Source organism: Pseudomonas sp. UBA5706 (assembly GCF_002419965.1).
Taxonomy (GTDB): Bacteria; Pseudomonadota; Gammaproteobacteria; order Pseudomonadales; family Pseudomonadaceae; genus Aquipseudomonas.
Genome location: NZ_DIHC01000001.1, coordinates 57,672 through 114,495, shown reverse-complemented (window position 1 = coordinate 114,495; position 56,824 = coordinate 57,672). Strand labels below are relative to the sequence as shown.

The window sequence follows — 56,824 nt, the reverse complement described above, 5'->3', positions numbered from 1 at the left end:
AAGGAGGTCGGGGCCGGCATATCGGCTCAGGTGGCCGTGGCGCTGGCGCGTGCCGGGGTGCAGGTCATTGATGTCGCAGGCTTGGGCGGAACCAGTTGGGCTGCTGTCGAAGCCGAGCGCGCGGTGCGGCCTGCGGACCGCAAAGTGGCCGCTGCGTTTGCTCACTGGGGAATTCCCACCGCCACCAGTCTCAAGATGGTCCGGCAGGCGCTCCCGGAGATGACTCTGATCGCGTCCGGTGGGATCCGTAACGGCGTCGACGCCGCCAAAGCCATCGCCTTGGGAGCGGATCTGGTCGGGCAGGCGGCAGGCGTGCTCCGCGACGCCACGCTATCGACCGCGGCGGTCATCGAGCACTTCGACATTGTCATCAGGCAGCTGCGGATCGCCTGCTTCTGCACCGGCTCGTCAGACCTGGCGGCGCTGCGCAACGCGCGCCTGTTGTCCGTCGAACCTACAGTGCTGCCACGTTCATGAGCCACTTCGGGGTTGTTGCGCCAGCGTTTTTCAGCCATTTCCAGGCTTTTCAAGCGCTGGCATCGGAGCTGATCGACCGAGGTCACAAGGTTACGTTCTTCCAGCAAGCCGACGCGCGTCGCTGGCTGACGGACCCGCGTGTCGGCTTTCACGCCCTCGGCGCAGTCAGCCATCCGCCCGGCAGCCTTGATCAGGTCTTGAAACGCGCAGCCACTTCCAACAATCCGTGGCGCCTGCGTGGCGTCATCCGCGATCTGTGCACCACCACCAGAATGCTTTGCATCGAACTCCCCGGCGCGTTGAGTCAGAGGGGTATAGACACGCTGCTTTGTGATCAGATGGAGGCGTCGGGAGGGTTGGTAGCAGAGGCCCTGGATATACCGTTCGTTTCCGTGGCTTGCGCGCTGCCAGTCAACCGCGAACCGCAGATCCCGCTGGCCGTCATGCCCTTTGCCTATGGTTCGGATGAACGCAGTCGGCGTATGTATGAAGGCAGCCAGCGCGTGTATGACTGGCTGATGCAGCCGCTGCGCGATGTCATTCGCGAGGCCTGTCGAACCTTTGCCATCGAGCCGCGTGATGGCCTTCATCAATGTCTCTCACCCTACGCTCAGATCAGTCAGACGATTACCGGATTCGATCTTCCGAGGTCTGATTTGCCTGCAACCTTTCATGCCGTCGGGCCCATGCGCACGGCGAGCCAACCGATTACGGGGGCGTGGCAAATCGACCCTGAACGCCCCTTTGTCTTTGCCAGCCTGGGTACGCTTCAGGGTGGACGTATGGGCATGTTTGCGCAGGTGGCCAAGGCTTGCGCGCGGCTCAAGGTGCAGTTGTTAATAGCGCACTGCGGTGGCTTGGGCGCTGCTCAGGAAGAACGACTCAGGCGCAGCGGAGCCACCTGGGTCACCGATTTCGCGCCACAACAGTGGGCGCTGGAGCAGGCCAGTGCGGTGGTGACTCATGGCGGGCTCAACACGGTGATGGATGCCATCAAGGCGTGTACCCCGATGCTGGTCATGCCGATTGGCTTCGATCAGCCGGGCGTGGCTGCGCGGGTCAGCTACACCGGTGCAGGGTTGCAACTGAGCCGTCGAGCGCGGGCCGCGCGTATTCAGGGTGCACTGGCTCAACTTCTCGATCAGCCCCTTGAGCCGCTACAGCGACTGGCGCAAGAGCTTGACCAAGCGGGCGGAACCCCACGCGCGGCCGACATTGTCGAACAGGTGGTCCGCACCGGCGAGCCTGTCCTGGCAGGCTTTGCCTTATGAAGTACGACCTCATTCTTGCCGGTACTGGCCTGGCCAACGGGCTGATTGCCTGGCGACTCAGGCAGCTGCGACCCGAACTGCGCGTACTGTGCATCGAAGAGCAGCCGAGCATTGGCGGCAACCACACCTGGTCGTTTCACGAGGGCGACCTCAATGCAGCGCAGCGTGAATGGATCGCGCCGCTGGTGGTGCACAAATGGTCCAGCTACGAGGTGCATTTTCCGGCCCGCTCGCGGCGGCTGGCCTCAGGCTACGCCAGCATTACCTCCGAGCGCTTCGTGCAGGTCATCGGGGCCGCGCTGGGTGATGATGTGCGCACAGGGCAAACCATCGCTCAGGTGCATCCGCACTCGGTATTGCTCGCAAGCGGTGAATGCCTCAAGGCCAGTGCAGTTATCGACGGTCGCGGCGTGAGGGACAGCGAACATATGGTGTTGGGGCGTCAGGCATTTCTGGGCCAGTTGCTGCAGCTAACGGCGCCCCACGGTCTTGAGTCGCCGATCATCATGGATGCGCGAGTGGCCCAGGGAGACGGCTACCGCTTCGTTTATGTTCTGCCGTTTACGCCGGACACCGTGCTGGTGGAAGACACTCATTACGTGGACCGTCATGCGCTTTGCGCCGAACAGCTGCGCGCCCACATCAGCGAATACGTGCGCGAGCAGGGGTGGACAGTGTCTGCCTGTCTGCGCGAAGAGGAAGGCGTGTTGCCGATCACCCTGGCAGGCGATTTCTCCCGCTTCTGGCCTGAAGAGGACGGACAACCGCGCGCGGGATTACGCGCCGGTTTGTTTCACTGCACCACCGGTTATTCACTGCCCCATGCCGTACGGGTGGCGGACTGGATCGTGCAGCAACGCGATCTGGATGCCGAGTCGCTGGCAAAGGGAATGCGCGCATTCGCTTACCGGGCCTGGCGCCAACAGCGGTTCTATCGCTTGCTCAATCGCACGCTGTTTCTGGCCGGACGACCTCAGGACCGCTGGCAGGTCATGCAGCGCTTCTACGGGCTGTCCGAAGACCTGATCAGGCGGTTTTACGCAGGCAACAGCAGCACGTGCGATAAGTTGCGCGTGGTCTCGGGCAAGCCGCCTGTCCCCATCAAGCAGGCCATCGATGCAATGCGTCGTTACCTGCCCAGCCATTACGAGAACCGAGAATGAGCAACGCAAAAAAAGCCATCGTGATTGGCGCAGGGTTCGGTGGTCTGGCGCTGGCCATCCGCCTTCAGGCCGCAGGCGTGCAGACGACATTGCTGGAAAAGCGCGACAAACCCGGTGGTCGCGCATACGTGTATGAGGATCAGGGTTTCACCTTCGATGCCGGTCCCACGGTGATCACCGATCCGACGGCCATCGAGGCGCTGTTCAGCGCAGCTGGCAAGTCGATGCGTGACTATGTCGAGCTGCTCCCCGTGTCACCGTTTTATCAACTGCGCTGGGAGGATGGCTCACGGTTCGATTACGCCAATGACCAAGCGTTGCTGGACCGGCAGATTGCAGCGTTAAATCCCAATGATGTCGCCGGTTACCGCGGGTTCCTGGCTTATTCCAAAGCGGTATTTCGCGAAGGTTATCTGAAGCTGGGCGCTGTGCCTTTTCTATCCTTTCGCGACATGATCCAGGCCGGCCCGCAGCTGGCGCGGCTGCAGGCCTGGCGCAGCGTCTATTCGATGGTTTCGAAATTCATTGAAGATGACAAGCTGCGCCAAGCGTTTTCCTTTCACTCGTTACTGGTGGGCGGGAATCCGTTTTCGACCTCTTCGATCTACACCCTGATTCATGCGCTGGAGCGGGAGTGGGGCGTGTGGTTTCCCAAGGGTGGCACGGGGGCGTTGGTGCAGGCCATGGTCGGGCTGTTTGAGGACATCGGCGGGCGGTTCGAGCTTAATGCAGATGTCGCCAGTATCGAGGTCGATGCCGGTAGAGCCACAGGCGTGCGCCTGGCGGACGGTCGGCAACTGCTGGCCGATTGTGTCGCCTCGAATGCCGATGTGATGCACACCTACGCCAAGCTGCTGGGAGCGCATCCCAGAGGCAAAGAGCAAAGCGCCCGGCTCAAAGGCAAGCGATACAGCAACTCGCTGTTTGTCATTCACTTCGGGCTCAAGCGGCCACAGCCCCAATTGCAACATCACACGGTGTGCTTTGGGCCACGCTATCGCGCGTTGATCCAGGAAATCTTCAAGGGCGAGGCCCTGGCCGAGGATTTTTCCCTGTACCTGCACGCCCCGTGCATTACCGATCCAAGCCTTGCTCCGCCCGGATGCTCCAGCCATTACGTGCTGTCGCCGGTGCCGCATTTAGGCAACGCCCCCATTGATTGGGAAACAGAAGGGCCGCGTTATCGGGACCGAATTTTCGACTACCTTGAAAAGCACTACATACCGGGGCTGCGCGAGGACCTGGTGACCTGTCGCATCTTCACGCCCGAGGATTTCCGCAGCGAGTTGAACGCGCACCTGGGGTCGGCATTTTCCCTTGAGCCCATCCTCACTCAAAGCGCCTGGTTCCGCCCGCACAATCGCGATGCGAGCCTGCGCAACGTTTACCTGGTGGGCGCCGGTACGCATCCCGGTGCAGGGGTACCAGGCGTGATTGGATCGGCAAAAGCCACCGCGAGCCTGATGCTAGAGGATCTGCACCTGTGAAGGTGGTTGAAGGCGGCGATCAGCAGTTGCTCGATCACGCGACCACGAGCATTGCCGTTGGCTCGAAGAGTTTCGCAGCGGCGTCGCGCCTGTTCGACCCGGCTACACGCCGCAGTGCGGTCATGCTCTACGCCTGGTGCCGTCATTGTGACGACGTGATCGACGGACAACAAGCGGGGCACTCGGCAACGGTTGTGGGGCAGGCTGAGGTTCATGAGCGACTGGCAAGCCTGGTTGCGCAAACCCAGGCGGTCTACGCAGGGCTTGCCGTGCACACGCAGGCGTTTGCCGCGTTCCGCGAAGTGGTGATGGGTCATCGGATTCGCGAGACCTATGCGCTCGAACATTTGTCCGGGTTTGCGATGGATGTTCAGCAAAGGCAGTACGAGCATATCGACGATACCCTGGACTACTGCTATCACGTGGCCGGAGTGGTCGGGCTGATGATGGCTCAGGTCATGGGGGTCAGCGATGAGCAGACGCTGGATCGAGCGTGCGATCTGGGAATGGGCTTCCAACTCACCAACATCGCCCGCGACATCATCGAAGACGCCAGCGTCGGTCGCTGTTATCTGCCACGCACCTGGCTCGACGAGTTTTCGATCCCGCCACAGAACCTCGCGCAGATCCAGTATCGGGAATCATTGGCAGTGCTGGCGCAAAGGCTGGTCGACATGGCAGAGCCGTTCTATGCGAGCGCACAAGCGGGGCTGACTGCGTTGCCCTGGCGCTCGGCGTGGGCGGTGGCGACCGCCAGCGGCGTCTACCGCGCGATCGGTATTCAGGTCAGAAAGCGAGGCGCACATGCTTGGGACGCTCGCGTCTCGACCTCGACGCTCGAAAAGGCACGCCTGGTACTGGCCGGGCTGTGGGGAGCCGTTGCTTCGCGCGGTCGTCAATGGCCGGCACGCCCTGCTGAGCTATGGCAACGTCCCCATCACGCTTATCCAGCGGCTGAGCATGGCGTTCGCGCAGCTGCTGCCCAGGCGCAGCGGTAACGAAAGTTACTGATCGTTCCCGCGCTCGGCGTGGGAGCGCTGGCCAGGGCGCTCCTTGCTCACCGGCACCGGCGTAGCGCGTCACGAATGAGTTCCCACGTCGAGCATCGTCGCCCTCTACCACGCAGCAACGTCAGCGCTTGCTCTTGAGCGTCACGAGTCGGTAGGTGCAACGCTGGATATATACAGTTTGACTGTATATATTGGGGTTTCAGGCATTGATAAGTCGGGAGTCCTCATGTCGGCAGCGAATAAAGCGATCATCTGCACGTTTAATCTTCAGGTCATCGAGCGGTGCGATCGCGCAGCGTTTGAAGCGCTGGTTGCGGAAAGCTTCGTGAACCACACGGCAGCTGCGGGCCAGCCCAGTGACCGTGAAAGTCTCTGGCACACCTTCCGACATGTGTTGCATTCAGGCCTGACCGAGCTAAGGGTTGAGGTGCTCGACCAGATTGCCGAGCACGACAAGGTCACAACCCGGAAGCGCATAACCGGCCAGCACTCGGGAGTATTGCTGGGCATACCCGCGACCGGGCGTGCGGTGTCCATTGATGTCATGGATATCGTGCGAATCGAGGAGGGTCGGTATGTCGAGCACTGGGGCATCAACTCGCTGCCTACGGTGCTCGCTGCCTTGAGGCTGCCCTGATCAGTGGTCCTGGTCGGCTGACAGCAATTGCTCCAGGACCTTGACCGCAGCCTCCAGGGTTTGGAGCTGAGCAGCGGTGGTCTTTTCTTTGATCTGGCGGGCTAACCAGTCGCTGCGCTGTTGCCGACTTCGTTCAAGCGCTTCTCGCCCCTGACCGGTCAGCTCGATGAGCTGCTTGCGGGCATCGTCGGGATCAGGTGCACGGGTTACCAGCCGCTGCCGCTCCAGTTGAGCGATCACCAGGCGCATGCTCTGATGCTTGACATGACGATGCACGGCCATGTCAGTAATGCTGGCCGGGCCATGACGATCAATAAAGCCCAATGTTTCGCTCTGTGCCGAGGAGGGCGTGTGCGCACCACTTCGCACCTCTCGAACAAGGCTGCCGATCACGCGCCTGAGCTGCTCGGCCAGCTGTTCAGCGCGGGAGGCTGCTGGATGGGCGTCGTTATATACAGGTTCTGAAGGCGAGGACAAAGCGATCTCTCTGGCAACACTGAATGCGGCACAAGCATACATCAGCGCAAGCGGCCGCTTGCGGCCTGTGTTGCAGGTGGTCAGGCTCATCAGGCGAACGAGGGGGGCTGTGCCAACCTCGAAAATCATGCCAAAGCTTAACGACGCGCGGCGTCTGGGCGTCAGGCTGTAGCCCTCGATCAGCTTGCGCCTGCGGCGTCTGGCCAGATAAGTCTCGCTGTCGGCGAGCGTTTATTGGCGCACCAAGGTCTTTGGCCATCTGATGATGAGCTTCGAGGCTTTGCCTTATTTGGGCGATCTGATAATTCACGCGCGGCTTCGACCGCTGATCGATGCTCTCACCCGATGCTGGCCGGGCACCCGGGAAGCCAATGGCAAAACCCCTGGTTCGGATCGGCGTTGGGCGAGAGCGCGCTGCTCGGCGAGGTGAATTAGCTTGATTACGCGCCAGCAGAGCGTTGGGTCGGCAGGGTGAGTATCGTTGCCGGGGCCAAATCATCTTGGGTGGTCGGTCAGCGCTCAAGGGCAGGTCTGGCGTCGCTAAGCCGTGTGTGAGGGAGGCAGTCGGTCTGGCGCAACGGGCACGGAAAGCCGCCAACCATGAGCCGGTTATCACGACCCGGCGTTCAGATAGCGCTGCTCATGATCCTTAGGTGGCACGCGGCAGGCGTCATAGCGGCCAAACAGGCGGTAGCGATTCAGCGCAATGCGCTCATACAGCCAGTCTCGCAAAGTCCCTGGAATAACCCGCGCCAGGCTGAGCCACGGCCAGGGACGTGGCAAGAGTTCAAGAATCTTGAACATCGCCTCCGAGCGGATGCTGAAGCGATTGTCCTTGATCAAAACGATGGTGTTGAATCGGTCGGTGGGTAAACCTGCCCATCCCAGCAATTGCTGGCCCTGCGCAGACTGCACGGCGACCAGTTGAATGCGATGCTCGCGGTCATGGCGAATGACGAATGCTGCCCAACCGTTGCACAGTTTGCAGGTGCCGTCGAAGAGCATCGCGGCGACGCCGGGCGCGAGCATCGGCGCCGCCGTCACGGGTTTTTCAGACATGACGATACCTCGCTTGATCCAAGCCGCAGGTGCGGCAGCTACACCCGCCTGTACGTCACCGCGACGCACAAGCGGGCCTCACCTGCCAAATGCAATGACTAGCCTTTGCTGTGCTCTTTCGAAGACGGCGGCTCGGCAATGCCACGCGGCCCGGCAATCCCCCAGATACCGAAGCCGACCACAGGCAGCACCAGAATCAGCACGGCCCAGCCCAGCTTGGTGCCCGACGTCTTGGTCGTCCGCCAGACGCTGGCGATGGCCCAAAGATCAATCACCAGAACGATGACCGCAGCCGCGATCCAGAAGACAGTCATTTCCATGTCATTCACCTTCGTGTGCAACGCCCTTACAAGGCAGGTACAGCGCTGTTTAATTCCGGTTCTACCGCAGGAATTTCACTGCTACCCGGCGTCAGGATGACCTTGCGACAATCGTCCTGCTTCTTGTCGAAAATCTTGTAGCCCTCGGCCGCCTGCTCCAGCGACATGCGATGGCTGATGATGACTTCGGGGGACAAATCACCCTTTTCGATATGTGCCAGCAGGTCCGGAAGGAAGCGCTGCACGTGGGTTTGGCCCATCTTGAACGTCAGGCCTTTATCGAAAGCGTCGCCGAACAGGAACCCGTGAATGAACCCGGAATACACCCCAGGAACGCTAACCGTTCCGCCGCGACGTACCGCAGCGATGCACTGGCGCAGGGCTTTGCCGCTGCTGCCTTCGAGCTTGAGCGTCGCCAGAATCGTCTCCGTGGTACTGCCCTTGGCCTCGAAGCCGACGGCATCGACTACGCCGTCGACGCCGCGCATGCCAGGCGTTTGGCGAATGATCGTATCGGCAGGGTCATCATCTTCATCGAAGTTGATCGGAATAACGCCATAGGTGGCTTGCGCGTAAGCCAGGCGATAGGGGTGATGGTCGACCATAAAGATGCGATCGGCGCCAAGCATGCGAGCCACGGCCGCGCAAAGCAGACCCACCGGGCCCGCACCGTAAATCGCGATGCTCGAACCTTGCTTGATCCCGGCATTGGTTACCGCTTGGTACGCCGTGGGCAAAATGTCCGAGAGAAACAGCACTTTCTCGTCAGCCAGGGTGCCTGGCACTTTAAAAGGGCCGGTGTTGGCCTTCGGCACTCGGACGTATTCGGCCTGGCCACCGGGGATGCCGCCATACAGGTGGCTGAAACCAAACAGCGCCGCACCCGGTGGAATGGCCTTCTTGTTGATAATCGCACCGCGCCCGGTGTTGGTGGTTTCGCAGGCCGCGTAGAGATGCATCTGGCAGAAGAAGCAGCCGCCGCAGGCAATCACGAATGGAATGACCACTCGATCGCCCACCTTTACTTTTTCCACCGCATTGCCGACTTCTTGGACGATGCCCATGAATTCGTGACCGAAGATATCGCCATGCTCGACGGTGGGGATCTTGCCCCGGTAAAGGTGCAAGTCAGACCCGCAGATAGCCGTCGCAGTCACCTTCAGGATGATGTCATCCGGTGCTTCAATGACAGGATCGGGTACGGTGTCGACTTTGACGTCATGGGCGCCGTGGTAGGTAAGTGCTCTCATCGTATTTTCTCCGGCTTTTTGTAGGGGCTAATAAGCGGAGTTTCGGGGACCCTTTTTAGTTCAGGGCGTCTGACCGTCGTCACGTGATTAGCTAGAAAAGGGGTGGTTGAAGCCGGTATGGCGACCATTCGCGTGTCCGGATCTGTCGAGCTGGATCAACGACGGGCCGGTGGGAGCTAGTGCCGCAGGTGGGACGATAGCCGTCATCAGAACAGCCCCGATGCTCGATTGATAACTCACCTGCCACCGCCACGCGTCGGTCAGCATGCAATCGAGTGTGCGATGGGCCGACCAGCCCAGTTCCCTGTACGCCTTGCTCGGATCCGCCCAGCACTGCGCGATATCGCCCGCACGACGAGGTTCGAACATCAGGGGCACGACGATGCCGCTGACCCGCTCGAAGGCCCTGACCACTTCGAGTACCGAATGCCCACGTCCGGTGCCCAGGTTCCAGACATGCACGCCGCGGGTCAGCCGTAGCGCACGCAGCGCCTTGATGTGCCCTTCCGCCAGGTCCATCACATGCACGTAATCGCGGATGCCGGTGCCGTCGGGAGTCAGGTAGTCGCTGCCAAATACCGCCAGCGTCGCGCGCTGACCACTGGCAACCTGCAAGAGGTAAGGCAGCAGGTTGTTGGGCGTCAGTGTCGGCATCTCCCCGACGTGACCCGAGTCGTGCGCGCCGATCGGATTGAAATAGCGCAACAGGCCAACTGACCACCGCGATTCGGCATCCACCATGCTCTGCATCACATGTTCGGCCATCAACTTTGACTCGCCATACGGGTTGGAAGGGTGGCCGGTCTGGCACCGCTCATTGATAGGCATCACGGCGCAGTCATCATAGACCGTGGCCGATGAACTGAAGACCAGGGTGAAAACCTGCGCTGCGGCCATGGCCTGACAGAGCGTCACGGTGCCGCCGACGTTGTTGTCGTAATACGTCAGCGGCTGCTGCACGCTCTCGCCAACGGCTTTTAAGCCTGCGCAATGAATCACCGCATCGATGGGGTAGCGCTTGAACAGGGCGTCGAGGGTTTCGCGGTTTCGAACATCGCCCTCAATGAAGGCCGGCGCCCTGCCGGCCACGCGCGCAATCCGTTCGAGTGTAGAGCGGGAACTGTTGCAGAGATTGTCGAGGATGACGACGCTCTCGCCGTCCTTCATTAGTTCAATCACCAGGTGGGTGCCGATATAGCCCATGCCGCCGGTTATCAAAATCATGATGCGTCTCCGTTAGCCAAATGGCTCGGCGACTGCTATCTGCCGGGCGTTGCGATCCGTCTCTCACCCTTGCATGGCGCATTGAGGCGTAAGAATTAGGGAGCCGCGCACGCTCAAGAGTTCAACCAGGATGCTGACCGGTAAGCACTTCATCGGTTATATCCGCTGGCGCATTGAACGGCGGATCGATCGGGCACATCCAACCAATTGAAGTGGCACCTTGTGATGCTCGATCACTGGACGACACTTGTTCGCAGACGAGTGCTGTCGAAGCCTGGCTAATGTGGGTTTCAGTCTCGATTCCAACTCTGATAAGGAATTCGATATGAATCTTGCAACTCGGCCATCCCACCTTCTTCCCGAGCGCATTGATGCAGATCCCGCCTCAATGGCGCTGGCCAGACCGACCCTGTTGTGTCTGTCACACCTGCGCTGGGGCTTCGTCTATCAACGGCCGCAACACGTCATGTCGCACCTGGCCAAGGCTTACGACGTGCTATTTTTCGAGGAGCCGGTGTTTACCCAGACGCAGGAGCACAGTCTTGAGGCGTCGCATCCTGTACAGGGCATCACGGTGCTGGTGCCGCATCTGTCCTGGGGGCTCAATCCCGAACAGGTCAGCGCAGCGCAACGCGTGCTGCTGGATGAATACCTGGCGCACCATGCAGCGGTCGAACTGCTGCTCTGGTACCTGACGCCGATGAGCCTGACCTTCACCGAGCATCTTCAGGCCAACGTCACCATTTTCGATTGCATGGACGAGCTGTCCGCCTTCAAGGGCGCGCCGCCGGATCTGTTGGAAAAGGAACGGCAACTGATGGCCAAGGCCGATGTGGTGTTCACCGGCGGATACAGCCTGTGGGAAGTCAAGCGCAAGCATCACGACAACGCCCATTCGCTGCCCAGCAGCGTCGACATCGCGCACTTCGCGGCGGCTCGGCAAGGCTTGCCGGAGCCAGCCGATCAGGTCGGCATTGGCCACCCTCGGCTGGGATTCTTTGGCGTGATCGATGAACGCTTCGATATCGCCCTGGTGAATGAGCTGGCTGCCCGGCGACCTGACTGGCAGCTGATTCTCATCGGCCCGGTCGTGAAGATCGACCCTGAATCCCTGCCGCGCAGACCCAACATTCACTACCTTGGTGGCAAGGGCTACCCCGAGTTACCGGCGTATCTGTCCGGTTGGGATGTGGCGCTGATGCCCTTCGCGATCAACGAGTCCACGCGCTTCATCAGCCCCACGAAAACCCCGGAATACCTGGCCGGAGGATGTCCGGTGGTGTCCACCCCGGTGCGCGATGTGGTGCGCGGCTACGGCGCCAGCGGGGTGGTCAGCATCGCTGACTCTGCCGATGGATTCATCTCGGCGGTGGAAGCGGCGTTGCTCTCCAAAGCAGACCCGGACTTGCTGTCGCGAATGGACCGCGTGCTCGAAGGCATGTCATGGGATGCCACCTGCTCGGCAATGAAGGGGCACATCGAATGCCTAAGGTAACGCTGGAAGAGGCCATTCACGGGCCGGCGCATTTGCACAACGGTCAGCCCTACGACTACCTGATTGTCGGCGCGGGCTTTGCCGGGAGCGTCATTGCCGAGCGTCTGGCACAAGGCTTGGGACAAAACGTTCTGGTCATCGACAGACGGGATCATATCGCAGGCAACGCCTTCGATTGCGAGGACGAGGCGGGGGTGATGATCCATCGCTACGGCCCGCATATTTTTCACACCAATGCCCAGCGCATCGTCGATTACCTGTCGCGGTTTACCGAGTGGCGTCCCTACGAACATCGGGTGCTGGCCCAGGTCGATAATCAGCTGGTGCCGATCCCGATCAACCTGACGACGCTGAACACGCTGTTCGGTCTGTCGATGGACGAAGAGCAGGCGCAGGCGTTCCTCGCTGCCCGTGCCGAGCCGGTGGCGGACATCCGCAACTCCGAAGACGTGGTGATCAATCAGATTGGTCGTGACCTGTACGAGAAGTTCTTTCGCGGCTATACGCGCAAACAGTGGGGTGTGGACCCTTCAGCGCTGGATAAGTCCGTGACCTCGCGCGTGCCCACCCGAACCAATAGCGATGATCGCTACTTCACCGATACCTTCCAGATGATGCCCGCGCAGGGCTACACGCAGATGTTCGAGCGAATTCTGGATCACCCGCGCATCGATCTGTTGCTCGCCACTGACTTCAATTCGGTGCGTGATCGCGTGCAGTACAAGCAACTGATCTACTGCGGCCCCATCGATGAGTTCTTCGATTTCTGCTATGGCAAGTTGCCTTATCGCTCACTGCGCTTTCAGCACGAAACCCTGCCGCAGGCGCAGTTGCAAGACGTGGCGGTGGTGAATTTTCCTGACCCTGCCGTGCCTTACACACGCATTACCGAGTACAAGCACCTGACCGGGCAAGTGCACGCGCTGACCAGCATCAGTTATGAATTTCCCTGCGCCGAAGGCGAGCCCTATTACCCGATTCCGCAGCCGGAAAATGCCGAACTGTACAGGCGCTACAACACACTCGCCGATAACACGCCGGGGGTGACGTTTCTCGGTCGGTTGGGCACCTACAAGTACTACAACATGGATCAGGTGATCGGTCAGGCGCTGGCGCTTTATCAACGCATCGAGCGAGAGCGGCACGACAGTCCCCAGGCCGACGAACTGGAGGCCCGGTGATAGGCCGCAGCAGCGCAGCGGACAGGGGTGATGGATGAGCGGCACGGGCTTGTTCAACTCCTTCGTCATGGCCGGCTACGAATGCGCCACGCAGCGACGTCCTGACGGTCGACGGCTGGATCTGCAAGAGGCCACTGGACATGCGCGATGGGTGGACAACGATTATCGGCAACTGGCTGGACTCGGTATTGCCTGCGCCCGGGATGGGCTGCGCTGGCACCTGATCGAAACGCGACCCGGGCATTACGACTGGAGCAGCTTTTTGCCCCTGTTGCGTGCAGCCCGTGAGCACGGCATTCAGGTGGTCTGGGACCTCTGTCATTACGGCTATCCCGACGGCCTGGACATCTGGCGGCCCGAATTCGTCGAGCGTTTTGCCCGGTTCGCCGCAGCTGTTGCCAGGCTCATGATCGATGAGGGCTTCACGGCGCCGATCTATTCTCCGATCAACGAGATTTCATTCTGGAGCTGGGCGGGCGGAGAAGTCGGGTATTTCAATCCGTGCGCTCACGGGCGAGGGCAGGAGCTCAAGCATCAGCTGGTGCGCGCCAGCATCGCCGCCATCGACGCCATCCGCCAGTACGCGCCCGATGCGCGGTTTGTCCAGTGCGAACCGCTGATCCACGTGGTTGCCGATTCCAGCCGGACCGAGCAGATTACCCAGGCGGAGGGTGCCCGGTTGTCGCAGTTCGAGGCGTGGGACTTGCTGGCAGGGCGTCAATGGCCGGGCCTGGGCGGCAGTGAAGGGTGTCTGGACGTCATCGGCGCTAATTTCTATCCGCACAATCAGTGGTTCCTCACGGCCGGAAAAATCCTCAAGGGCCATCCGCGTTTTCGCCCATTGGCAGGGATGCTGGCAGAGGTTCATCAGCGGTATCGCCGTCCGCTGCTGCTTTCGGAAACCGGCGCCGAAGGTGACGACCGGGTGCCATGGCTGAATTACGTCGCGGCTCAGCTGGCAACGGCGCGAGCGCGCGGGATGCGCATTGAGGGGCTGTGCTGGTACCCGTTTCTGGATTATCCAGGCTGGGACGATGGTCGTTATTGTCCGGCAGGGGTGTTCGGCTATGCCGACGGCCAAGGCAGCCGGGCGTCCTGCCATCCATTGCATCAGGCCGTTAAGGCGCTTGCGTCAGGCTAAATGCGCGGGGTTTCAACGAAAGAGTTGTCAAGCTGACTGACCTTTCATCGGGTTCTTCGTGCACAACGCGAACGCCGGCCCCGTGTCGTCAGTCCGTCAGCCATACCTTTGAGCATAAACGGCTGTTGCTCTGTCTTTGAGGTAATAGCCGATTACCCATGGAGAGCGACATGCGCCAGAAAACCTCATTTATCTTTGACCTGGACGGCACGTTGACCGACAGCGTTTATCAAAATGTCGCTGCCTGGAAAGAGGCGCTCGATTCCGAACGCATTCCTCTGGCGATGTGGCGTATTCATCGCAAGATCGGCATGAGTGGCGGACTGATGCTTAAATCGCTGTCCCGCGAGACCGGCCTTGATATCAGCGAAGAGCAGGCCAAGCGGCTCAGCGACAAGCACGCCGAAGTCTATGAGCGGTTGCAGCATCAGATCATCGCACTGCCGGGTGCCATCAAGCTGCTCGAGGAACTCGACCGCAGCGGCCTGCAGTGGTGCATCGCCACTAGCGGCGGCAGTGACACGGCACAGATCAACCTTAAGGCGCTGGGGTTGAAGACCAGTGACATCAAGCTCATCACCCGCGATGACGTCAAATATGGCAAGCCCGATCCCGATCTGTTCCTCGCTGCCGCCGAGCGCATGGACGCCCCTATCGAAGACTGCCTGGTGATCGGCGACGCGATCTGGGACATGCTGGCGGCCCGCCGTTGCAAGGCGACCGGCATCGGCGTGCTCTCCGGTGGATACGACATCGCAGAACTGGAGCGGGCGGGTGCACTCAGGGTTTACGAGGACGCCGCTGATTTGCTGGACCATCTGGATGAAATCGCTTCGCGGCCGTGAACCTGCAAACGACATGAAACGCTGTGGGAGCGAATGTGCTTCGCGCCCACAGCACTCGGTCGCCGATCACCTGCTTTCAGGCGACCCGAGGCGTTCCAGGTAGGCGCAAAACATATCTGCCATGGCATTCGAGTATTCGATGATCTCTGTCTCATTACGGGGCGTTTGCGAAAACTCCTTGCCCAACGCGCTCATCGTGGTCTTGATCATATCTGCTGCACGCAGCCTGACGGATTCGTGCGCATCAGGCAGCACCTCCTGCATGAACACAATGATCGCCTTGTTTCCGGCCTCCCTCGCCTGCTTGGCTTCAGGGGCGTGGCGATAGAGCGGGGCGGCGTCGTCGAGGGCGATACGCATGTCGGCTTCCTCACACTCCGAGCGAATGAACGCCCGCACCAGACTGCGCAATCGGTCGAACGGCCCTATCGCCGTCTCGCCAAGCAGGCGGGCCAGCAGCTCGGTGTTGTCCCTCCATTCATCGCTCTGCAAGCGAAACAGGATTGCCGCCTTGTTGGGGAAATACTGATACAGCGAGCCGATGCTGACCCCGGCCTTTTCGGCGACTCGTGCAGTGGTGAACCGGCTCGCGCCTTCCTTGGCCAAAACCTGAGTAGCGGCTTGAAGAATGACGCAAACCGATGCCTCGGAACGGGCCTGTTTGGGTGTTTTTCGCAGCGAAATCGTGGGCTTGCGGGAATCGTTCATGTCGGCTCGGCAATGCGATTATCAAATGTGATGGATTGCTCGCATTCTATTCCGGCGTCGAGATTTACGCATCTTTCAATCCGGAGACTCCCCATGAACACTCTCACCACACCGCCCGTGGCACCTCTACTGAGCCGTTTGTTTAACGCCGCTGCCCAGCGGCCACCAATGGACAGCGCCGAGTTTTCCGACCTGTCGCAACAGGACCTGGAGCGCTTGATGTGCAGCAAGACCGAGTACCTGGATTTTTATGGCCGCTTGAAGGATTTCCCGCTGGCGGTATCGGCCGATACCGGTGCGCTGCTGTACATGCTGGCGCGCAGTTGCAAGGCGCGGACAGTGGTCGAGTTCGGTACCTCCTTCGGCATCTCGACCTTGCATCTGGCTGCGGCGTTGCGCGATAACGGCGGCGGATTGCTGATCACCAGCGAGTTCGAGTCGTCCAAGGTTGCCCAGGCTCGCGATAACCTGATCGCTGGCGGGCTGCTGGACCTGGTTGAAATTCGCGAAGGCGATGCGTTGCAAACACTGGGCAAGGATCTTCCTGAGTCCATCGATCTTGTTCTGCTCGATGGCGCGAAAGCGCTCTATGCAGAGATTCTGAGCCTGCTGGAAAGCCGCCTGCGGCCTGGCGCGTTGATCGTCGCTGACAATGCCGACTACGCGCCCGACTATCTGGCGCGGGTACGCTCGCCGGCACAGGGGTACCTGTCGATACCGTTTGCCGAAGACGTCGAGCTGTCCATGCGCCTTGCCTGAGGAGCAGCCGTCGGTAAGTGATCGCTCAACAGGTTACGTGATACATTCGCCGCCGCCTCGCGCAAGACCCCCATCGTGGTGGTGAAGCGCCTTGCCGTTCCACGGCAAAGGCGCGCGGCGAGCCCTTATCGATACATGCACAACGATGCGTGTATCGGGCTGGAAACTTCATGACCGTGAGGGTTTCCCGCTCCACTCATTGCCTGTTGTTCAGGTCTAACCCGACATTGGCGCATACGCGCATTCAGGTCCTGCGAACATGACACAGATTTCCGAACGCCTTCTGGTACAGGCGCATCTAGACGCCAGGCAGCCCAAGCCGCTGACCGCTGAAGAGGAGGCGCAATATCGCCGCCTGATCGCGGCCGAACTCAAGGCCCAGAATGCTGTGCTGGTGGCGCACTACTATTGTGATCCGGTGATCCAGGCGTTGGCGGAAGAGACCGGCGGTTGTGTCTCCGACTCCCTTGAGATGGCCCGCTTCGGTCGTAACCATCCGGCGAAGACGGTGCTGGTCGCCGGGGTACGTTTCATGGGCGAAACGGCAAAGATCCTGACCCCAGAAAAACGCGTACTGATGCCGACTCTCGAGGCAACCTGCTCGCTGGATCTGGGTTGCGGTGTGGACGAATTCAAGGCGTTCTGCGACCAGCATCCCGAGCGAACGGTCGTGGTCTACGCCAACACATCCGCTGCAGTGAAGGCGCGCGCCGATTGGGTGGTGACCTCAAGCTGCGCGCTGGAAATCGTCGAAAGCCTGATGGACAACGGCGAGAAGATCCTATGGGCCCCGGACAAACATCTGGGTCGCTACATCCAGCGGCAAACAGGTGCCGACATGCTGCTGTGGGACGGCGCGTGCATCGTCCATGAGGAGTTCAAATCGCGACAGCTGGAAGACATCAAAGCGTTGTACCCGGATGCAGCGGTCCTCGTGCACCCCGAGTCGCCCGAGTCGGTGATTGATCTGGCCGATGCGGTGGGTTCTACCAGTCAATTGATCAGTGCCGCGCAGACACTGCCGAACACGACCTTCATCGTGGCCACCGACCGCGGCATTTTCTACAAGATGCAGCAGCTGTGTCCGGACAAGATCTTCATCGAAGCGCCGACGGCCGGCAACGGCGCGGCCTGCCGCAGCTGCGCGCATTGCCCGTGGATGGCCATGAACACCCTGGCGCGCACGCTGCAGTGCTTGCGTGAAGGGAGCAATGAGATATTCGTCGACCCGGCGATTATTCCCCACGCCGTTCGGCCTTTGCAGCGAATGCTTGATTTCACCCAGGCGGCGCGATTGAAACTATCCGGTAACGCCTGATCAAGCTTCGCTACGGGAGCACGGACACGTTCTATTTTTTGTAGCCGCCCGGCTTGCCGGCGGTGGCGTGCTCGGAATCGCTACCGCCGGCAAGCCGCATTGCTACACAGGCAGTTCGCGGTTAATTCATCATCTCTTTCACTGCCCGTTCCTGAGCGATGATCTCCTGCTGCCGCGCGTCGATCCGCGAAGCCAGCTGGAAGTTGTTGTTCGCGCGGCGCTTGGCGAATTCCAGCTGTTGCACGGCCTGCTTGAAATCACCCATCAGCGCGAAGTATTCGGCCCGCGCCTGATGAGAGCCAATGGTGTTGCCCGCAAGTCCACGTGTGTCAGCGACCTGGTTCCAGATGTCCGGGTCGTCCGGGCGACTTTTGAGCAGGGTTTCCAGTGACTTCAGCGCTTCAGGGGCCTTGGATTGCTTGAGCAGCACATCGACCCTGGCCTGATTGAGGGGGTAGTCATCGGGGTAAAGCTCCAGCATCCGGTTGACCCGTTGCTGGGCGTCGGGAAACCGGTTGTTGGTGATGTCCAGATTGATCGCCGCCAGGTTGTAGATGATGTTGTCCGGCGCCTTGTCCAGCAGTGGTTTGAGACCCTCGCGCGCCTCATTCAGCTGCCCGGCCTTGGTTTGCGCCAGAACCAGGCCGTAGCGAGCCGCGTCGTTTTTCGGGCTCTCGGCCAGTTGCGCACGAAAACGCTTGGCGGCCATGCCCGGCGTTTCCTCGTAGATCAGCACCACCCTGGCACGCATCAGTTGATACGACAGGCTGTCTTCCTTGCCGCCGGGTTTGGACTGTTCAGCGCGGTTGCGGGTGTCAGCGATACGCGATTCAGTCACCGGGTGACTCATCAGGAATTCCGGCGGCTTGGCGTCGTAGCGGTACTGGCGGGCCAAGCGTTCGAACATGGTCGGCATGTTGCGCGGGTCGTAGCCGGCTTTTTCCAGGTTGAGGATACCGATACGGTCGGCCTCGGCTTCGTTCTGCCGGGAAAAGCGTGCCTGTTCCTGAATCGCTGCCGCCTGCGTACCGGCGATGGCCGCGATCCCGGCATCCCCCGCGCCGGCCGCTGCCATGACGATCCCGGCGAGCATCGCCGCCATCACCGGAACCTGCATGCGCTGCTGGGCCTGAACGCCGCGAGCGAAGTGGCGTTGCGACAAGTGGGCCAATTCGTGGGCGAGTACTGCGGCGTATTCGCCTTCGGTCTCGGCATGCAGGAACAAGCCGCCATTGACGCCGATGATCCCGCCAGGGGCGGCGAAGGCGTTGATCTCGGGGGTATTGATGAGGATGAATTCCAGGCGGCGATCCTGCACCTGGCTGGTTTCGGCCAGGCGATAGACCGACGTCTCGACGAAGTCCTTCAGTTGCGGATCCGAAAGCTGGGGCACTTGCGCGCGCAGCAGCCCCAGCCAGGCGCGGCCCAGGTCATGCTCCTGTTGCGGCGAAACGATGGACGAACTGGCATCGCCAAGCGAAGGCAGGTCATCCGCGAACGCCGGAGCAGCCAACAGGCATGCAAGCGTCAGCAGTGTGGGGCGCAGAAGATTCATGCACGGAACTCTGAGGCAGAAAGTTGTTACTGTAGCTGGCTCAATGGCTTGCTGACCAGAGTGGGGTATTCTTGCAAGCTCGTAAGAAAGTTCTTCATCTAGCGAGCCATTTCTGTGCGATTGGATGTGTCTACCCGGAGAGAAACGATGTCTGACGCTGTAGGGCCCCCCGCGACGTACGAAGCCGAGCTGGACGCCAGTGGTCTGAATTGTCCGTTGCCCTTGCTCAAAGCCAAGATGGAGCTCAATCGGCTGACCAGCGGCGCGGTGCTTAAAGTGACGGCGACCGATGCCGGCTCCCAGCGTGATTTTCGTACCTTCGCCAAGCTGGCCGGTCATGCCTTGCTGCATGAAGAAGCTGCCGACGGCATTTATCGGTATTGGTTACGCAAGGGCTGACGGTTTTTTCCACGTCCTGGCTTTTACCCCCTCGCCTCAAAGGTTTATTGATGTTCAAAGTGCTTCGCGACTGGATGCAGCGCTACTTCTCGGATGAAGAGGCCGTGGTGCTGGCGGTGCTGTTGGTTCTGGCGTTCACGATTGTCCTAACACTGGGCGGCATGCTTGCACCCGTGCTGGCGGGGTTAGTGCTGGCGTTTCTGATGCAGGGCATGGTGGTTCAGCTTGAACGCCTGCGTATGCCCGAAGGCGCCGCGGTCGGCGTGGTCTTCGCGCTGTTCATGGGCGCGCTGGGGGTGTTCCTGCTGGTGCTGGTGCCGTTGCTCTGGCATCAACTGATCACCTTGTTCAACGAACTGCCAGGCATGCTCGCCAAATGGCAGTCCCTGTTGCTGCTCTTGCCGGAGCGCTATCCGCATCTGGTCTCCGACGAACAAGTGCTGCAGGCCATCGAAGTGGCCCGTGGCGAGATCGGCAAGTTCGGCCAGTGGGCGCTTACCTTCTCGCTATCAAGCCTGCCGCTGCTGGTCAATATGATGATCTACCTGGTACTGGTGCCGATCCTGGTGTTCTTTTTCCTTAAGGACCGTCGGATGATTGGTCGCTGGGCCAGGGGGTATCTGCCCAGGGAACGTACGCTGATTACCCGCGTCGCCGAGGAAATGAACCGGCAGATCGCCAATTACATTCGCGGAAAGGTTATCGAGATCTTCATCTGCGGCGTGGTGACATACATCGCTTTCGTGACGATGGGGCTCAACTACTCGGCGCTCCTGGCGATGCTGGTGGGTATTTCCGTGGTGGTGCCTTACGTGGGCGCCGTGGTGGTGACCGTGCCGGTGGCATTCATCGCCCTGTTCCAGTGGGGCTGGAGTGATCAGTTCATTTACCTGATGGCGGTCTACGGCATCATCCAGACCCTGGACGGCAACGTGCTGGTGCCCCTGCTGTTTTCCCAGACCGTGAGCTTGCACCCGGTCGCGATCATTTGCGCGGTGTTGCTGTTTGGGGGGCTATGGGGATTTTGGGGTATCTTCTTCGCGATTCCGCTGGCCACCCTGTTCAAGGCCGTGCTGGATGCCTGGCCGCGCAATGAGCCGACGGTTGCGCCATTGTTGTAGCGCGGAAGGCGGATCGATCGTTCCCGCGCAGAGCGTGGGAACGATAACCGTGAGACTTGAAGGGCTCAGGCCTTATTCAGCGCTTGAGCCGCTTCCAGCACTGCTACCACGTGACCCGGCACCTTCACGCCACGCCATTCCTTGCGCAATACGCCGTTCTTGTCGATCAGGAAGGTGCTGCGATCCACGCCCAGGTATTCCTTGCCGTACAGCTTCTTCAGCTTGATCACGTCAAACAGCTGGCACAGCGATTCATCCTTGTCCGAAATCAGCTCGAACGGAAATGCCTGCTTGGCCTTGAAATTCTCGTGGGACTTTAGGCTGTCGCGGGATACGCCGAAGACCACTGTATTGGAAGCCTTGAAATCATCGTGATGATCGCGAAAGCCCTGGCCTTGCGTGGTGCAACCCGGCGTGCTGTCCTTGGGGTAGAAATAAATGACCACCTGCTGACCTTTCAGCGCGCACAGGCTGACCGCCTGTTCGCTGGTCGCCTGTACCTGAAAGTCGGCAACGGGTTTGTCCAGTTCTACAGCCATGCGGGGTTCCTTACATTGGGGCTTGCGGGCGCCATGGTTCGATCAGCGCGTCGAGGTTAAGGGCGTCGGCGAAATCCAGGAACTGGTCGCGCAGCCAACTGATCTGGGTACCCGCCGGCAAGGTCACGGTGAAGGTGGCATTGAGCATCGTGCCGCCGGTCTGCGGTGCCTGATAGGTGTCGCAGATCAGGTTTTCCAGCTCCACGTTGTGATCGATGAAGAACTGGCACAGCTCATTGATGATGTCGGGGCGATACGCCGAACTGACATACGCCACGTAAGGCAGGGCTTCCGGGCGACTTTCCAGCGAAGCGCTGCGCACCACGTTGACCGTGAAGGCGTGTTTCTTCGACAGGTTTGGCAGGCCCGTCTCAAGGCGCGCCAGTGCGTCCCAGCTGCCGGACACCTGAAGGATCAGGGCACTGCATTCGCCGTGGCGAGTGAGACGCGAGCTGACCACCGAGCAACGGTTTTCATGACTGGCGCGGCACAGGACGTTGGTCAGCTCCATTGGGTTGGCGCCAAGGGCACTGATGACAAGGAATTGTTCGCGAACTGTGGGGATGGACGACATGCAGCATTCCTAAACGATGAGCGGTCGGTACATTGTTGGCTTGAGCGGCGGGTTCGGTGACCGAAAGACTCGCAACTTCGATCCGGAGCACTGCCGTGCGTCGCGTATGTGAGGCCGTCACATCGAGCGAGAGCAAGGCTGGAGCGGGGTTTGCGACGGCGAAAACGATCAGTCGAACGAGCTGCGCAGATGACCAGTACCGATCAAAGACCGAAGGGTAGCGAAAACCGTCGCTCAGGGGAATGCTCGCCTTGTGCAAGGATCATGGCGCCAGTACCATTACCGCTCTCTTTTTCCGGCAGGAGCGGTTTGCATGATTGCGGGCAGTATGGTGGCACTGGTCACACCTATGGATGCACAGGGTCGTCTTGACTGGGACAGCCTGAGCAAACTGGTGGACTTTCACCTGCAAGAGGGCACCAACGCCATTGTTGCCGTCGGCACTACGGGTGAGTCCGCGACGCTCGACGTCAACGAGCACATCGAGGTCATTCGCCGCGTGGTCAAGCAGGTCGCTGGTCGCATGCCGGTCATTGCCGGCACGGGCGCCAACTCCACCCGCGAGGCCGTCGAACTGACCACCAACGCCAAGAATGCCGGTGCCGACGCCTGCCTGCTGGTCACGCCGTACTACAACAAGCCGACCCAGGAAGGCCTGTACCAGCACTTCAAGCACATCGCCGAAGCCGTGGACATCCCACAGATCCTCTACAACGTGCCGGGTCGAACCTCCTGTGACATGAAGGCCGAGACCGTAATCCGCCTGTCCAGCGTCAAGAACATCATCGCCATCAAGGAAGCCACCGGTGATCTGCAGCGCGCCAAGGATATCCTGGCCGGTGTCAGCAGCGATTTCCTGGTGTACTCCGGTGACGACGCCACTGCGGTCGAGCTGATGCTGCTCGGCGGCAAGGGCAATATCTCGGTTACTGCCAACGTCGCCCCGCGTGACATGGCCGAACTGTGCAAGGCTGCCATTGCCGGTGACGCTGCCACGGCCCGCGCGATCCATGAAAAACTGATGCCGCTGAACAAGACCCTGTTCATCGAATCGAACCCTATCCCCGTGAAATGGGCCCTGCATGAGATGGGTTTGATGCCGGACGGTATCCGTCTGCCGCTCACCTGGCTCAGCGAGGCCTGTCACGAGCCGCTGCGTCAGGCCCTGCGCCAGTCCGGTGTATTGGTTTAATGAGGAAGCACTACGCAATGAAGCGACTGGCCGGACTTTCCGCACTAGCCTTGATTATCTCCAGCACCAGCGGTTGCAGCTGGTTGTTTGGTCAGGACGGTTACTTCCGTGATCGCAGCAGCGATTACCTGGAAGCGACCCAGAAACCACCGATTCAGCTGCCGGAGGGCGTCCAGGAAACCAAGCGTCTGGACCCGCTGCTGCCGATCCCGCGTAACGTGGCGGATGACACCCAGAAGGGTGAGTTCAACGTGCCGCGTCCGCAACCGCTGTCCACCGTTCAGGACTCTGGCGACTACACCCTGCAAAAGAGCGGTGACAACCGCTGGATCCTGGCGCAGCGCGCACCGGCCGAAGTCTGGCCCGTGGCTCACCAGTATTTCGAAGACAACGGTTTCCGCATTGCCGAAGATCGTCCGCAGACCGGTGAATTCAACACCACCTGGCAGCGCATGGACGAACTGTCCGCTTCGGTTGCCAAGCGCATGGGCGGCACTGGCGACACCGCCAGCACCGAGACCCGCGTTCGCGTTCGCATCGAGCCGGGCGTGCAGCGTAATACCAGCGAAGTCTACATCGTCAGCGTGCAGCGTCCGGCTGGCAGCAGCGAAGAGCCTGCTTTCCCGTCGCGCAGCACCAACGTCGGGCTGGATTCGGTGTTGACCGACGACATGCTGGCAAGCCTGACCCGTACCGCCGAGAAGGGTGGTTCAGTGTCGCTGCTGGCGGCGCGTGATTTCGACACGCCAAGCCGCGTTTCCCTTAGCGAAGACGGTAGCGGCAACCCGGTCCTGAACCTGGGCGCCGACCTCGATCGCGCCTGGTCCAGCGTGGGCCGTGCCCTGAACCAGGGTGACTGGCGCGTTGAGGACATCAACCGCAGCCTGGGTCTGTATTACATCAACCTCGCTGAAAAAGCCGACAAGCCCGAGAACAAGCCTGGCGTCTTCGCCCGCATGTTCGGCAGCGAAGAGACCAAGGAGCAGAAAGAGGCCCGTGCCGAGCGTTATCAGGTGCGCCTGAGCAAGGTCGGCGAGAACGTTCAGGTCACGGTCGAGAAGAACATCAACACCGTTGCGCCGACTGAAGTCGCCCGTCGCGTGTTGAGCGTCATTCAAGACAACCTCGGTTAAGTGCGCTTCGCAGTTCTGGGCAGCGGTAGCCGAGGTAACGGCACGCTGGTTGCGAGTAACGACACGTACGTGCTGGTCGACTGCGGTTTCTCCCTGCGGGAAACTGAGCGTCGGCTGGACAGGCTGGGCGTCAGTGGCAAGCAGTTGAGCGCCATTCTGGTCACCCATGAACATGCCGATCACGTGCATGGCGTGGGATTGCTGTCTCGGCGCTACGACGTGCCGGTCTACCTCAGTGACGGCACGTTGCGTGGCATGCGCAAGCCGGTCGAAGCAGGTGTCAGGCTGCACGGCGGTCAAGGCGTGCAGATCGGCAGCCTGAACATCGACGTGGTCTCCGTGGCCCACGATGCGCAGGAGCCGACGCAATTCGTCTTCAATGACGGCCGCAAGCGCTTTGGCCTGCTGACCGACCTGGGGTCCTACTGTCCGTCGGTGCTCGACAGCTACCGTGGTCTGGATGCGCTCATGATCGAGTCCAACCATTGCCGTGACCTGCTCGCGCGCGGGCCGTACCCCTACTTCCTCAAGCAACGGGTCGGCGGGGCACACGGGCACCTGAACAACCATCAGGCAGCGGGGCTGGTCAACGAACTGGGGTGGCAGGATCTGCAACATCTGGTGCTGGCTCACCTGAGCAGCAAGAACAACCTGCCGCACCTGGCCCGGCAATGTTTCGTCGACGCCCTCGGGTGCGACGCGGACTGGCTACAATTGGCCGATCAGGATTCAGGGCTAGACTGGCGCGAAATCGCCTGACGTCCCAAACGGGGCGACGGCCCTGCTTTATAAGGGGCGTATCGCCCCAATTATTCAATGGGCGTCTCGCCCACGTATTTCGCAAGCGGAGCCCATCATGGAAAAACGTGAAGAACTCTACCGCGGCAAAGCCAAGTCGGTGTACAAGACCGACGATGCTGACCGCTTGATCCTGCTGTTCCGCAATGACACCTCGGCGTTCGACGGCAAGCGCATCGAACAGCTGGATCGCAAAGGCATGGTGAACAACAAGTTCAACGCCTTCATCATGCAGAAGCTAGAAGCCGCCGGCATCCCGACCCAGTTCGACAAACTGCTGGCCGATAACGAAGTCCTGGTCAAGAAGCTTGACATGATCCCGGTCGAATGCGTCGTGCGTAACTACGCTGCCGGCAGCCTGGTCAAGCGCCTGGGCGTCGAGGAGGGCACGAAGCTCAACCCGTACACCTTCGAGCTGTTCCTGAAGGACGACGCCAAGGGCGACCCGTTCATCAACGAATCCCACGTCGTTGCGTTTGGCTGGGGCACCGCCGAGCAACTCGTACGCATGAAGGAATTGTCGCTCAAGGTCAACGACGTACTGACCAAACTGTTCGACGAAGCGGGCCTGTTACTGGTCGACTTTAAGCTCGAGTTCGGCGTGTTCAGCGACGGCTCTATCGTGCTGGGCGATGAATTCAGTCCGGACGGTTGCCGCCTGTGGGACAAGGACACCAAGAAGAAAATGGACAAGGACCGCTTCCGCCAAGGCCTCGGTGACGTCATCGAAGCCTACGAAGAAGTCGCCAAGCGTCTGGGCGTTCCTCTATAACCCAGCTGGTTACCAGCAAAAGCGCCGCAAGCGTCTGAAAAAACGCGGAAATTTTGAAAAAAAGGATTCGCGTTTTTTTACCAAGCTGTTATGATGCGCGCCGTTGGAGAGATGCCGGAGTGGCCGAACGGGACGGATTCGAAATCCGTTGTACTGGCGACAGTACCTAGGGTTCAAATCCCTATCTCTCCGCCATCACAAATGAAAGCCCCAGAAGTTATACTTCTGGGGCTTTTTGTTTTCAGGGCTGCTTTAGGCGGCCAACGGAGCAAGCTGTTCTGCTCAGGTGAGTCGCACAGGATCAGGGCACGTCGATGGACGTTGAAATGGTCTCCATACACTTGCTGGACCGTCCGCCCGGTTTGCAGGCGATTTACCTATTCGACAGTCACTATGAAGAATATGGTCGGCTTGCGAAATATTGCCGTTCATGAGTACCAGACTCTCCGGTTGGCGATCACCGTGGCGATCATCTCGGATCATCTGGACGACTTAATCCGTTTAAGCTCGTTTGTGCTGACGCGAGATATCGCCTGGCTGTGCCGATTCGCAAAGCGGCTAAACCTGCTTTATCTGCGTCTGGCTATTGCTCGAATGGTTCTGAAAAAGGCTCGTACGCTATTCGCCAGCCTGCTACGCAAGGTATCAGGCTGCCTCGGGCCAACCGCTTACTGGTTGTAATCCAGATAGGTCACCTTGGTCCGCACGTAGGTGCGATAACCTTGCTCACCATCATCGCCGCCCAGCCCCGAGCGTTTCCAGCCGGCGTGGAAGCCGTTGATTTCTTCCGGGCCAATGCGGTTGATGTAGACCTCACCGCTTTCCAGTGCGTCCACCAGACGCATCGTTGCGCTCAAGTCCCGGGTGTAGACATAGGCGCTCAGGCCATAGTGGCTGGCGTTGGCCCATTCGATGACTTGCTGCTCATTGTCGAACGCGACGATGGGCAGGATCGGTCCGAATACCTCGTCACAGAGGATGTCGGCGTCTGCGCTCACGCCCGTCAGTACGGTCGGGGCTACCCAATAACCCGTGTTCAAGGCGGCGGGCAAAGTCTGCGGACCCCCGGCGGCAATCTGTGCTCCTTGCTCCAGGGCGCGTTCGAGGTGGGTGTTCACGCTGTCGCGCTCTGCCGCGCTGACCTTGGGGCCAATGTCGGTGCTCTCGTCGTGCGGATCGCCCAGCTTCAATTGCTGGGCTTCACGCACCACTGCTTCGACGAAGCGATCATGAATCGATGCATGCACGTAGGTGCGTTCGTTGGCGATGCACACCTGACCACAGTTGGTCATGCGCGACGCCACCGCGTCCTTGGCCGCACGTTCGACATCGGCATCAGCCATGACAATGAAAGGCGCCTTGCCACCCAGCTCCAGCGACACCGGCACAATGCTGTCGGCGGCGGCATGCAGGATTTGCGTGCCTGCGCGGGTCGAGCCGGTCATGGTCACCAGATGAGTACCGGGGTGGCGCACCAGCGCGTCGCCCAGGGATTTACCCGGTCCGGTTACCACGTTCACGACACCGGCGGGGATGCCCGCCCGTTGGCATAACGTGGCCATGGCGAGTGACGAAAAAGGCGTGTTTTCGCTGGGTTTGACCACGATGCAATTGCCGGCAACGATGGCGGGCGCGACCTTGCGAAGGAACATCGCCAGCGGGAAATTCCACGGAATGATTGCGGCTACGACGCCGTAGGGTTCTTCACGGATGCTGATGGTGCGCCCCGGAGTGCCGCAGGCCATGACTTGCCCGGTCTGGCGAAAGCCCAGTCCGGCATGGTAGCGCAGCATGGTCAGTGCCATGCCCACTTCGGCGCGCGCTTCCTTGATAGGTTTACCCTGTTCGGTGACCAGCAGGCGAGCCAGCGCCTCGCTGTTTTCCTGCACCTGTTCGAACAGACGCTGCAAGTGTTCGGCCCGTGCCGCCAGACCCAACCGCGCCCAGGCTTTCTGCGCCTTCGTGGCATTGTCGACGGCTTGTTCGGCGGTGTGTTCATCGCCCTCGGCGACAACCCCTATGGACGTTTCGGTGGCAGGGTTGAGCACCTCGCGGGTTTGGCGGCCGGTGTGCCATTGCCCGCCGATGAATTGGGACGGTTCGCGTGGCAGCAGGGCCTGAATCAGATCGTTGTACATGAAGTTCTTCCTCGGTTTTAGTGAGCACCACCCTAAAGTTTTGTAACTGTTGTTGAAATTGAAATATATTGATCCACCTTTTTCGAAAAAGAGAACAACTCATGCAGCTTGCTCAACTGCGTGCATTTTGCGCCGTGGCGCGAACCGGCTCGGTGACGGCAGCGGCCAAGGAGCTGCACCGGGTGCCTTCCGGCGTGACCTTGCGTATCCAGCAACTGGAGCAAGACCTGGACTGCCAGCTGTTCGTGCGCGAAAAACAGCGCCTGACCCTCTCGCCGTTCGGGCGCGCATTGCTGGCGCGGGCGCAGCAGATTATCGAGCTGAGCGATGGCGCCAAGGCGCTGATTCGCGAAGAACAGGTAGGCGGCCATCTGACGCTGGGCGCGCTGGACGTTGGCCTGGTGGCGTTCATGCCGCAGCTCGTGGGACGCTTTCGCCAGCGCCACCCACAGGTGAGCATGGACATTCGCAGCGACGTCTCGGAGGTGTTGATGGGGCAGGTCGCTGAGGGACTGCTGGACATTGCGCTGACCGACGGCCCGGTGCAGTCCCCGGCGCTGGATAGCCGTTATGCCTTCTCCGATCACCTGGTGCTGATCACCGAACAGGCCCACGGGCCAGTGCAGGCTGCCAGTGACCTGCGCTGTCGGGAGATTTATGGCTTTCGCCAGAACTGCTCGTTCCGGCTACGGCTGGATCGTTGGCTGCAGGCGTGCGCAGGGGAGCATTTGCAGATGATCGAGATGGAGTCCTACCACACCATGCTCGCGTGCGTGACGGCAGGTGCCGGAGCCGCGTGGGTGCCGCGTGCGATGCTGCAGACACTGCCGGGGCGGACGGCGGTGCGGGTGCATTCGCTGGGCGAGGCGGGACGTTCTGACCTGTATTTCGTTTGGCGCGCTGGACACCTGACGGGTAACGCCCAGCGTTTGCTGGGCCTGCAGGATGTCGAGCTATAGGAGGGGGCGCTTTTGAGAAACCAGCGAAATCGGCGCCGTTGCCCGAAGCCGCCAAGCGGCCGGTGCGCCCCTAGCCGGGAAGTTTCAACCCATGACCGTTGGACACCCACGGGTCCGCGGGCTATGAGGATTCGTTGGTGCAGACTCGACATCAACCTATCGACGTTTGCTTTGGGTTGCTTGGTGATCGGCCAAGGCAACTAACGTTGCGTATCGATTACGTCGCGTTTGCCGTTCTGCAGACCGGTATAGGGATAAGGCTGACAGCGCGTACTTAATGAGGATTAATGGCTTAGTGCCACTTAGTGCAACTAAATAGCCATTACTGATCTGCCGGTGTTTTTTATAAGTTTTGATAAAATCCATCACTTCCAACAAGTTAGAAAGTCTCTTGCAAAGTCCATGCGATGAGCGTCGGCTTTTATAATTTGTATCAGAACTGAAACAAAACTGTTGCCAAGTGTTTAAGTGCGAACTATGTTCTGGCATCGCTCAATCAAGGGCGGACTATTAGCCAGGTGCAAGGATGCGAAACTCGAAGACTGTGGGTGCCGTTCGTTACTGTTTTAAACCTGCCGCAACAAGCGCGCTGTACGCGCTGTCTTTCACGTTTGGCTGTTGCGCTCATGCCGACTACATCGAGCAGGGCAAGTTGGGCGACGCCGCCAGTTGGCGCTCCGCAGAGTTTCAAAGCGATTGGGGCCTGGGTCGTATTCAGGCTGATCAGGCATACGCTGCCGGGATCACGGGTGCAGGTATCAAGGTCGGCGCGCTGGACTCGGGTTTCGACCCCTCCCACCCGGAAGCCAGCCCATCGCGCTACCACGCGGTGACCACCAGCGGCACCTACGTTGATGGCTCGCCCTTCAGCATTACCGGTGTGATCAACCCTAACAACGACACTCACGGCACCCACGTCACCGGCACCATGGGCGCGGCACGGGATGGCGTCGGCATGCACGGTGTGGCGTATGACGCGCAAATCTATGTCGCCAACACCAATCAGAGCGACAGCTTTCTGTTCGGTCCCAATCCGGATTCGCATTACTTCAAAGCGGCGTATACGGCACTGGCCGACGCCGGAGTGCGCGCCATCAACAACAGCTGGGGCAGCCAGCCGCCCGACGTGACCTACGCCACGGTCGATGGCGTGTACGCCGCCTATGCTCAGCACTACAACCGCGGCACCTGGCTGGACGAAGCGGCGAATGTCTCGCGCGCCGGCGTGATCAATGTGTTCAGTGCCGGCAATAGCGGTTACGCCAACGCCAGCGTGCGCGCTTCGCTGCCTTATTTCGAGCCCGACCTGGAAGGTCACTGGCTGGCGGTGTCGGGGCTCGATAGCGCCAACGGTCAACGTTACAACCAGTGCGGGCTCTCCAAATACTGGTGCATCACCATGCCGGGGCGGTTGATCGACAGCACCGTGCCAGGGGGCGGTTACGCGCTCAAGTCCGGTACCTCGATGTCTGCGCCCCATGCCACGGGCGCGCTGGCGCTGGTGATGGAACGCTACCCGTACATGAACAATGAGCAGGCGCTGCAAGTGTTGCTGACCACCGCAACCCAGCTGGACGGCTCTGTCACCCAGGTGCCTAACACCAGCGTGGGCTGGGGTGTGGCGAACCTGGAGCGGGCGATGCACGGTCCGGGTCAGTTGCTCGGCACCTTCAACGCCAATCTGGGCGCAGGCCAGAGCGACGTGTGGAGCAATGGCATTTCCGATCAGGCGCTGATCCAGCGTCAGGTGGAGGACCAGGCCGAGCAGGCCCAATGGCAACAAACGCTGGTGAGCAAAGGCTGGCAGAGCGGCATTGCCAGCACGGCGAGCCAACAGGATCAGACCGACTATGCGGTAGGTACAGCCCGCGCCGCTGCGGCAGCACAGCGGCAGTATCAGGGCAGCCTGATCAAATCCGGCGCCGGACGATTGATTCTCGAAGGCACCAATACTTACCGCGGTGACACGCTGGTCGATGGTGGCTTGCTGTCGGTCAACGGTTCACTGGTTTCGACGGTGCAGGTCAACGCCGGGGGTACGCTGGGCGGCTCGGGTCTGATTGGCGGGTTGACTGCGCACGGCGGCGGTATCGTTGCGCCGGGCAATTCCATCGGCACGTTGCAAGTCAATGGCGATGTCAGCTTTGAGCCGGGTTCCACCTATGCAGTAGAGCTTTCTCCCGTCGCCAGTGATCGTATCGTGGCCACCGGCAAGGCCACCGTTTCGGGCGCGAACATGACGCTGTCGCTGGACCAGACGCCGGTAGCATTGAACGCCGCAACCAGCCGAAGCGTACTCGGCCAGCAGTACAACGTGTTGCAGGCGGCCAACGGCATCAATGGCCAGTTCGGCGAGGTAACGTCCAGCTATGCCTTTCTGAGTGGTCGGCTTGATTACGCGGCCAACGCTGTGGCGTTGAACATCGTGCGCAGTGCGGCATTCAGCAGCGTGGCACAGACGCCGAATCAGGCCGCCGTGGCAACCGCTGCCGAGCAGTTGGGCGCTGGCAATGCGGTGTACGAGAACCTGTTGCTGGCCCAGAGCGCGGCCTCGGCGCGCGACAGCTTCCAGCAGTTGTCGGGGGAGATACACCCGGCGATCGGCACAGCACTGATCAACGACAGCCGCCAGGTGCGGGATGCCGTCGGCGAGCGCTTGGGGTCCAGCGTGTTTGGCACCGGCGACGAGGTGTCTGGACAAAGCAACGTTTGGCTGAAGGCGCTGGGTGCTTGGGGCAAGACCGATTCGCGGCACGACACTGCCGCTTACTCCAGTTCCATTGGTGGCCTGCTTGCGGGCGTCGATGGCAAGGTGGCGGACGACACCCGGCTGGGCGTACTGGCCGGCTACAGCGACAGTTCGTTGAGCATGGGTTCTGACACCCATTCGCGGTCCTCGGTGGACAGCTACCACCTGGGCGCTTATCTGGGCCATGAAATCGGCGCGCTGCGTCTGACCCTCGGTGGTGCTTACGCCTGGCACCGGATTGATACCCAGCGTGATGTGCAGGTCAACGGCGCGAGCGGCCGGGAGAAAACCAAACACGACGCGCAGAGCGGCCAGCTGTTTACCGAGGCTGCCTGGCGCATCCAGTTGCAGCCAGCGATCGTCGAGCCATTCGCCAATCTCGCTTATGTCCACCTGGACACCGACAGTTTTACCGAGAAGGGCGATGCTGCGGCTTTGTCTTCCGGTAGCGACACCCGTGATGCGGTGCTGAGCACTCTGGGCGTGCGAGCGCTGAAGACCATTGCGCTCACCAACCAGCAGAAACTCGACCTGTCCGGCAGCCTCGGCTGGCAGCACAACCTGAGCAACATCGACTCCGAACAGCATCTGGCTTTTGCCTCCGGGGGCAGCAACTTCGCCATCGAAAGCTCGCCGCTGGTGCGCGACGCTGCGCTGGTAGGCGCCCATGCCAGCCTGGCGTTGAGCAAGGAAGCCAGGATCAACCTCGACTACAGCGGCCAACTGGCCAGTCGCGAAAAAAGCCACGGTGTCGGCCTGAGCCTTAACTGGCAGTTCTAAGCCCCACCCACCTGACCCAAGAGAACAACGCGCATGCACCCGCATGCGCGCGCAGATTCGTGTGCGTTAACTAAGGACGGTAGTTTCATGAAAGACGCGTTTAATAGCCGACATGGCTTGGTCATCTCTCTACGTTCGGTCATCCGGGCGATCAATCGCGCTTCTTGCGGCGCACTGGCTTGCTACCTGACCAGCACCGGCGTGGCGCATGCCGCTCCCTACGTGGAAGCCGGGCAGGCCGGTAATCCCGCCAGCTGGCGCAGTGCCGAGTTCAATGCCGACTGGGGGTTGGGCGCGATCAATGCCGATCAAGCCTACGCGGCTGGCTATACCGGCAAGGGCGTCAAGCTCGGCGTCTTCGACCAGCCGGTCTACGCCGCGCATCCTGAATTCAACAGCCCCAACAAGGTGGTCAATCTGGTCACCAGCGGCATCCGTCAATACACCGACCCGTATATCCCGGTGAAAGCGGGCGACCCATTTCGCTATGACGGCGCGCCGAGTCTCGACTCCAACGGCAAGCTCGGTAACCACGGCACCCACGTCGGCGGCATCGCTGGGGGTAATCGCGATGGCGGGCCGATGCACGGGGTTGCTTTCAATGCGCAGATCATCAGCGCCGACAATGGCGACCCCGGGCCGGAAGATGGCATCGTGCTGGGCAACGACGGCGCGGTGTATCAAGCAGGCTGGAACGCGTTGGTCAACAGTGGCGCTCGGGTGATCAACAACAGTTGGGGCATCGGCATCACTGACCGGTTCGCCAAGGGCGGCCGCGATCCGGCGTTCCCGCACTTCACCGTTGAGGATGCCCAACTGCAGTTCAATCAGATCCGCCAGATCCTCGGCACCGCGCCGGGCGGGGCGTATCAGGGCGCAATCGATGCTGCGCGCAGCGGCGTGGTCACCATTTTCGCTGCGGGTAACGATTACAACCTCAACAACCCTGACGCCATGGCCGGACTTGGCTATTTCGTACCAGAAATTGCGCCGAACTGGCTGACCGTAGCGGCCCTGCAGCAGAACCCGGATGCCGCCGCAGCCGCCGCCACGCCGTATACGCTGAGCACGTTCTCCTCGCGCTGCGGTTACACCGCCAGTTTCTGCGTAGCGGCACCGGGAACCCGGATCTACAGTTCGGTGCTTAACGGCACCAGCCTCGAAGACCTCACCGTCGGCTGGGCTAACAAGAACGGCACCTCCATGGCAGCGCCGCACGTGGCGGGCAGCCTGGCGGTGCTGATGGAGCGCTTCCCGTACATGACCGGTGCGCAGGTAGCCGAAGTCCTGAAGACCACGGCCACCGACCTTGGCGCGCCGGGCATCGACGCGCTGTATGGCTGGGGCATGATCAATCTGGGCAAGGCGGTCAACGGCCCGGCCATGTTCGTCACCGAGGCGGACATTCCCAGCGAATTCAGGATCAGCGGTGCTTATGGCGACAGCCAGTTCGTTGCAGATTTGCCTGGCGTCGGCGCTGTGGTCGATGCGGGCAAGCCGACCCAGCGCACTTGCAGCGGCCCGCAATGCGGGCTGGATGTCTGGAGCAACGACATATCCGGGCATGGCGGGCTGACCAAGCAGGGCATTGGCACGCTGGTGCTGACGGGAAGCAACCGCTACAGCGGCCCGACGCTGGTCAATCAGGGCCGTCTGGCGGTGAACGGTTCACTGGCCTCGGCAGTGACCGTCAATGACAGCGGCGTACTGGGCGGCAACGGCAGCGTCGGTTCGCTGACCGCCAACCGTGGCGGTACAGTCGCGCCGGGCAACTCCATCGGTACGCTGCAGGTCGCTGGCGATCTCAGGTTGGCGCCAGGTTCGATCTACGCGGTTGAGCTGTCACCCAGCGGCAGTGATCGGATCATTGCTGGCGGCAACGCGACCGTGAGCGGTGCCAACATGACCCTTGCACTGCTGAGCAACGCCTCGTTGCTCAGCAGTGGCCAGACCGCCAGCGTTCTCGGTCGGCAATTCAACGTGCTGCAAGCGTCGGGAGGGGTCGAGGGGCAGTTTGCTTCAGTGGCACACGACTACACCTTCCTCAGCGGTAATCTGGCGTACACCGGTACCGGCGTGACCCTGGCCGTGGAACGCAACGGCGACAGTTTCGCCAGTGCCGCGCAAACCGCCAACCAGCGCAATGTGGCGCAAGCCGCCGAGCAACTGGGCGCGGGCAATCCCGTGTATGAGAGTCTGATCCTGAGCCAGGACACCGCCACTGCACGTCGCGCCTTCACCCAATTATCCGGCGAAGTGCACCCTGCCATCGCCACGCAACTGATCAACGACAGCCGCCAGTTGCGCGATGCTGTGGGTGATCGCTTGCGTGTCGCCGGACTCTACGAGCAGCCGGCGCCGGGCAGTGAAGACAACTCGGTGTGGGTCAAGGCATTGGGCGCCTGGGGCAAGAACTCGGGGAGCAGTGACAGCGCCAGCTCGGTTTCATCGCTGGGCGGCTTGCTCGCTGGTGTCGACGGCCTGATCAGCGATCACACGCGTCTGGGTGTGATGGCGGGTTACAGCGACACCTCCCTGAGTCTGGGCGACGACACCCATTCCCGCGCCTCGGCGGACAGCTACCACTTGGGTGCCTACATTGGCCACGAAGAAGGTGCGCTGCGTTTGACTGCCGGTGCGTCCCACAGCTGGCATCGCATCGACGTCAAGCGTGACCTGCAATACGGCGAGTTTTCTGATCGGCAAAAGGTCAAGCGTGATGCCCAGTCGACCCAGGTCTTCACCGAAGCCGCCTACCGCCTGAACCTGCAACCGCTGGCACTGGAACCGTTCGCCAACCTGGCCTATGTGCACCTGGACAGCGATGGCTTTACTGAAAAAGGCGGCGCCACTGCGCTCAAGGGACATGACGACAACCGCGATACCGTGCTCTCCACGCTAGGCATGCGTGCTGGCAATCGATTCAACCTTAACGACAGCCAGAAACTGGACCTGTCCGCGACCCTCGGCTGGCAGCACAACCTGAGCGACATTAACAGCGAACAGCACCTGGCGTTTGCCAATGCCAACGCCGGCAACAGCTTCACGGTGCAAGGTGTTTCGATGGACCGCGACGCTGCGGTGGTCGGCGCTCGCGCCAGCCTGATGCTGAGCAGGGAAGCTCGTGTCAACTTTGACTACAGCGGCTTGCTCGGCGCCCGTGACAAAACCCACGGCGTGGGGCTGTCTCTGGATTGGCAGTTCTGATGGCAGGCGTCTGCGGTTTTAACGCCCAGCAGGCGCAACCATTGAGGAGTCGGTGGGGAGGGCCTGCCCGGCCGATGGAGTAAGGACAGGATCCCTGTTTCATCGGGCGGGCGCAGCAATTACTCAAGGTGCGCTCGCAATGAGCGCACCTGTTTTCACGGCTTATTCGTCCCAGGGACGGTCGCCGTTCTCATCCTTGATGCGCGTTGGCAGGCCCATCACTTCCAGAGCTTTGAGGAACGCCTGGGCAGGCAGCTCTTCGACGTTGACCATGCGCTTCACATCCCACTCGCCACGGGCAACCAGCAGGGCTGCGGCCACCGGCGGCACGCCTGCGGTGTAGGAAATGCCCTGACTGTCAGTCTCGGCGAAGGCCTCTTCGTGATCGGCGACGTTGTAGATGAACACTTCGCGAGGCTTGCCGTCCTTGGTGCCTTTGACCAGATCACCGATGCACGTCTTGCCGACATAACCCGGCGCCAGCGAGGCGGGATCAGGCAGCACAGCCTTGACCACTTTCAGCGGCACGATCTCGACGCCTTCGGCGGTTTTGACCGGTTGTTCGGACAGCAGGCCGAGGTTCTTCAGGACGGTGAACACATTGATGTAATGGGCACCGAAGCTCATCCAGAATCGCACGTTGGGCACGTCGAGGTTTTTCGACAGCGAGTGCACTTCATCGTGGCCGGTGAGGTAAAGGTCCTGCGCGCCTACAACCGGCAGGTCATCGGTACGCTTGACTTCGAACATGCTGTTGCTGGTCCACTGGCTGTTCTGCCAGCTCCAGACCTGTCCGGTGAATTCGCGGAAATTGATTTCCGGATCGAAATTGGTGGCGAAATATTTGCCATGGGAGCCAGCATTGACGTCGAGAATGTCGATCGAATCAATGCGGTCGAAATACTGTTGCTGCGCCAATGCCGCGTAGGCGTTGACCACACCCGGGTCGAAACCGATGCCGAGAATGGCCGTGATGTTTTTCTCCTGGCACTCCTCGAGGTTTCTCCACTCGTAATTGCCGTACCAAGGCGGGGTTTCGCACACTTTGCCCGGCTCTTCGTGGATAGCAGTATCCAGATAAGCCGCGCCGGTATCGATGCAGGCGCGCAGCACCGACATGTTGAGGAACGAGGAACCGACGTTGATCACGATCTGCGATTCGGTTTCCAGAATCAACGCTTTGGTCGCTTCGATATCCAGCGCGTTCAGGGCGTAAGCCTTGATTGCCGCAGGCTGCTTGAGACTGCCCTTGGCGTTGACGCTGTCGATGATGGCCTGGCACTTGGAGATGTTGCGCGACGCGATGGCAATACGACCGAGTTCGTCGTTATGCTGCGCGCACTTGTGGGCCACCACCTTGGCGACACCTCCTGCACCAATGATAAGAACGTTCTTCTTCAATTTCTTTCTCTCTCCTTTCTGCCAGCTTACGAGAGGCTGGACAGGTAATCGTCAAAACCAAACTCACGAACCACCTCGACTGTACCGTCGAGTTGTTTCACTGCAATGGACGGCATTTTCAGGCCGTTGAACCAGTTTTTCTTGACCATGGTGTAGCCCGCTGCGTCCACGAACGACAGCCGATCGCCGATGGCCAGCGGACGATCGAACTGATATTCCCCGAAGATATCCCCGGCCAGGCAGGATTTGCCGCACACCATATAAGTGTGATCGCCTGAGCTCGGCGCCAGCTTGGCGTCCAGGCGGTAGATCAGCAGGTCGAGCATGTGTGCTTCGATGGAGCTGTCGACCACGGCCAGGTGCTTGCCGTTGTACAGGGTGTCGAGCACGGTCACTTCCAGCGAGGCACTTTGAGTGATAGCCGCTTCGCCCGGTTCGAGATAAACCTGCACGCCGTATTTCTGCGAAAAGGCCTTGAGGCGCGCGCAGAACGCGTCCAGCGGATAGCCTTCGCCGGTGAAGTGAATGCCGCCACCGAGGCTGACCCACTCGACCTTATGCAGCAAATGGCCAAAGCGCTCTTCGATGGTCGACAGCATCTGGTCGAACAGGCTGAAATCGCCGTTTTCGCAGTTGTTGTGAAACATGAAACCGGAGATCTGCTCGATGACTTTTTCGATCTTCTCAGGGTCCCATTCGCCCAGGCGGCTGAAGGGACGCGCCGGGTCGGCCAGCAGGTAGTCGGAGCTGCTGACCTGCGGGTTGACGCGCAGACCGCGCACTTTGTCCGTGCAGGCAGGAGCGTGGCGCTCCAGCTGGCTGATGGAGTTGAAGATGATCTTGTCGCAGTTTTCGAGCATCTCTTCGATCTCGTCATCTGCCCAGGCCACGCTGTACGCATGCGTCTCGCCCTCGAACTTCTGGCGACCCAGTTTCAATTCATAGAGCGACGAGGACGTGGTGCCGTCCATGTACTGCTGCATCAGGTCGAACACCGACCAGGTTGCGAAGCACTTGAGCGCCAGCAAGGCCTTGGCGCCGGATTGCTCGCGCATGTACGCGATCTTTTCCATGTTGCGCAGCAGTTTTTCTTTATCGATGAGGTAGTACGGCGTTTTGATCATTTCGTGGCCTCCCGCAATGCCAGCCGAAAAAGGACGGCGATTGTGCCTTCACTCGATGTGGATCGAAAGGGTGAAACGGATTTTTTGCTGCCAAATGCGACGTTCGTTGCCTGATACGGTGGCTGATGAAACATTTTGTACTCACCTTGGGCTCGGGTTCGGCATCCTTGCTTGACAACCCTGACAGTTCAACGGCCTCTCCTATAGCCACTATTTGGCAATCTAATCAGTGACAAAATGTCGCAATCGCTTCGAGGCGAGTAAGATAGGCACCCTGATTTCCCATCTCCCCTATTTTTTTCGGACGGAGCCTGCGTTGAGTGTCGTGAAGCGACCTCCGGGGCACTGTTTCGATGACGTATTGATAGAGCAAATAGAGAAAAGGCGATTACTGATGACCAAGACCTCGCGACCTTTATATATTTCCTACGCTGGCCCTTCGCTGCTGGAGATGCCGCTGCTGAACAAAGGCAGCGCCTTCACGCCGCAGGAGCGGGTGGATTTCAACCTGGTCGGCCTGCTGCCGCAGAACGTTGAAACCATCGAAGAGCAGCAGACCCGCGTCTACAGCCAGTACAAGCAGTGCGCGAGCGACCTGGACAAGCATATTTATCTACGTTCGATCCAGGACAACAACGAAACACTGTTCTTCCGCCTGCTGGACTCGCATCTGGAAGAGATGCTGCCGATCATCTACACCCCGACCGTGGGTCAGGCGTGCCAAGAGTTCTCCAAGATCTACCGCACCCACCGCGGGCTGTTTATTTCCTACCCCGAGCGCGACCGCATCGACGACATCCTGCGCAGCGCAACGAAGGATCGCATCAAGATCATCGTGGTGACTGACAGCGAGCGCATCCTGGGCCTGGGCGACCAGGGCATCGGCGGCATGGGCATCCCCATCGGCAAGCTGTCGCTCTACACCGCATGTGGCGGGATCAGCCCGGCCTACACGTTGCCTATCGTGCTGGACGTCGGCACCAACAACAAAGAGCTGCTGGATGACCCGATGTACATGGGCTGGCGCCACGAGCGCGTCACCGGCAAGGAATACGAAGACTTCGTCGCCCTGTTCATCGAAGCGGTTCAGCGTCGCTGGCCGGACGTGCTGCTGCAGTTCGAGGACTTTGCCCAGACCAACGCCATGCCATTGCTGGAGAAGTACCGCGACGAGCTGTGCTGCTTCAACGACGACATTCAGGGCACGGCCTCGGTGGCAGTAGGCACGCTGCTCGCGGCGTGCAAGGCCAAGAATGAAACCCTGGGTCAGCAGCGCGTGGTGTTCCTGGGCGCAGGTTCCGCCGGTTGCGGTATCGCCGAACACATCATCGCCGCGATGGTCATCGAAGGCCTGAGCGAAGCCGAAGCCCGCAAGCGGGTGATGATGGTCGACCGTTTCGGACTGTTGACCGACAGCATGGACAACCTGCTGGACTTCCAGAAGAACCTGGCGCAGAAGGCCGGGGATGTGGCGGGCTGGTCGAGCGGCGAGGGCTATCCTGAGTTGCTGGACGTGGTCACCCACGGCAAACCGACCGTGCTGATTGGCGTATCCGGTCAGCGGGGCCTGTTCACCGAGCAAGTCATCCGCGAAATGCACAAGCATTGCGCCAAGCCGCTGGTGATGCCGCTGTCCAACCCGACCTCCAAAGTCGAAGTCACACCGCAGGAGGTACTGACCTGGACCAACGGCGATGCGCTGGTTGCCACAGGCAGTCCATTCGCACCCGTCACGGTAGGCGATCGCACGTTCCATATCGCCCAGTGCAATAACTCCTACATCTTCCCGGGCATCGGTCTGGGTGTGATCGCGGCGAAAGCCACGCGTATCACCGACAAGATGCTGATGGCGGCCTCGAATGCGTTGGCCGAATGCTCGCCGATGGTCACCGGCAAAGGCGATGCTGTCCTGCCGCCGCTCAAAGAAATCCAGACCGTGAGCAAGAAGATTGCACTGGCGGTGGCCAAGCAGGCCCAAGCTGAGAACGTTGCGCTGGAAACCACCGAAGAAATGCTGGTAGACGCCATCGAGCGTAACTTCTGGATGCCGAACTACCGCAGCTACCGTCGCAGCGCGGTTTAAAACCGCTCGGCTAAATAAAGACCGCCCCATGGCAACATGCGGCGGTCTTTTGTTTTGTCGCAAAAGACATCAGGATGGGCCCTCGATAAAAACAAAAACATCGACGAGGGACACATGCAAACGGACAGTGTGCTCTATGACTATGTGATCGTCGGCGCGGGTCCGGCCGGATGCCTGCTCGCCAATCGGCTGTCGCACAACCCCGCTCATCGTGTTCTGCTGCTCGAAGCGGGCGGGCAGGACAATTACGCCTGGATCCACGTCCCGGTGGGCTACCTCTACTGCATCGGCAACCCGCGTACCGACTGGTGCTTCAAGACCGAAGCCGAGCCTGGCTTGCACGGGCGTGCCTTGAGCTACCCGCGGGGCAAGGTGCTGGGCGGCTGTTCATCGATAAACGGCATGATCTACATGCGCGGCCAGTCCCGCGACTACGACGCCTGGGCCGCCGAGGACAACAAGGGTTGGGGCTGGCGGGACGTGCTGCCGATCTTCAAGCGTTCGGAAAGCCATTTCGACGGAGACTCCGAACAGCATGGCGCGCAAGGCGAGTGGCGGGTCGAGCAGCAGCGCCTGTCATGGACCCTGCTCGATGCCTTTCGCGAGGCGGCGGCGCAGTCCGGCATCGCGTCGATTGCCGACTTCAACGGCGGCGACAACGAGGGCTGCAGCTACTTTCAGGTCAACCAGCGGCGCGGCGTACGCTGGAATGCGTCCAAGGCGTTCCTGCGTCCAGTGTTGCAGCGGCCGAACCTCACGGTGAAGACCAACGCCGAAGTGTCGCGCATCGAGTTCGAAAACGGGCGGGCGAGTGCGGTGCTGGCCAAGGTGGGCGATCAGCAACAGAAGCTGCGCGCCAGGCGAGAAATCATTCTCTGCTGCGGATCGATCGGATCCCCCATGGTCTTGCAGCGCTCAGGGATCGGACCGCGTGCGCTCCTGGAAAAGCTTGGCATCGGTGTGCACCATGAACTACCGGGTGTCGGCGGCAATTTGCAGGACCATTTGCAACTGAGGCTGATCTACAAGGTCAGCAACGGTCATACCCTGAACCAGATGGCGGGCAGCCTGTGGGGCAAGATGCATATGGGCCTGCGTTATGCCTTCAATCGCAGTGGTCCGCTGGCGATGGCGCCGAGTCAGTTGGGCGCGTTCGCTCGTTCCGGGCCGGAGCAGACCTCGGCGAATCTGCAGTATCACGTGCAGCCGTTGTCACTGGAGCGCTTTGGCGAGCCCTTGCACGGCTTCCCCGCATTCACGGCATCGGTGTGCGACCTGCGTCCGCAAAGCCGCGGTACTGTGCAAATCCGCTCGCCACTGGCAGACGCCGTACCCGTGATTCGCCCGAACTACCTCAGCCACGAAACCGACCTGAAAGTCGCCGCCGATGCAATTCGCCTGACCCGCCGCATCGCCGCCGCGCCTGCCTTGGCCAGCTACCACCCTGTTGAGTATCTGCCTGGAGCCACGCTGCAAACCGAGGAAGAGCTGCGCCAGGCCGCCGGTCTTATCGGCACCACTATTTTTCACCCGGTCGGCACCTGCAAGATGGGCCAAGGGCCTGATGCGGTGGTGGACGAGCGCCTGCGAGTGCATGGCGTAGCGGGCTTGCGCGTGGTCGATGCCTCGATCATGCCGCGCATCACGTCCGGAAACACCTGCTCGCCCACCGTGATGATCGCCGAGAAAGCGGCGCTGATGATTATTGAGGATGCAGTGGCGAGCGACGCTCGTACCGACACAGGGTGCGTCACCGCTGCCGCATCTGCCGTCCAGTCTCTTACGCTGCCGTCGTAACTTGCGACGCACTCGCGCAGGTTCAGCGCAGTATCCGGACGTGGTGTGCCCACACGTGATCGGCGTTGAGCCTGCGTGGCAGATATGTATTGCAGGAAGAAATCCTGCCGAAAAAACATGTCGGGCCCCACCATTTGTTCTCATGCTTTTCACAAAAAATTTATGGCTGACTGCCTAAAGTTGTGACGTCGAAAGAGTGTCTATTCTCTTGATCGACTTCTCTTTTCAGGCCCCCAGATCCTCGATGCTGAACGTAAAAGCAGTACGTCCTGAGCGCGTGACCGTGCTCGCCAGTATTTTTTTATTGGTCGGGTTTAACCCGACGCTCTGGCAGCACGTGTTCACCATCACCGATTTCAACGGGGCAGGCCTGTTGTTGTGCGGCGCGTTCGCGGTGTTGATTTTATGTGTGTTCAATATTGTTCTGACGCTGTTCGCCTTCAAGTACGTATTGAAACCGGTATTGACTGTTTTATTCCTGATCAGCGCCGGCGTCGCTTATTTCATGAATCAGTACGGTGTGATGATTGACGCCGGGATGCTGCGCAACTTTACTGAAACCAACGCCACTGAAGTTCAGGATCTGTTATCGCTCAAACTGTTCGCTTACTTGCTGTTGCTAGGCATCGTGCCATCCCTGCTTGTCTGTAAGCTGCCCGTCAACTATCGCTCATCGTCGCGGGAGGCCTTGAGCAAGGTCGTGGTCATTGTCGTGTGTGCCAGCGTGATGGGCGGGGTGGCGCTGATGAATTATCAAGGCTTGTCATCGCTGTTGCGTAACCATCACGAATTACGGTTGATGGTCGTGCCGAGCAATTACATCGGTGCATCGGCGAGCTACTTGAGCGAGCGGGTCAAATCGGCACGGCAACCATTCGTAAGTATCGGTCAGGACGCGACGCTGTCCAGCGACTGGCGGCAGCACAAGCGCAAGTCGTTGACGGTACTGGTCGTAGGCGAAAGTGCACGGGCCGAGAACTTCGGCATCCTGGGTTATAACCGCGACACCACGCCGCAATTGAAGAAAGAGCACGGTGTGCTGACGTTTACCGATGTGCACTCTTGCGGCACCGAAACCGCCGTGTCGGTGCCGTGCATGTTCTCCAACATGGGCCGCAAGGATTACGACGCCAGCACGGCGAGAAACAAGGAAGGGCTGCTGGACGTGCTCAAGCACGCGGGCCTTGACGTGATCTGGCGCGACAATCAGTCGGGCTGCAAGGGCACGTGCGACCGTGTGACGCTGCAGGACGTCAGTAATCTCACCGATCCGGTGCTGTGCGCCAACCATGAATGCCGCGACGAGATTCTGCTGCAGGGGCTGCAACGTTTTATCGATAAGCTGGACAAGGATACGGTGCTGGTACTTCACCAGATGGGTAGCCATGGTCCCGAATACTTTAAGCGTTATCCGAAAGCGTTCGAAAAGTTCACACCGGTCTGTGCCAGTAATGCGCTCAATAACTGCTCGCGGGAAAGTATCGTCAACGGCTACGACAACACCTTGTTGTATACCGATCATGTCCTGGCGTCATTGATCGACATCCTGCGCAGTAACCAGAACAAGGTGGACACTGCAATGTTGTACGTGTCCGACCATGGCGAGTCGCTGGGCGAATACAACCTGTTTTTGCACGGCACCCCTTACATGCTTGCGCCCGACCAACAGAAACATGTGCCGATGATTGCCTGGTTCTCAGACACCTATCAACGGTCATTTGCCGTGGACACTCATTGTCTGCAGAAAGAACGCAGCGCGCCTTTGAGCCAGGACAATGTGTTCCATTCGATGTTGGGGCTACTGCAGGTGCGCACTGGGGTCTATAACCCGGCGCTGGATCTGTTCGCTGGCTGCCGGAGGATATACACGGACGGGGTACTGGCCAATGAGTGACCACGCGCGCGACGACGGCCGGGCGCAGCCATACGTGCTGCGCCATGAGCAGGGGCTTGCGCGGCGTTTGAGCCTATGGCGCGATGCGCAACTGGCGCGTCAGGCATTGCGCGATGCCGGCGAGCCTGGTTTGGTGCTGGACCTGCCTTCGGGCTCCGGGCGTTTCTGGCCGGTGCTGGCCGAACACGCCAACCGGGTGATTCTGGCCGCGGCCCCGTCCTGGGACACGCTGGACATCGCCCAGGCCCAGTCGTGCGTGGACGTGCGCGAGCGCATTCGCACGTTTCAGAGTTCCGCATCGTCCATCGACCTATCCGCCAATTCGGTGGATTGCATCTTTTGCATGCGGCTGTTTCATCACGTTGCCGACAGCGATAAGCGCAGGGCGATACTTGAGGAGTTCTATCGGGTCACCCGCGACACAGCCATCGTCGCGTTATGGGTCGATGGCAATATCAAAGCATGGCGTCGCAAGCGGCTGGAGGGTCACAAGCGCACGCTCGACGGGACGCCAGAGGTGCGTAACCGTTTTGTCGTGTGCCGGGCGCAGATCGAGGCCGAGTTCATCGAAGCCGGTTTTCGCATCGTCGGTCATCACGATTTTCTGCCAGGGTATGCCATGTGGCGGGTTTACGTGCTGCGCAAGCGCGGATGATCGATTCGATGGACGGTCGTACGCCGCCGCCTTGGCAATAATATCGAAGATGAAGTTGTTCGAGACTTGCAGCACGGATGCCCGGTTACTGCTTATAGCGATATATACTGCGCGCCATTCTTCAAGGGAGAGCCGTGTGGCCATCGATATTCACTGGATTCGCGACGACGACAGCCTCGCCCAACATTGCGCGCAGTGGCAGGCATTGCCGTTTGTCGCGCTCGACACCGAATTCATGCGGGTCGACACCTTCTATCCTATTGCCGCGTTGCTGCAGATCGGTGATGGATCACGTGCCTATCTGATCGACCCGCTGCTGATCAGCGAATGGAAGCCTCTGGCTGACTTGCTTGAAAATTCCGATGTCATCAAGGTGGTTCACGCCTGCAGCGAGGACCTGGAAGTTCTGCTGCGCCTGACCGGCAGCCTGCCCGCGCCGTTGTTCGACACCCAATTGGCCGCCGCTTATCTGAACCTTGGGTTCTCGATGGGCTATTCGCGTCTGGTGCAGGAAGTGCTGAACATCGAGTTACCCAAGGGCGAAACCCGCTCCGACTGGCTGCAACGTCCCCTGTCCGAGACCCAGATCAGCTACGCCGCTGAAGATGCCGTGCACCTTGCCGAGGTCTACAGCCTGTTGCGGCCGCGTTTGTCCGATGACAAATACGCCTGGTTGCTGGAAGACGGCGCTGAGCTGGTGGCCAATCTGCGTCGCGAAACCGATCCGTACCAGGTCTATCGCGAGGCCAAACTGGCCTGGAAGCTGTCTCGCGCACAGTTGAACGTGCTGCGGGAGCTGTGCGCCTGGCGCGAGCAGCAGGCCCGTCTGCGCAATCAGCCGCGTAACCGGGTGCTGCGCGAGCATTCGCTGTGGCCGCTGGCCAAGAGTCAACCGGACAACCTCGGGGCGCTGGCCAAGATCGAAGACATGCACCCCAAGACCGTGCGCCAGGACGGCGAATTTTTGTTGGATCTGATCAAAAAGGCCGGCAGCGTGTCGCCGGATCTATGGCCGCCGGCGTTGCCAGAGCCGTTGCCGATCGAGGCGTCCAATGTGTTGAAGAGCCTGCGCGTCATTGGTCAGCAGCAAGCCGAGCGCCTGGACATGGCGCCTGAGCTGATGCTGCGCAAGAAGACGCTCGAAGCCTTGCTCAAGACCGGTTTCCCTGACGGTCCCTATAAACTGCCCGATTCGCTGCGTGGCTGGCGCCGCGAGTTGATGGGCCAGATGCTGCTCGACAGCCTGGCCAACCCCGGAGAACAGCCTTGAAACGTATCTGCTCCATTTATCGCAGCCCACGCAAAAATGAAATGTACCTGTATGTGCTCAAGAGCGATGCTCTGGAGCGTGTGCCCGATGAACTGCTCGGCGCATTTGGCAAGCCGCAGCATGCCTTCGATCTGGTTCTGACACCTGAGCGCAACCTGGCCCGTGAAGACATTCACGCAGTGCTGGCCAATCTGGAAAAGCAGGGCTATCACCTGCAGATGCCACCGGCCGAGGACGAGTACATCGAGCACTTGCCCGAAGAGTTGCTGCGCCGCAACGACCCGATCTGATCGATTGTCGACCCTGCAATTCAACGCAGGGGTTTACCGGACCGCCGTGTCTTTCGGCCTGCGTTCTCGCCACAAGGCGTAGGCGTCGAAAGACTGGCGGTCGCATGTCCTGTTTTTTTGAGTTTTGAATCCATGCGCGTTCTGATCGCCGAACACGATTATCCTGTTTACACCGAACTGCTTCGCAAAGCCGCCCCGGACATCGAAGTGCTCAGCACAGGTGATTCCGCCGAACTGTCGAAACTGGCTGCCGATGCGCCGGTCTGGCTGGGCCAGCCAGACCTGCTGGCAACCTTGCTGCGTCAGGGTCGCAAGCCACAGTGGCTGCAGTCGACCTGGGCCGGGGTCACGCCGTTACTCGCCCATGGTCTGAACCGCGATTACCGGCTGACCCGCGCGGTGGGCATCTATGGTCAGGTAATGGCCGAGTTTGTCCTGACGTATATGCTGGTTCACGAGCGCGAAGTGCTGGCGCGGCTGGTCAGTCAGGTCGAGCGAAAATGGGATGACCGGATGGGGCAAAGCCTGGCCGGACGCAAGGTGCTGATCGTCGGCACCGGCGACATCGGCGCCAGCGTGGCGCAGTTTCTCGTGCCGTTCGGCGTGCAGCTGTATGGCGTCGCCTCGACGGCTCGGACGCTGGCGCCCTTCGTTGAAGTCGGTGCGCTGGAGGATCTGCCACGGTTGGTCAGCGAGGTCGATTTCGTCATTAACCTGCTGCCCAACACACCGCAGACTCACGATATCTATGATGCGAAGCTGTTTGCCCGGTTCAAGCCATCGGCGTTGTTCATCAACATTGGCCGGGGCGTGGCGGTGGTCGATGCCGATCTGGTGCACGCCCTTAAGGAAGGCCATGTGGCGGGCGCGGTGATCGATGTCTGTCGTCAGGAGCCATTGCCGCAGCGTCATCCATTCTGGACCGCCTGGGGCCTGCTGCTGACCGGCCACAGCTCGGGGCCGACCTCACCTGTAGCGATGACCCAACTGTTCGTCGAGAACCTTAAAGCGTTCATGGCGGGCGAGGCTTTGCGCGGGCAAGTGGATTTCGCGAAGGGCTACTAGGTTCTGTACGAAAAGTCGGCGAGCGAAGGTCAGGCAAGGCAAAAACAGGCGAGGAGGCGGAGTCTACGTGTTGTAAATGAGCATTTCGAGCCTGTTTTTAACGCAGCATCACCGAGCGCAGCCCCTTTTCGTACAGAGCCTAGGGGCTCGGCAACGCTTCTCGTGAGCATTCCCTTTTAGTTGCACGGCTTGCGGCGGTAGCAAGATTGCGGATGCTGCCGCTGGCAAACCATGCTGCTAATAGGAGCGCGGCTCGCCTTAAAGGGAGAAGTCCCCCGCAGCCGCCAGTTCAGCGACCGGGCGGCGAGGGCTTGGGGCTTCGCGGGCCTGCAGGTAGTCGGCCAGAGTCGTCTTATCACCCAGTTTGCCGATCGCCACCGCTGCATGCAGTGCGTAGTCATCCGGGATCTTTAGTTCGGTGCGGGTCAGTTCCTGATCGAAGCCGGCCATGCCGTGGGTGTGCCAGCCGCTGTGGCTGGCTTGCAGGGCCAGGTAGCCCCAGGCTGCACCGGTGTCGAAGGTGTGCCACAGCGCAGGCGTCTCTTCACTGGCGCCTGGCGCTGTGAAGGTGGTTTTGGAGATGATGATCACCAGCGCTGACGCGTGCTGCGCCCAGCCCCGGTTGAATTCGTTCAGAAGACCGAGAAAACGTTCCCAGTCCGGCGTGTCGCGGCGGGCATAGAGGAAGCGCCAAGGCTGTGAGTTATAGGCCGACGGTGCCCAGCGTGCCGCTTCGAAAAAGCTGAGCAGCGTCTCCTGCGGGATGCTTTCATCATTGAACGCGCGTGGCGACCAGCGTTCGATGAACTGGGGGTGAATGGCGTATTCGGCGACGCGAGAATTGGCGCTCATGGGGTTTCTGATCCTGAAAGAATTGGGGTAGCCGCACACCTGCGGGCGATGAGCGGAATCGGTCAGATGGGCCGTGGACGGCAGGCATCGTCCAACTGTTGGTCTGTGATGCAGCGGTCGCGAACGCGCTGGGGCGTGGATTCGCGAAGGGCTAAAACTACTGCGCTGGCCGTCTGCTGACAAGTCTGTGTGTACCGCCAGTCGTTCGCGCTTGGCCCCAGTGCCCGGTGCCACTAGACTGACGGCCTTTTCCCTCACCTCTACCGATTCCTCGGGAAATCATGACCGCCAAAGTCGAACCATTCTGGCTGCGCAAAACCCTCAACCAGCTCGATCAGGTCGAGTGGGAGTCCCTGTGCGACGGTTGCGGCCTGTGTTGTCTGCAAAAGCTTGAGGATGAAGACGATGGTAGCGTGTATTACACGCGCATCGCCTGCACCTTGCTGGACCTGAAAACCTGCCAGTGCAGTGACTATCCCAATCGTCGCGCGCTTGTGCCTGATTGCATTCAGCTCACGCCGGGTCAGGCTGACGAGTTCAAATGGTTGCCGCCCACCTGTGGCTATCGGTTAGTAAGCGAGGGTAAGGATCTGCCGCTTTGGCATCCTCTGGTGTGTGGTGACCGGGATCAGGTCCACGCACAGGGGATTTCCCAGTCCGGTCGTATGCTCAGCGAAAAGAGTGTGGCGCAAGACGACTGGGAGGATTATCTGATCTTTCGCGCCGGCTGATGCTGCAAGCGGTCAGCTCTAGGCGTGTGCGCGCTGACCTGGGGTGGTGGGCCCGCCAAGAGGCCCACCGGGATCGCGCACAGTGCGCGTCCTGAAGCGTTGATCGCCTTAAATACCTTTCGGACCCTTGACCGAATCGATGCTCTTCACCACCGCTTCTTCTGCCGCGACTTCTGCCTTGGTCTTGAGCTTGCTCAGCTCGGCGCCCGCTTCTTCAATGCGCGCACGGGCCACCTCCATCTCGCTACGGCTTTTCTCCAGCAAGGACTTGGCCGAGCAGTGACCCGTGATGCCACGAGCGAGCACTGCACCACCAATAGCCAGTTGCACCAGGCCGAAGATGCCACCACGGCGCAGGCCTTTGCCCATCATCAACACGCCACCGGCCAGTGAGCCGATGCGCTCCCAACCCTGCACGTTCTGCTCTGGATAATCGTGCAGTGGGCGTTCGACGCGTTTAAGGATCGGGGTATCACTCATGGTGCGCTCTCCGTGAAAAGTAAGGTTCCTAAAGCTGACTGCCGCCAGCGCGAACTGTTCAATGCGTTTGTCGCCAGAGGTTGATCAGGTGCGATCGGTTTCACGCCCGAACTGCGGTCCCGAGCGGGTGTTGTTGCCTTTTGCCATGCGGTCGTACAACACGACATTGACGGTCGCCGCCAGGTTCATGCAGCCCGTGGTGGGGATGTACACCACGTCTTCGCACCAGTCGCGAATCTCTTTATCGAGCGAGCCGTCTTCCGGGCCGAAGATGTAGATCGCTCGATCCGGGTGGGTGTACTCCGGCAGCGAGCGCGCCCCTTGCACCAATTCAACGGCAACGGGCACGCAGCCCAGAGGGATGATCTTCTTCAGATCATCGATGCCGATCAGCGGGATGTCCTGATGAATTTTCTTGGTGTCAGTCACGAAATCCCGCGCTCGCTCGTAGCGTTTGCCGGTGTAGAACACCGATGCCACGCCGTAGCAGCCCGCTGCACGCATCACCGAACCGACGTTTTCCGGGGATTTGGGGTTGAACAAGCCGATGCAGGCATAGCGTTTGTTGGCCACGGGGGAGGGTGCTCTTCGAAGAAAGCGCGGGATTATACGGCACAAAACCAGCGCCTAGTTTCGAGCGTCAGGCTCCCCCGGTAAAAAGCAGAGTGCGGCAAGCCCTCACAGATTCTGCGCTGGCCTGCTGCTGGTCGGTCAAAAAAACCTGCGGCTTAAGTCTCGTCGCTGCTTTTCATCAGGCCTGCCAATGCGGCGAAGGGGTTATGGGTGGCCTTGGCGGTTTTCGGGCTGCTGGTCGAGCTGTCGGAGAAGTACTGCTGGTCGGTGTAGCGCGAGTGTTCATTGTCGTGGCAGTACAGGCATAGCAGCTCCCAGTTGGAGCCGTCCTGAGGATTGTTGTCGTGGTTGTGGTCGCGATGGTGCACGGTCAGTTCGCTCAGGCGCTTGCCGGAAAACTCACGGGCACAACGCCCGCACACGTGCGGATACATGCGCAGGGCCTTGTCGCGATAACCCATTTCGCGATCGCGCTGGGCGTCGGCGAGGATGCGATCGAGCTTGGAAGTGTTGGTCGGCGTTCCCGAACTCATGTGTCACCTGTTTCGTGTTCTGTTGGCAATGGAGCAAGTCTAGCGCTTTGCGGTGCGCTCAGCCCTTGAGTTTTTCGGCGATCCAGATCGTATGGCGCGTGCCTTTGTTGCCATGAGCGTAGACCTTGACCTCTTCGGCCTTGAAACCGGCCTTGCGCAGTTTGTCACTGAAGGCAGCGTCGGCGCTGGCGGACCAGACGGCCAGCACGCCTTTGGGACGCAACGCGCTGGCGCAGGCGGCCAGCCCGCCGGATGAATACAGCCAGCTGTTGGACTTTTGCGTCAGGCCTTCGGGACCGTTGTCGACATCAAGCATGATCGCGTCGAAACCCTGTGGCTCGCTTTTCAACACCTGGGCCACGTCCTGGATGAGCACGCTGGCGCGCGAATCCTGCAGTGGGTTGCCGGATTTCTTACCCAGCGGGCCGCGATTCCACTCGACCACACCCGGCACCAGTTCAGCGACGACCACCTGGCCGTTCTTGCCCAGATGCTTGAGTGCCGAAGCGAGGGTAAAACCCATGCCCAGCCCCCCGATCAACACCCGCGGTTGTAGGCGCGAGGCGACTTTCTTGCAGGGGATTTCCGCCAGCGCGTCCTCCGAGCCGTGCATGCGCGTGTTCATCAACTGGCCGCCGTCGCCGCCCTGGATCTTGATCACGAAATCCTCACCGTACTCGAACAGGCACAAGGCGCCGCCGTTGTCGGGAATCGGGGTGGTGTCGAGCAGAACGAAACGTTTCATGGAAAACTCGGTAGGCGGCGTGGCCAGGCGCAGAGCAATTTGTCAGCGCACGAAACGCTGAGCAGGAGTAGCCTGAGCGTCCCAGCAAGAGATTGGCAGTGGAGGCCAACGATGAAGCGGTCCATTCTAGCGGCGATTGCCTTGGCGATGCTTGGCGTATCGCAGGTATTTGCCGAGAATCTGCAACCTGTCCTCAACACCCCCGAGCCGATCGCAGCGACGTCCGGCTCGCCCGGGACGGCGACACCCACCCCTTATCCGCAGGTCAGCCCACCGACTGTGCCGCGGGCAGGCGGGCAGGGTAACCCGCCATTACTGCCGAAAATTCCCCAACCGGGACCGCCGAAGGAAGATGAGCCGTTGCCGGGATTGCAGCAGCCGCAAAAGCCGGGCGCGAGCACAGCACCTTAACCGGCATATATCAGCCGATTGCCTATTCCGGGTGCGCCAACACCTGCCCATCCATCATCCGCAGACGTTTGGACATGGCAATGGCAATGGCGCGGATGATCTTGGCCGCCACCCTGGGTGCTTCGTTGAGCATCTTGTCCAGCGAGTCCTTGCCCAGATTCAACAGGGCGCAGGGTGAGGCAGCGATACAACTGGCCGAGCGGCGTTCGCCGTCCAGCACTGCCATCTCGCCGAACGCCCGGCCGCTGCGCAAAACGGCGGTTTGCACCTGTTTGCCGTCGCCGTTGAGTTTCTGCACCGATACCGTGCCCGAATGGATGATGCACATGAAAGTGCCCGCATCGCCCTCGTTGAAGATGGCGTCGTCTTTGTCGATACTACTAATGCTGAAGTAGCCCGCTGCCGCGGCGAAATCCGCAGGCGAGAGGGCAAGGAACAGACCGCAGTCCATCAGCATCTCGCGGATCTCGTTGTTCAGTGATGACGGTGTCGGCATGGCAAGGTTCTTGTTCAGTGTTGAGATGATGAGTAAGTAGAGCCCGGACGACACCGCGTCCGGGAGCAGCAGTTGGCGAAAGCCAGCGGCCCTCAGGCCAGTTGCAATACCTTGAAGATAAAGCCGTACTCCAGCGCCACGTCACGCAACCCCTGATAGCGACCGCTCATCCCGCCGTGGCCGGCGCCCAGTTCGGTCTTGAGCAGCAGCAGGTTGTCGTCGGTTTTGCTATCGCGTAATTTCGCCACCCACTTGGCCGCCTCCCAATATTGCACGCGGCTGTCGTTGTAGCCGGCAATGACCAGCATTGCCGGATAAGCCTGGGCGCTGACATTCTCATACGGCGCATAAGCCTTGATCCGGGCGTAAACCTCGGGCTCCTGCGGGTTACCCCACTCGTCGTATTCGGTCACGGTCAGCGGCAGGTCTGGGTCGAGCATGGTGTTGAGCACATCGACGAACGGCACCTCGGCAATGGCCGCCTTGAACAACTCTGGGCGCTGATTGACCACCGCGCCGATCAACAACCCGCCAGCACTGCCGCCACTGATCACCAGTTTCTCGGCCGTGGTGAGGTTTTCCGCAATCAGATGTGCAGCGCACGCGACGAAGTCGCTGAAGGTGTTCTGCTTGTGCTCCTGCTTGCCATCGCGATACCAGGCCTCGCCCAGTTCGCCGCCGCCGCGTACATGAGCGATGGCAAAGGCAATGCCGCGATCGAGCAGACTGAGCCGGGCGTGGGAGAACCAAGGGTCCAGGCTCTCGCCGTAGGCGCCGTATCCGTACAGGTACAGTGGCACCGACTGACCCGCCAGTTCCCGTTTGACCACAAGGCTGATCGGGATCCGGGTGCCATCGGCGGCGTTCGCCCAGACCCGCTGACTGACGTAGGCATCGGCATCGAACGCTCCCAGAACCGGCGTTTCCTTGAGTACCGCCTGCTCGCCGGTGGCCAAGGTCAGTTGACGGACCTGAGGCGGACGGTTCAGCGACTGATAGCGCAAACGAATCCTGTCGCTGTCGAATTCAAGGGTGTCCTGCACATACAGGTTGTAGGCCGCATCCGGCAGTTGCACGCGATAGGCTGGCAAATCCTGAGGGTGAACTTCGACGATAGGCAAGCCGCCTTCACGCAGGCTCAGGGTCAGGCCCCCAGCGTTGAGGCTGAAGCCGTCGAGCATGACTGTTTCACTGTGAGGTATCAGGGTCTGCCAGTCCTTGCGCTCAGGCACGCTGGCGTTTTGCTCGGGCGCATGAAACAGCGCGAAGTTGATACCGGCCTGGTTGCTACGAATCAGCCAGCTCCAGGCACCATCGATCAGGCCGTGATCCACCGAATATTCATGGCCTTCGTTGCGGGGTGCCATGCACACGAACGGCTGCTGGGGTTTGCTTGCGTCCAGTACCCAGCTTTCGCCGGTGGTCTTGCTGCCCAGCGCGAGCACCAGTTGGCGCTCGGAACTGGTGCGGTAGCAATGCAGAAAGAAACGCCCGTCCGGCTCATGGAACACCAGGTCCGCCGAGTTACCGCTCAGCGTGTGGCGATAAAGCTTGTGCGGACGATGGGTGTCGTCCAGCTCGGCAAAGAACAGTGTCTGGCTGTCGTTGGCCCAGGTCATGCTGCCGTCGCAGTCCTCGAACGGCAGGCTGCTCACCTCGCCGCTGCTCAGCTCCTTGACGTAAAGCGCATAGACCTCTTCGCCGCTGGTGTCCAGGCTGTACGCCAGACGCTGATGGTCAGGGCTGATGCTGAACGCCCCGAGGGAGAAGAAGCCGCCATTGGCCAGCTCATTGGGGTCGAGCAGCAATTGCTCGGCGCTTTCGTCGACCGTTTGCGAGTCGTCAGCCGGGCGCGGGCAGCGGTAGTGACGGGCGTATTCGTCGCCTTGCGTGGTCCGCGTGTAGTACAGGTAGGGCCCCCAGGGCGAGGGCAGGGACAGGTCGGTTTCGAGGATGCGACCCTTGATCTCCTGAAACAGGGTTTCGCGCAGTGCCTGTTGATCCGCCAGTTGGCGTTCCTGGTAGTCGTTTTCAGCCTTGAGGTAATCGAGCACCTCATCGGTGTCGCGATTCTGCAGCCAGGCATACGGATCGGCACCGTCCGCCTTGCGGGCAATCGGAGCGCGGGAATGGAGGTCGGAAGAAGGCATGCTGGGCTCTCTCAAAAGTGAAACGGATCGCTGCGGTGGCGCCTGCAAAGGTGCCACGGACCGATAACTGAAGCCGGGGAAGCTAGGCTTGCCAAAAGTCGTTATCATAAGCGCCTCTCTACCTGCCTTACCACGGACGTCATGACCGACAACGATTATCTGATTGCCTGGGGCCTTTACGCATTCGCTGCGTTGGGCTGTCTGTTGGTGTGGTTCAAGCTTACGGGCTGGATGTGGCGCTACCTGCGTGAACCGCTGCGGGTCATCGGTGCGGTCCTGCTGTTTTGCCCGACCATCATCGACCCGGTGAAGGAAAAATACGCACCGGCCCTTGCCATCAGTGCGCTGGATCTTGGGCTCAAAGTCGGCAATAACGTCTGGCGTGCAGCGCTCGATCTGTCGACCTATGGCGCAGTTGCGCTGGGGCTGTACATCATTTTCGCGCTGATCCGTCTGCCGTTCCTGCGCAGGAAAAAGGCTCGTCAGGCTCACGCCGAAGCCGCTGCCGCACAAGCTGCCGCCGAGCAGCAGGAAGCCGACCAGCCGTACGCCTCGCAAAACGCCGACCGCTACGCCATCCCCCCCACAGAGCCCTCCGGCGGCGTGAATACAGCGCCCGGCGGCCGCTACCGGGTCGAGCCCAAGTTGTGACCGGTTTGTACCAGGTAAACGTGCTGTTGAATCTTCCGAGCGCCGAGCATGTGTGAACTTCTGGGCATGAGTGCCAATGTACCCACCGACATCGTGTTCAGCTTTACCGGGCTGATGCAGCGGGGCGGTCGCACCGGGCCTCACCGTGATGGTTGGGGCATCGGCTTTTACGAAGGACGTGGGTTGCGCCTGTTTCAGGACCCCGCTGCCAGCAGCGAGTCCGAGGTCGCGCAACTGGTACAGCGTTACCCGATCAAGAGCGAAGTGGTCATCGGCCACATCCGCCAGGCCAACGTCGGCAGGGTGTGCCTGTCCAATACCCATCCTTTTGTCCGTGAGTTGTGGGGGCGTAACTGGTGCTTCGCGCATAACGGCCAACTGGCGGATTTTCATCCCAGCGTCACCTTCTATCGGCCGGTCGGCGATACGGACAGCGAGGCCGCGTTCTGTGACCTGTTGAACCGGGTGCGCGAAGGATTTCCGGAGCCTGTCGAGATCGAGCAGCTGTTGCCCACCCTGGTCCGGGCCTGCAGCGAGTATCGAAGCAAAGGCGTGTTCAATGGCCTGCTCAGCGACGGCGACTGGCTGTTCTGCTTCTGTTCTACCAAGCTGGTGCATATCACGCGGCGTGCGCCCTTCGGTCCGGCGCGGCTGAAGGATGTCGATGTGATCGTCGATTTCCAGGCCGAAACCACGCCCAATGATGTGGTCACTGTCATTGCCACCGAACCGTTGACCGAAAACGAATCCTGGAAACGCTACGAGCCGGGGCAGTGGAGCCTGTGGCGTCGCGGCGAATGCGTGGCCGAAGGCCGAACCTGACAGAGAGGGACCTATGCTGCGAAGCTATGTGCGACTGGTGTTATTCACGGCAGGCCTGTTGATCGGCGTGCAGATTCCCGGCTTCATCAGCGATTACAGCAAGCGTGTCGAGGCGCATCTGATAGAAGCGCAGCAGAATCTGCGCGGCTACAACGATACGGCCCAGCGCTTTTTCAATGGCGATGTGCAGGCGCTTATCCAGCATTACCGCAGCAGCGATGACCCGGTTTTTCGCACTGACGCCAATAACATCAGCAATCTTCTGAGCCGCACGCAGGCCCTGGATCGTGAATGGCAGTCGCTGCAGGGGCCGTGGTACGCCCGTGCCTGGCATGTGCTGACTGCCGCCGACGCGGATATCCGCGCCGAGACGTGGAACGGCTACACGTGGCAAGTGCTGCTGTCGCCGGAGGTCATTGGCTGGGGGTTGGTATGTGCGCTGTTGCTTTCACTGGTGCTGGAAAGCTTCGTGGTGTTCATCGACTGGTTGTTCGTGGGGCGGCATCACGTGCGGCCAGTCAACCGGGACTGGCGCTGATTTAGCGCCTTTGCGCAAGGGCGTGTCGGCGCGGGCGGTATCCGGGGACATCACCGCCGGCAAGCCGTACCGCGGCAGAGAAGGCGGTCTTCAGTCGATCAGGGGCTAGGCATTACCTGTTCACTTTTTCTTATCCTGGCTGCCCGCTTTTATTCGTTGGACACCTCGCTTCCCTCGTCCAAGAATGCGGCTACAGATGACCAGGCCGGGCCTGCGCTGCAAACGCTAGCGTTGCACGCGTAGACTCAAGCCTCGTGTCTTACCCTCACTGCGCAGGAGATCAGCCATGGGCGGCGGCCTGTTACTCAATTGTGATATCGGTGAAAGCTACGGCGCATGGACCATGGGCCTGGACGCCGAGGTCATGCCTTACATCGATTGCGCCAACATCGCCTGTGGCTTTCACGCCGGTGATCCCAGCGTCATGCGCAAGACCGTGGCCTTGGCGTTGAGTCACAACGTCACCGTCGGCGCGCACCCTGCATACCCCGATCTGGTGGGATTCGGGCGTCGCTCCATGGCGTG

Annotated in this window: 53 protein-coding genes, 1 tRNA gene and 1 pseudogene (2 of these 55 only partly in view); 36 read left to right on the top strand and 19 right to left on the bottom strand. The window is 60.4% G+C overall.

Annotated features, from left to right (window positions below):
• From fni to B3I26_RS00465, 6 genes are all read left to right on the top strand, one after another.
• Positions 1-477 carry the end of a type 2 isopentenyl-diphosphate Delta-isomerase gene (gene fni, locus B3I26_RS00490; RefSeq protein ID WP_296254217.1) on the top strand. The gene continues 579 nt to the left of window position 1, outside the view, so the window shows 477 of its 1,056 coding nt (coding positions 580-1,056); its start codon lies off the left edge, out of view; its stop codon occupies positions 475-477.
• Complete coding sequence (locus B3I26_RS00485) at positions 474-1,748, top strand: glycosyltransferase (RefSeq protein ID WP_296254216.1); 1,275 nt, start codon at positions 474-476, stop codon at positions 1,746-1,748. The genes fni and B3I26_RS00485 overlap by 4 nt, the downstream gene beginning before the upstream one ends.
• Positions 1,745-2,911 (top strand): lycopene beta-cyclase CrtY, encoded by a 1,167-nt coding sequence (crtY, locus tag B3I26_RS00480; RefSeq protein ID WP_296254215.1) that lies wholly within the window; start codon positions 1,745-1,747, stop codon positions 2,909-2,911. Before B3I26_RS00485 ends, crtY begins: the two co-directional genes overlap by 4 nt.
• A complete protein-coding gene (locus B3I26_RS00475; RefSeq protein WP_296254214.1) occupies positions 2,908-4,398 on the top strand; it encodes a phytoene desaturase in 1,491 nt (496 codons plus the stop codon). Before crtY ends, B3I26_RS00475 begins: the two co-directional genes overlap by 4 nt.
• Positions 4,395-5,396 carry a phytoene/squalene synthase family protein gene (locus tag B3I26_RS00470; protein ID WP_296254213.1) on the top strand — a complete coding sequence of 334 codons (1,002 nt, stop codon included), beginning with the start codon at positions 4,395-4,397 and terminating at the stop codon, positions 5,394-5,396. The genes B3I26_RS00475 and B3I26_RS00470 overlap by 4 nt, the downstream gene beginning before the upstream one ends.
• 238 nt (positions 5,397-5,634) lie before the next feature.
• Positions 5,635-6,045 (top strand): ester cyclase, encoded by a 411-nt coding sequence (locus B3I26_RS00465; RefSeq protein WP_296254212.1) that lies wholly within the window; start codon positions 5,635-5,637, stop codon positions 6,043-6,045.
• Here the strand turns inward: B3I26_RS00465 and B3I26_RS00460 are convergent, their stop codons facing one another.
• From B3I26_RS00460 to galE, 5 genes are all read right to left on the bottom strand, one after another.
• Positions 6,046-6,522, bottom strand: coding sequence for a MarR family winged helix-turn-helix transcriptional regulator (locus tag B3I26_RS00460; RefSeq protein ID WP_296254211.1), 477 nt, complete (start codon positions 6,520-6,522; stop codon positions 6,046-6,048). It lies immediately after the preceding gene.
• Positions 6,523-7,134: 612 nt separating this feature from the next.
• On the bottom strand, positions 7,135-7,581 hold the full coding sequence (locus B3I26_RS00455; protein ID WP_296254210.1) for a thiol-disulfide oxidoreductase DCC family protein: 447 nt from the start codon (positions 7,579-7,581) through the stop codon (positions 7,135-7,137).
• Between the two features lie 98 nt (positions 7,582-7,679).
• Positions 7,680-7,901, bottom strand: a complete 222-nt coding sequence (locus tag B3I26_RS00450) for a PLD nuclease N-terminal domain-containing protein (protein ID WP_296254209.1) — start codon at positions 7,899-7,901, stop codon at positions 7,680-7,682.
• 26 nt (positions 7,902-7,927) lie between these two features.
• Entirely contained in the window at positions 7,928-9,151 is a 1,224-nt protein-coding gene (locus B3I26_RS00445) for a zinc-dependent alcohol dehydrogenase (RefSeq protein WP_296254208.1), read from the bottom strand.
• A gap of 87 nt (positions 9,152-9,238) precedes the next feature.
• Positions 9,239-10,375: a UDP-glucose 4-epimerase GalE gene (gene galE, locus B3I26_RS00440; RefSeq protein WP_296254207.1), complete on the bottom strand. Its 1,137-nt coding sequence runs from the start codon at positions 10,373-10,375 to the stop codon at positions 9,239-9,241.
• A 388-nt stretch (positions 10,376-10,763) separates the two neighbouring features.
• On the opposite strand from galE, the gene B3I26_RS00435 reads away from it, so the two are divergent.
• From B3I26_RS00435 to B3I26_RS00420, 4 genes are all read left to right on the top strand, one after another.
• Complete coding sequence (locus B3I26_RS00435; protein WP_296254348.1) at positions 10,764-11,870, top strand: glycosyltransferase family 1 protein; 1,107 nt, start codon at positions 10,764-10,766, stop codon at positions 11,868-11,870.
• Positions 11,858-13,051: a UDP-galactopyranose mutase gene (glf, locus tag B3I26_RS00430; RefSeq protein ID WP_296254206.1), complete on the top strand. Its 1,194-nt coding sequence runs from the start codon at positions 11,858-11,860 to the stop codon at positions 13,049-13,051. The genes B3I26_RS00435 and glf overlap by 13 nt, the downstream gene beginning before the upstream one ends.
• Before the next feature lie 34 nt (positions 13,052-13,085).
• Positions 13,086-14,192, top strand: coding sequence for a beta-glucosidase (locus B3I26_RS00425; protein ID WP_296254205.1), 1,107 nt, complete (start codon positions 13,086-13,088; stop codon positions 14,190-14,192).
• Between the two features lie 170 nt (positions 14,193-14,362).
• On the top strand, positions 14,363-15,037 hold the full coding sequence (locus B3I26_RS00420) for an HAD family hydrolase (RefSeq protein ID WP_296254204.1): 675 nt from the start codon (positions 14,363-14,365) through the stop codon (positions 15,035-15,037).
• A 66-nt stretch (positions 15,038-15,103) separates the two neighbouring features.
• Here B3I26_RS00420 and B3I26_RS00415 read toward each other — a convergent pair whose 3' ends face one another.
• Positions 15,104-15,745 carry a TetR family transcriptional regulator gene (locus tag B3I26_RS00415; RefSeq protein ID WP_296254203.1) on the bottom strand — a complete coding sequence of 214 codons (642 nt, stop codon included), beginning with the start codon at positions 15,743-15,745 and terminating at the stop codon, positions 15,104-15,106.
• 93 nt (positions 15,746-15,838) lie between these two features.
• Between B3I26_RS00415 and B3I26_RS00410 the strand changes: the two genes are divergently transcribed.
• Positions 15,839-16,504 carry an O-methyltransferase gene (locus B3I26_RS00410; RefSeq protein ID WP_296254202.1) on the top strand — a complete coding sequence of 222 codons (666 nt, stop codon included), beginning with the start codon at positions 15,839-15,841 and terminating at the stop codon, positions 16,502-16,504.
• A 259-nt stretch (positions 16,505-16,763) separates the two neighbouring features.
• Positions 16,764-17,822, top strand: coding sequence for a quinolinate synthase NadA (gene nadA / locus B3I26_RS00405; RefSeq protein ID WP_296254201.1), 1,059 nt, complete (start codon positions 16,764-16,766; stop codon positions 17,820-17,822).
• Positions 17,823-17,943: 121 nt separating this feature from the next.
• Here the strand turns inward: nadA and B3I26_RS00400 are convergent, their stop codons facing one another.
• On the bottom strand, positions 17,944-19,377 hold the full coding sequence (locus tag B3I26_RS00400; protein ID WP_296254200.1) for a M48 family metalloprotease: 1,434 nt from the start codon (positions 19,375-19,377) through the stop codon (positions 17,944-17,946).
• 147 nt (positions 19,378-19,524) lie between these two features.
• Here B3I26_RS00400 and B3I26_RS00395 point away from each other — a divergent pair, with 147 nt between their 5' ends.
• Entirely contained in the window at positions 19,525-19,776 is a 252-nt protein-coding gene (locus B3I26_RS00395; RefSeq protein WP_296254199.1) for a sulfurtransferase TusA family protein, read from the top strand.
• Between the two features lie 50 nt (positions 19,777-19,826).
• Positions 19,827-20,897 carry an AI-2E family transporter gene (locus B3I26_RS00390; RefSeq protein ID WP_296254198.1) on the top strand — a complete coding sequence of 357 codons (1,071 nt, stop codon included), beginning with the start codon at positions 19,827-19,829 and terminating at the stop codon, positions 20,895-20,897.
• Positions 20,898-20,962: 65 nt separating this feature from the next.
• On the opposite strand, the gene B3I26_RS00385 is transcribed toward B3I26_RS00390, so the two are convergent.
• Both B3I26_RS00385 and B3I26_RS00380 read right to left on the bottom strand, forming a co-directional pair.
• Positions 20,963-21,436, bottom strand: a complete 474-nt coding sequence (locus B3I26_RS00385; protein WP_296254197.1) for a peroxiredoxin — start codon at positions 21,434-21,436, stop codon at positions 20,963-20,965.
• 10 nt (positions 21,437-21,446) lie between these two features.
• Entirely contained in the window at positions 21,447-22,010 is a 564-nt protein-coding gene (locus B3I26_RS00380) for a glycine cleavage system protein R (RefSeq protein ID WP_296254196.1), read from the bottom strand.
• Between the two features lie 313 nt (positions 22,011-22,323).
• Here B3I26_RS00380 and dapA point away from each other — a divergent pair, with 313 nt between their 5' ends.
• The 6 genes and pseudogenes from dapA to B3I26_RS00350 all read left to right on the top strand — a co-directional run.
• Positions 22,324-23,202, top strand: coding sequence for a 4-hydroxy-tetrahydrodipicolinate synthase (gene dapA, locus B3I26_RS00375; protein ID WP_296254195.1), 879 nt, complete (start codon positions 22,324-22,326; stop codon positions 23,200-23,202).
• A gap of 17 nt (positions 23,203-23,219) precedes the next feature.
• A complete protein-coding gene (bamC, locus tag B3I26_RS00370; RefSeq protein WP_296254194.1) occupies positions 23,220-24,335 on the top strand; it encodes an outer membrane protein assembly factor BamC in 1,116 nt (371 codons plus the stop codon).
• The gene (locus B3I26_RS00365) at positions 24,336-25,094 is read left to right on the top strand and encodes an MBL fold metallo-hydrolase (protein WP_296254193.1); all 759 of its coding nucleotides are present in this window, start codon (positions 24,336-24,338) and stop codon (positions 25,092-25,094) included.
• A gap of 97 nt (positions 25,095-25,191) precedes the next feature.
• Positions 25,192-25,905 carry a phosphoribosylaminoimidazolesuccinocarboxamide synthase gene (purC, locus tag B3I26_RS00360; RefSeq protein ID WP_296254192.1) on the top strand — a complete coding sequence of 238 codons (714 nt, stop codon included), beginning with the start codon at positions 25,192-25,194 and terminating at the stop codon, positions 25,903-25,905.
• A 105-nt stretch (positions 25,906-26,010) separates the two neighbouring features.
• Positions 26,011-26,100, top strand: a tRNA-Ser gene (locus tag B3I26_RS00355).
• A 6-nt stretch (positions 26,101-26,106) separates the two neighbouring features.
• A pseudogene (locus B3I26_RS00350) lies at positions 26,107-26,439 on the top strand (HepT-like ribonuclease domain-containing protein); the annotation flags it as partial.
• 134 nt (positions 26,440-26,573) lie between these two features.
• Here B3I26_RS00350 and B3I26_RS00345 read toward each other — a convergent pair.
• Positions 26,574-28,043: an aldehyde dehydrogenase family protein gene (locus B3I26_RS00345; protein WP_296254190.1), complete on the bottom strand. Its 1,470-nt coding sequence runs from the start codon at positions 28,041-28,043 to the stop codon at positions 26,574-26,576.
• Between the two features lie 101 nt (positions 28,044-28,144).
• Here B3I26_RS00345 and B3I26_RS00340 point away from each other — a divergent pair, with 101 nt between their 5' ends.
• The 3 genes from B3I26_RS00340 (at position 28,145) to B3I26_RS00330 (ending at position 35,738) form a co-directional block, all read left to right on the top strand.
• Complete coding sequence (locus B3I26_RS00340; protein ID WP_296254189.1) at positions 28,145-29,002, top strand: LysR substrate-binding domain-containing protein; 858 nt, start codon at positions 28,145-28,147, stop codon at positions 29,000-29,002.
• Positions 29,003-29,528: 526 nt separating this feature from the next.
• Positions 29,529-32,531, top strand: coding sequence for an autotransporter serine protease (locus B3I26_RS00335; protein WP_296254188.1), 3,003 nt, complete (start codon positions 29,529-29,531; stop codon positions 32,529-32,531).
• 87 nt (positions 32,532-32,618) lie between these two features.
• Positions 32,619-35,738, top strand: coding sequence for an autotransporter domain-containing protein (locus B3I26_RS00330; protein WP_296254187.1), 3,120 nt, complete (start codon positions 32,619-32,621; stop codon positions 35,736-35,738).
• Positions 35,739-35,900: 162 nt separating this feature from the next.
• Here B3I26_RS00330 and B3I26_RS00325 read toward each other — a convergent pair whose 3' ends face one another.
• Positions 35,901-37,139 carry a saccharopine dehydrogenase family protein gene (locus B3I26_RS00325; protein ID WP_296254186.1) on the bottom strand — a complete coding sequence of 413 codons (1,239 nt, stop codon included), beginning with the start codon at positions 37,137-37,139 and terminating at the stop codon, positions 35,901-35,903.
• A gap of 26 nt (positions 37,140-37,165) precedes the next feature.
• Positions 37,166-38,263, bottom strand: a complete 1,098-nt coding sequence (gene nspC, locus B3I26_RS00320) for a carboxynorspermidine decarboxylase (protein ID WP_296254185.1) — start codon at positions 38,261-38,263, stop codon at positions 37,166-37,168.
• Between the two features lie 394 nt (positions 38,264-38,657).
• On the opposite strand from nspC, the gene B3I26_RS00315 reads away from it, so the two are divergent.
• From B3I26_RS00315 to B3I26_RS00285, 7 genes are all read left to right on the top strand, one after another.
• On the top strand, positions 38,658-40,346 hold the full coding sequence (locus B3I26_RS00315) for an NAD-dependent malic enzyme (RefSeq protein ID WP_296254184.1): 1,689 nt from the start codon (positions 38,658-38,660) through the stop codon (positions 40,344-40,346).
• A 114-nt stretch (positions 40,347-40,460) separates the two neighbouring features.
• A complete protein-coding gene (locus B3I26_RS00310) occupies positions 40,461-42,143 on the top strand; it encodes a GMC family oxidoreductase (RefSeq protein ID WP_296254183.1) in 1,683 nt (560 codons plus the stop codon).
• Positions 42,144-42,387: 244 nt separating this feature from the next.
• Entirely contained in the window at positions 42,388-44,037 is a 1,650-nt protein-coding gene (locus B3I26_RS00305) for a phosphoethanolamine transferase (RefSeq protein ID WP_296254182.1), read from the top strand.
• Positions 44,030-44,692 carry a class I SAM-dependent methyltransferase gene (locus B3I26_RS00300; protein WP_296254181.1) on the top strand — a complete coding sequence of 221 codons (663 nt, stop codon included), beginning with the start codon at positions 44,030-44,032 and terminating at the stop codon, positions 44,690-44,692. The genes B3I26_RS00305 and B3I26_RS00300 overlap by 8 nt, the downstream gene beginning before the upstream one ends.
• Positions 44,693-44,828: 136 nt before the next feature.
• Positions 44,829-45,962 carry a ribonuclease D gene (gene rnd / locus B3I26_RS00295; RefSeq protein ID WP_296254180.1) on the top strand — a complete coding sequence of 378 codons (1,134 nt, stop codon included), beginning with the start codon at positions 44,829-44,831 and terminating at the stop codon, positions 45,960-45,962.
• Positions 45,959-46,252 carry a YcgL domain-containing protein gene (locus B3I26_RS00290; protein WP_296254179.1) on the top strand — a complete coding sequence of 98 codons (294 nt, stop codon included), beginning with the start codon at positions 45,959-45,961 and terminating at the stop codon, positions 46,250-46,252. Before rnd ends, B3I26_RS00290 begins: the two co-directional genes overlap by 4 nt.
• A gap of 132 nt (positions 46,253-46,384) precedes the next feature.
• Positions 46,385-47,317 (top strand): D-2-hydroxyacid dehydrogenase, encoded by a 933-nt coding sequence (locus B3I26_RS00285; RefSeq protein ID WP_296254178.1) that lies wholly within the window; start codon positions 46,385-46,387, stop codon positions 47,315-47,317.
• 258 nt (positions 47,318-47,575) lie between these two features.
• Here the strand turns inward: B3I26_RS00285 and B3I26_RS00280 are convergent, their stop codons facing one another.
• A complete protein-coding gene (locus B3I26_RS00280; protein WP_296254177.1) occupies positions 47,576-48,169 on the bottom strand; it encodes a nitroreductase family protein in 594 nt (197 codons plus the stop codon).
• A gap of 281 nt (positions 48,170-48,450) precedes the next feature.
• Here B3I26_RS00280 and B3I26_RS00275 point away from each other — a divergent pair, with 281 nt between their 5' ends.
• Positions 48,451-48,900, top strand: coding sequence for a YcgN family cysteine cluster protein (locus B3I26_RS00275; RefSeq protein ID WP_296254176.1), 450 nt, complete (start codon positions 48,451-48,453; stop codon positions 48,898-48,900).
• 108 nt (positions 48,901-49,008) lie between these two features.
• Here B3I26_RS00275 and B3I26_RS00270 read toward each other — a convergent pair whose 3' ends face one another.
• From B3I26_RS00270 to B3I26_RS00255, 4 genes are all read right to left on the bottom strand, one after another.
• A complete protein-coding gene (locus B3I26_RS00270) occupies positions 49,009-49,380 on the bottom strand; it encodes a YgaP family membrane protein (RefSeq protein WP_296254175.1) in 372 nt (123 codons plus the stop codon).
• A gap of 84 nt (positions 49,381-49,464) precedes the next feature.
• The gene (locus B3I26_RS00265; RefSeq protein WP_296254174.1) at positions 49,465-49,953 is read right to left on the bottom strand and encodes an RNA methyltransferase; all 489 of its coding nucleotides are present in this window, start codon (positions 49,951-49,953) and stop codon (positions 49,465-49,467) included.
• A 155-nt stretch (positions 49,954-50,108) separates the two neighbouring features.
• Positions 50,109-50,486, bottom strand: a complete 378-nt coding sequence (locus tag B3I26_RS00260) for a YajD family HNH nuclease (protein WP_296254173.1) — start codon at positions 50,484-50,486, stop codon at positions 50,109-50,111.
• Positions 50,487-50,544: 58 nt separating this feature from the next.
• Positions 50,545-51,231 carry a spermidine synthase gene (locus tag B3I26_RS00255; protein WP_296254172.1) on the bottom strand — a complete coding sequence of 229 codons (687 nt, stop codon included), beginning with the start codon at positions 51,229-51,231 and terminating at the stop codon, positions 50,545-50,547.
• A 111-nt stretch (positions 51,232-51,342) separates the two neighbouring features.
• Between B3I26_RS00255 and B3I26_RS00250 the strand changes: the two genes are divergently transcribed.
• Positions 51,343-51,642 (top strand): hypothetical protein, encoded by a 300-nt coding sequence (locus B3I26_RS00250; protein WP_296254171.1) that lies wholly within the window; start codon positions 51,343-51,345, stop codon positions 51,640-51,642.
• Between the two features lie 22 nt (positions 51,643-51,664).
• On the opposite strand, the gene B3I26_RS00245 is transcribed toward B3I26_RS00250, so the two are convergent.
• Together B3I26_RS00245 and B3I26_RS00240 are read right to left on the bottom strand one after the other, a co-directional pair.
• Positions 51,665-52,138: a cyclic nucleotide-binding domain-containing protein gene (locus B3I26_RS00245; protein ID WP_296254170.1), complete on the bottom strand. Its 474-nt coding sequence runs from the start codon at positions 52,136-52,138 to the stop codon at positions 51,665-51,667.
• A gap of 92 nt (positions 52,139-52,230) precedes the next feature.
• Positions 52,231-54,288, bottom strand: coding sequence for a S9 family peptidase (locus B3I26_RS00240; protein ID WP_296254169.1), 2,058 nt, complete (start codon positions 54,286-54,288; stop codon positions 52,231-52,233).
• A gap of 141 nt (positions 54,289-54,429) precedes the next feature.
• On the opposite strand from B3I26_RS00240, the gene B3I26_RS00235 reads away from it, so the two are divergent.
• From B3I26_RS00235 to B3I26_RS00220, 4 genes are all read left to right on the top strand, one after another.
• Positions 54,430-54,939 carry an MFS transporter gene (locus B3I26_RS00235; protein ID WP_296254168.1) on the top strand — a complete coding sequence of 170 codons (510 nt, stop codon included), beginning with the start codon at positions 54,430-54,432 and terminating at the stop codon, positions 54,937-54,939.
• Between the two features lie 48 nt (positions 54,940-54,987).
• Positions 54,988-55,761 (top strand): class II glutamine amidotransferase, encoded by a 774-nt coding sequence (locus tag B3I26_RS00230; RefSeq protein WP_296254167.1) that lies wholly within the window; start codon positions 54,988-54,990, stop codon positions 55,759-55,761.
• Positions 55,762-55,774: 13 nt separating this feature from the next.
• Positions 55,775-56,299, top strand: a complete 525-nt coding sequence (locus tag B3I26_RS00225) for a DUF2937 family protein (RefSeq protein WP_296254166.1) — start codon at positions 55,775-55,777, stop codon at positions 56,297-56,299.
• Positions 56,300-56,585: 286 nt separating this feature from the next.
• Positions 56,586-56,824, top strand: partial view of a 5-oxoprolinase subunit PxpA gene (locus tag B3I26_RS00220; protein WP_296254165.1) — the 5' portion only. Its footprint extends 517 nt past the window's final position; the window shows 239 of its 756 coding nt (coding positions 1-239); it begins with the start codon at positions 56,586-56,588; its stop codon lies beyond the right edge, outside the window.

What these genes read in the sequence shown, in the direction of transcription:
- B3I26_RS00485 (WP_296254216.1), top strand. Translation starts at nt 474, where the DNA reads ATGAGCCACTTCGGGGTTGTTGCGCCAGCGTTTTTCAGCCATTTCCAG.
- crtY (WP_296254215.1), top strand. Translation starts at nt 1,745, where the DNA reads ATGAAGTACGACCTCATTCTTGCCGGTACTGGCCTGGCCAACGGGCTG.
- B3I26_RS00475 (WP_296254214.1), top strand. Translation starts at nt 2,908, where the DNA reads ATGAGCAACGCAAAAAAAGCCATCGTGATTGGCGCAGGGTTCGGTGGT.
- B3I26_RS00465 (WP_296254212.1), top strand. Translation starts at nt 5,635, where the DNA reads ATGTCGGCAGCGAATAAAGCGATCATCTGCACGTTTAATCTTCAGGTC.
- B3I26_RS00455 (WP_296254210.1), bottom strand. Translation starts at nt 7,581, where the DNA reads ATGTCTGAAAAACCCGTGACGGCGGCGCCGATGCTCGCGCCCGGCGTC.
- B3I26_RS00450 (WP_296254209.1), bottom strand. Translation starts at nt 7,901, where the DNA reads ATGGAAATGACTGTCTTCTGGATCGCGGCTGCGGTCATCGTTCTGGTG.
- B3I26_RS00445 (WP_296254208.1), bottom strand. Translation starts at nt 9,151, where the DNA reads ATGAGAGCACTTACCTACCACGGCGCCCATGACGTCAAAGTCGACACC.
- galE (WP_296254207.1), bottom strand. Translation starts at nt 10,375, where the DNA reads ATGATTTTGATAACCGGCGGCATGGGCTATATCGGCACCCACCTGGTG.
- B3I26_RS00435 (WP_296254348.1), top strand. Translation starts at nt 10,764, where the DNA reads ATGGCGCTGGCCAGACCGACCCTGTTGTGTCTGTCACACCTGCGCTGG.
- glf (WP_296254206.1), top strand. Translation starts at nt 11,858, where the DNA reads ATGCCTAAGGTAACGCTGGAAGAGGCCATTCACGGGCCGGCGCATTTG.
- B3I26_RS00425 (WP_296254205.1), top strand. Translation starts at nt 13,086, where the DNA reads ATGAGCGGCACGGGCTTGTTCAACTCCTTCGTCATGGCCGGCTACGAA.
- B3I26_RS00420 (WP_296254204.1), top strand. Translation starts at nt 14,363, where the DNA reads ATGCGCCAGAAAACCTCATTTATCTTTGACCTGGACGGCACGTTGACC.
- B3I26_RS00415 (WP_296254203.1), bottom strand. Translation starts at nt 15,745, where the DNA reads ATGAACGATTCCCGCAAGCCCACGATTTCGCTGCGAAAAACACCCAAA.
- B3I26_RS00410 (WP_296254202.1), top strand. Translation starts at nt 15,839, where the DNA reads ATGAACACTCTCACCACACCGCCCGTGGCACCTCTACTGAGCCGTTTG.
- nadA (WP_296254201.1), top strand. Translation starts at nt 16,764, where the DNA reads ATGACACAGATTTCCGAACGCCTTCTGGTACAGGCGCATCTAGACGCC.
- B3I26_RS00400 (WP_296254200.1), bottom strand. Translation starts at nt 19,377, where the DNA reads ATGAATCTTCTGCGCCCCACACTGCTGACGCTTGCATGCCTGTTGGCT.
- B3I26_RS00395 (WP_296254199.1), top strand. Translation starts at nt 19,525, where the DNA reads ATGTCTGACGCTGTAGGGCCCCCCGCGACGTACGAAGCCGAGCTGGAC.
- B3I26_RS00390 (WP_296254198.1), top strand. Translation starts at nt 19,827, where the DNA reads ATGTTCAAAGTGCTTCGCGACTGGATGCAGCGCTACTTCTCGGATGAA.
- B3I26_RS00385 (WP_296254197.1), bottom strand. Translation starts at nt 21,436, where the DNA reads ATGGCTGTAGAACTGGACAAACCCGTTGCCGACTTTCAGGTACAGGCG.
- B3I26_RS00380 (WP_296254196.1), bottom strand. Translation starts at nt 22,010, where the DNA reads ATGTCGTCCATCCCCACAGTTCGCGAACAATTCCTTGTCATCAGTGCC.
- dapA (WP_296254195.1), top strand. Translation starts at nt 22,324, where the DNA reads ATGATTGCGGGCAGTATGGTGGCACTGGTCACACCTATGGATGCACAG.
- bamC (WP_296254194.1), top strand. Translation starts at nt 23,220, where the DNA reads ATGAAGCGACTGGCCGGACTTTCCGCACTAGCCTTGATTATCTCCAGC.
- purC (WP_296254192.1), top strand. Translation starts at nt 25,192, where the DNA reads ATGGAAAAACGTGAAGAACTCTACCGCGGCAAAGCCAAGTCGGTGTAC.
- B3I26_RS00345 (WP_296254190.1), bottom strand. Translation starts at nt 28,043, where the DNA reads ATGTACAACGATCTGATTCAGGCCCTGCTGCCACGCGAACCGTCCCAA.
- B3I26_RS00340 (WP_296254189.1), top strand. Translation starts at nt 28,145, where the DNA reads ATGCAGCTTGCTCAACTGCGTGCATTTTGCGCCGTGGCGCGAACCGGC.
- B3I26_RS00335 (WP_296254188.1), top strand. Translation starts at nt 29,529, where the DNA reads ATGCGAAACTCGAAGACTGTGGGTGCCGTTCGTTACTGTTTTAAACCT.
- B3I26_RS00330 (WP_296254187.1), top strand. Translation starts at nt 32,619, where the DNA reads ATGAAAGACGCGTTTAATAGCCGACATGGCTTGGTCATCTCTCTACGT.
- nspC (WP_296254185.1), bottom strand. Translation starts at nt 38,263, where the DNA reads ATGATCAAAACGCCGTACTACCTCATCGATAAAGAAAAACTGCTGCGC.
- B3I26_RS00315 (WP_296254184.1), top strand. Translation starts at nt 38,658, where the DNA reads ATGACCAAGACCTCGCGACCTTTATATATTTCCTACGCTGGCCCTTCG.
- B3I26_RS00310 (WP_296254183.1), top strand. Translation starts at nt 40,461, where the DNA reads ATGCAAACGGACAGTGTGCTCTATGACTATGTGATCGTCGGCGCGGGT.
- B3I26_RS00305 (WP_296254182.1), top strand. Translation starts at nt 42,388, where the DNA reads ATGCTGAACGTAAAAGCAGTACGTCCTGAGCGCGTGACCGTGCTCGCC.
- B3I26_RS00300 (WP_296254181.1), top strand. Translation starts at nt 44,030, where the DNA reads ATGAGTGACCACGCGCGCGACGACGGCCGGGCGCAGCCATACGTGCTG.
- B3I26_RS00285 (WP_296254178.1), top strand. Translation starts at nt 46,385, where the DNA reads ATGCGCGTTCTGATCGCCGAACACGATTATCCTGTTTACACCGAACTG.
- B3I26_RS00280 (WP_296254177.1), bottom strand. Translation starts at nt 48,169, where the DNA reads ATGAGCGCCAATTCTCGCGTCGCCGAATACGCCATTCACCCCCAGTTC.
- B3I26_RS00275 (WP_296254176.1), top strand. Translation starts at nt 48,451, where the DNA reads ATGACCGCCAAAGTCGAACCATTCTGGCTGCGCAAAACCCTCAACCAG.
- B3I26_RS00270 (WP_296254175.1), bottom strand. Translation starts at nt 49,380, where the DNA reads ATGAGTGATACCCCGATCCTTAAACGCGTCGAACGCCCACTGCACGAT.
- B3I26_RS00260 (WP_296254173.1), bottom strand. Translation starts at nt 50,486, where the DNA reads ATGAGTTCGGGAACGCCGACCAACACTTCCAAGCTCGATCGCATCCTC.
- B3I26_RS00255 (WP_296254172.1), bottom strand. Translation starts at nt 51,231, where the DNA reads ATGAAACGTTTCGTTCTGCTCGACACCACCCCGATTCCCGACAACGGC.
- B3I26_RS00250 (WP_296254171.1), top strand. Translation starts at nt 51,343, where the DNA reads ATGAAGCGGTCCATTCTAGCGGCGATTGCCTTGGCGATGCTTGGCGTA.
- B3I26_RS00245 (WP_296254170.1), bottom strand. Translation starts at nt 52,138, where the DNA reads ATGCCGACACCGTCATCACTGAACAACGAGATCCGCGAGATGCTGATG.
- B3I26_RS00240 (WP_296254169.1), bottom strand. Translation starts at nt 54,288, where the DNA reads ATGCCTTCTTCCGACCTCCATTCCCGCGCTCCGATTGCCCGCAAGGCG.
- B3I26_RS00235 (WP_296254168.1), top strand. Translation starts at nt 54,430, where the DNA reads ATGACCGACAACGATTATCTGATTGCCTGGGGCCTTTACGCATTCGCT.
- B3I26_RS00230 (WP_296254167.1), top strand. Translation starts at nt 54,988, where the DNA reads ATGTGTGAACTTCTGGGCATGAGTGCCAATGTACCCACCGACATCGTG.
- B3I26_RS00225 (WP_296254166.1), top strand. Translation starts at nt 55,775, where the DNA reads ATGCTGCGAAGCTATGTGCGACTGGTGTTATTCACGGCAGGCCTGTTG.